This is a genomic window from Maritimibacter sp. 55A14 (genome assembly GCF_003122205.1).
Lineage (GTDB): Bacteria > Pseudomonadota > Alphaproteobacteria > Rhodobacterales > Rhodobacteraceae > QEYE01.
On the sequence record NZ_QEYE01000002.1, the window covers coordinates 224,119 to 281,789 of the forward strand.

The window sequence follows — 57,671 nt, forward strand, 5'->3', positions numbered from 1 at the left end:
AACGTCCGTATGGGTCGCTGCATCTGCCGGTGTTTTCGTTGCCGAAAGCGTGAACATGCTTATCGCTTCATTCGCCAAGAAAACCAGACTGGTGAGCGATAAAATTGATACTCTCACGTTAACTCAGAACAAGTTTGGGCGCGTGGCGCAACGTTTTCTTCACAATCAAGATGACAGTTTTTTGGCCAGTGTCCTAAAGACAGTTGTTTTACGCTTCATACCTTTAACTCGACCAATCAATACACTTATTCTGGGCACAGTGAGCGGAACCCATCCAAAGAACTTCCTAGCAGTCGCGATTAGTACGGTGCTATGGGTTACGTTTTGGGTCATACTCTTTGAAAAAATTCTGACGGCCTCGTCAACATTAATCGAACGCCTCAATTAGTTTCAGAGAGCAGTGCCGGTTTCGCACAGACGGTAAGCTCTCTTTCCGACATTGCCGCATCGCTTATGTACCCGTGGTGAGGTTGGCGAGATTATCAAGCTGAGCAAGGTAACACTAACCTGATGCTGTGGACGGCCCCTGCACCAACGTAGTGTGCAATGATTTGGCTGTTAAGCCAGGTCTAAGGAGCTACCACATGCATCAGGATATTGCCGAACCACGATCTCGCGATACAGTTCAGCCAAGAAAACTCCGTCCGCCGAACTCCCTGCGATCAACCTGCTAACCAATTCGTTTTTGAAAACTGAAGCGGTGCCCAGCGCATCAAGGAACCCGAGGTGTCGTCGCACGAAAGCCCCGAACAATGCGCTGCTTCAAGTCAACCACAGAAAACGCCTACGATCCTGCCGGAACGTGGGTCGACCGCGAGAGTAAGTCGTGACGTGTCGGACCTAGACCGGGCGTCTCGTTCTTGGAAGACGAAACGATGATTCCCTGGTAAGCGACTTAGTCTCACGGAGCTTGCGAGGTTGCCTACCAGGCTCCTGGAAGCTTCGACGGGACACGCCGTACCTCCCGCCAAGTCCTGATTCATAGCCTCTGTCGGACGACCGCTCTCGCTCTCGCAAGCCGCCAAAACCAAGAGTGGAAAAACCATGGATAGCATAAGCGCCAGATTCCTCGTCCGACAGGCCTTGTGCACTACTCTTTCACCCACGCGCCCGTAGAGAACCCTATTCTTCAATTCAATCATCTAGGACGGTGGCCTCTACTAGCGCCGATCGAAATGGTGACAAGAGCCCGGACTCGATACTGCCCAACTCGATTGGAATGGTCTTGTCGTCATCCAATTTTCGGAAAACGATCTCGGTCGTGGAGTCGAAGGTACACTTGCGCTGTTCATCGCGAATCCGTCTGTCTTGGAAAACGATGAAGTTCCCGTCCCTTCGCCAACTCTTCAAGTAAAACGGATCGATCCGTCCACCACTAGCTGCCAGGTGTTCCTTCTGTCTCCCACTGCAGAGCTTGATGAGCCTTGCGCTGCTGCCGTTCTCACTGACGATGCGACCGCGAACCACCTCACCGGATCCCAAGGTGAGACGGTCAACGAAGACATCGATGGACGCGCCGACGTCCAACCGCCTTCCCTGTTCTACCTTTCCAACCAGTGCACGGTCGAATGTCGCCGAGTAGAGGATCCTGTCCTTGATCACCCCGGGGGTAGAGAACCCGAAACTGTAAAGTATCGCCGCGGTGAAACTGACGGTTGGTGTCGCGGCCGAAGTTCCCGTGAAGCATACCTTGCTGCCGTTTTCGTCCACGGACTCGATCCCAACTCCCGGCGCGGCAATGCTGACCGACTGTCCAAACGCGGAGTCTTCCCACCATGGATCGGCTTCCTCGTTCTTCAGGGCTCCGACGACGATCAGGTTCGGACGTCGCAGGCTGGCCGGAAGCGTGCGCTCGCCATTGTTGTCCAGATCCTGCCTAAGGTTCCCGGCCGAAGTCACTACCAGCGTATCCTCGACGCCCGGGTCTTCGAAGACCCGCCTTATGTTCGTGTCGCTGGTCTTCATGCTGAGGTTCACGATGTTCACGCGTTGTGCCGCGGCGTATTTCAAGGCGTTGGTCAAGGCACTTCTCTCGACGCGCACGGTGGCCTTGGAACCTGACTCTGCCTTTCTTGTAACTTTGAAAAACCTCAGGCCGAGGTGGTCCACGAGGTCCGGGACCCTTGCCCCCAGCGCCTCGCCTCCGGCCGCCAAGACGGAAACGAAGCTACCATGGCCGGGTACGTAGGTCGCCGTGTCCGCGGCGCCGGTCTTTGAAGGGATCGGGAAAAGCCGGTGATCGCGCAAAGGAGCAACCGACTCGAAAGGACATGTCCCGATGTCCAGTACAGTTGGTGCACCGGTCGCACCAATTGCATCCCAGTAGTAGGAATCGCCGTCGATATCACTGCATTCCAGTGCACCAGAAACCTCGGGAAGGTCGTTGTAGACGACGAGGGGATTCAGGATCTCGCTCGGCTTGGGAGCAAGGAGGTTTGATAACTGCCCGCCCTCTTCGATCAATTGTTCCCCGATACCCGTATCGACGACCAAGATCAAAGCACGCGAAACTGGCAGGTGCATCTTCGTGAGCCACTTTCGATTCTCGGCAATTATTTCCTCGGTCTCGACAGCATCGAAGGGCCACCGCTCCTCGCTCGTTCCTTCGCCACACGGTGAGCCAGTACCCTCAAACGGTGACAGGACAGGTTGAACAAGGGAGGTGTTGCTTTCTTCAACTAGGCTTGCGTTTACATCACCCGCGCGCAGTGCCGCGATGATCTCCATTACTCTTTCCTCGGAGATTTCATTTCGAATCGCGAATACTCTGCTCGACTCGCCAGAATAAGACAGGTCTTTCGAAATGACGGTGAACGGAACGGATTTCGGCTCCCAAAACGGCAAGAAACTGTCTTCCTTCACCGAATTGAGTCCCCATTCCGAGAGATCTTGGACCGCTACCTGGTTCTCCATATCCAAGGGGAATGCCCTGAATTCGGATAAGTCACTCGTATTATACCTGCCGGGAATTGCTCCCAAGACTGTTCCATCCGCCTCGACTTCCGGCTCGACCACGAAATAGTCGCGGCCATCTCGGGATATCTCGCCGGGAATCACGAGCCCCCTGGTGAACTCGTTGAGCGTTCCGGGCGTCGCGGGCTTCGAGTTTGCTACGTTTGTCCAGATTTCGTTGAACGCATTCGTCGCGCGCAACTGGCAGGTCAATGGGTCACAGACCTCCGTGAACGGCTCCGAATTGAGGGGATTCTCCATCACCGACGCGGTATCGTTTTGAATTATCAACTCGGAGAGGAGGCCGCGCTCCGTTTCGGTAAGTTCGCGGTACAAATTCAACTCAAGCAATTTTTCTTGAGATAATGCGGGACCACAAGAAAAATAGGTGAAACATAAGAATATGCCAATTGCGCATTCAACCGGTACCAAGTCGATCATCTTTCTCATCATCGCCTCCACATGCAGCGCGTACTAGTGGATGCATTTATCCCGCAAACGACTTGCTCGTTCCTCTCTACCCATTCGGATATGAAAGTTTTTCCAGCAGTCGAGGCAGTCGCCGATAAAAGACCAACGCCATTCGAGATGCTCGTTCGTGAGTTCACACCAAGTATATATCGCCGGGTAGAAAACGTATCGCCGAGGAAAACGAAGGAGGGTCCACCACTATCGCCATGGCAAAGGACTGCTTCGCCCTGTCCCGTATTGCTTTTGGTGTAGATGTAGGCGCCCCGGTCTATGCCGACCGCGACATTGAAAGGACGTCGAACCAACGAGGACACGCCTGCCTTGAGGGGCCGCACCGCTGGTTCCTCTCCCTCGAAAGTACATCCAACGCCGGTAAGTACAACCCTCGTGCCAACCGAAGGCACGTCCTCGATGTTGACGGCTTCGTACGTGATTCCAGTTATGGGCCTTTCCAACAGGCAAAGGCTCCAGTCGTGGGAGCTAGAATTCTTGTAAGTAGAGTCGGATTCACAAATTGCCCGGATCGACGTGCCAGCAATTGAGAAGCGGGCAAAACCAATCTCCGTCTCGAAGCAATGTGCCGCGAGCAAGGACGTTGTTGGACCAATCATGCTGGCCGTACACGTCCCGTCGGTCGTCGCTCGAAAGACCGCGGGCATGACGTCTCTCCCGAGTACTTTTCCGTTCATCAGTTCCGTGCCCAGCTCGAGGCCCTCACCCTCGATTTGCGAGAACTCGAGAAATCTTGGCTCTTCTTCCAAGTTCAACCGAGAAAGGAGCTCGTCGAAATTGGCGTCAGAGAACGACCCTGATACCCCGGCTTCAGCCGACTGCGAATGCACTGGCCACGTCGCAGCCACGAAAATCACTATGAATAAGAGACCTGCGAAGAAAACACTAAATTTGCGCATCCGGGAAAACCTATCAACAATGATCAATTCGACTGGAAAATCGCTGCAGCTTGCCTGCTCGTCGCCGAGATATTTGTGACCGTCCAGTTTCGATTCTCGGAGACCTGTTGGGGCTGCTGGCCATCAGGTCGAACCGGATCGATCCGCACGGCGCGAATGCAAACATTGAGGGGTTCGTCGAACGTGCTACTGATAATCAGCTCTTCGTCGCGCACCAGCTTGATGCTTGGCTCGGCCGTGAACAGCTTAGAAACCCCTCCCTCGCCGCCCAGAGACAACTCGTTCTCGGCACTGAGGCTGATTTCGATACCCTTGGCCTGGATGGAGTCGCGAACCACGAAGTAAGTGCTACCGCGTTCGGGCTGTAAGCCTTTTATGGCGAGCTGTGCAATCCGTCGAAAACCGGCATCGTTCATCAGAACGAACCGGCCATCGCTGAACGAGACCGACGATGTTTTCGACGCGCTAGCTGTAGTCTCCGCGTTTGCTCCGGGGATGGGAGCATCATCCAGAAGCGAAATCGTCAATCCTGCTCGCCTCAAAACCTCGGCCTTATACTTGCCCAATGCTGCGCGGAACGAGAAGGTGTTCGCTTGGTCACTAAGCACGTCGACCAAGAACTCGGCATCACGTTGATCTACTCGGTACACGTAACCGGGGCTATAAGCCTCGGAGGGAGTTGTCGAGCAGTAATAGCCATTTGGCACAAGCTTTCTCGCAGCTTAGTCTACGGTTCCCATTTCCGTACAGGCACCAAGAAAAACTCCGAAAGACAACGAGATATAAATGGATCTTGACATGTAAACTCTCCCCCCCGAAGAATTTCTTTATCAACCCCGATTTTGCGAATTTTGCACCGCACGTGTCAACAACTTTTTGGAGAGTATTCCTAGCAACTGAACACCTAGCACTCAAACCGGACCACTCAGGTGGGGCTGATCAACAACACCTGCCGGATTATGCGACCCTGTGCCGGAGGCAGAAAACACTCGCCGTCCAGATCTCGTATCCACGGCAGGGCAGTGACACCGGACGCTTACCTTACAAGCCGAATTTCCGAAGAAGCTTCTGGTATTCGCGCCCGTGCATGTTTCCCTTGACCTGTTTCCTCTTATCATAGGGATACCAATCCGTGTTTTCTGGGAGGTACTTCTCATAGATGGTACCGTCCGGTGCTGTCACAAACTGCCAGCACCATTTGCCAACTTCGGACTTCCTGACTGCGTTTTCGGTCCAATAGTAGGTGGCTTCTTGGCACAGCTTGCTTGAGGTCGTCACATACCATTTACCGACCCCCACGGACCCACTTTTCCCAGTTGCCTGAAGCTCGCCCTTTGGCCCCCAGAAAGCATATCCGCCGCGATTCCAGTTGGAAGTCTTCCCTGCAAAAAGTTTGTAGATCTTTTTGGGGTTAGTCGGTTTGGCGCCTTCGGGCTTGCCTCCAGCCAATGCCACCGACGTGCAAAGCGCAATTATTCCGAATCCGGATAATGCAATATTTGATGTACGCATGAGAAACCTCCGCTGCTTGAAGACAACCCGCCCTTCCAGGCGGTGCTTGTGCCTGCCGTTCCGTAACCAAGCTGGCTTTCGCAAAACCTTACCGATTTTCTCTAAAATCCATCTTATGCGCATCACCCAAATGAGCGATAGGTTTTATATGAGCAGTCTCCACGATAAGCACGCACGCGCAGCGATGCTGAACTGGCCCCATTCCACCGGATACATTGGGCTGGCCAAGTCCGCTAAAGGATAGCCTTATGCATGTGCTTACCCCGGAAGGGATCATGTCACCTCGCACAGTGCCGCGGCGAGCTCGGCCACCCGCTTGGCGTCCGTCCTCGCGGCAACCCGCATAGTGATCGAGCCGGCGACAATCTCGATGCGTCCGTCTTCAGGCGTGATCTCCGCCGGTCTCTCCGGTTCCGATCCGTCGTCCAATGCGACCAACGCAAAGCCGGCAGCCTCATCAAACGGCAGCACCGGCTCGCCGCGCAGGGCCTTGCAGCGCTACTCGGACAGGTGGTTCGGTCTTATCCCATGACGCGTCGCCACTTCCCTGACTGTCACACCCTCGGCGAAGGTCTCCGCGACGATCCGCGCTTTGATCTCCTCGGGCCACCGTCGGCGGCCCGTTGTTACTGTCACAATCTCCATTACTCGACCGGACTCCATCCCGTGCTCCGTTTGGACTCCCATCGATGACCTCCCGTCTGAACTCTACAGGCCAGCCAATCGCAGAACGTCAAATCGGCAGAAAGATGGGGTCTACGCCCCGCTTGCGTTTCTGCGCGATCCGCCCTCCCAACACAAACGAGTGATACGTTGCATCAAAGATGTCGGCGTTCCTGTTCGACAATGCGGACAATGCCTGTCTGGCGAGATACGTCGAACTTGTTGAAGATCGCCTTGACCTGACTCCTGACGGTCCAGACGCTGACATCTCGCTCCCGGGCTATATCTGAAAGGCTGTTTTCGGTATCGATGGCCACGGCGACCTCCGCCTCGGCGGGGGTCAGGCCGTAGCGATTGACCAGTCGCTCTAGGATTCGGTGATCGGACGGCTGCGGCTGGATGGTGATCATCAGGCATGGCTCGTCGACCTTGCACACCGCACCCAGGGCCGATGCCGTTGCAGCATCACCCTTGTAAGGCAAAATCTGGATGGCAAAGCTCTCGGCAGCCAGCAGATTGAGATTATCTATTCTCACCGGAAAGAGGGCTGCGCCCTTGATGAGGGATCTCGCCGCCAGTTTGAGCGCACCGGCAAGCCGGTCATCGACGAAGTAAAGACGACTCCGATCATCCACATATACGATGTTGCCCAGGCATAAGCGCCGTTGCGCGGAGTGGGAGGTATAAAGAACTCGCCTTGCGGCGTCGATGACGATGACCTCTGTCTGGAACTCGTCCTGGGTATTGAGCGCCTGTGACTGAGCATATTCCTTGAGGGCTTTCCCCCCGAGGGCCCTGTTGATCTCGAAAGCTTGCGTGAGGTGCGGGGATAGAAGGGACAGAAGCGTGACGAAATCCGCTTCCCAGCGTTCTGCAAACCGCGAAGGAATATGCCCGCCGAAACCGATAAAGCGTCCTTCGTCCCTGAAGAGAGGCAGGCCTGCCCCACTGGCCGCGTCTTCGTCCACGCGTAGGAAATCAAGGTAGAACTCCGATCGCAAAAGTTTTTCACGGGAACAGAATGCATCACCCGCCTGCGCCACGCCTACGGGCTCATTCAGCCACCCATCCATGTAGGGGTTCAAATGGGCATAGTGGTCTTCGTACTGCTTTAACAAGAATGGGTCATACCCGGATGATATTTGTCCCAGATCCGTTCCCGTCGCGGCATCGTATCCAATCAGAAATACCTTTGCTCCTGATGTTTCGCGATGCAACCTTTGGACTACGTGATGCCATTTGTCGCGATCGAGTGCCGCGGAGTAGATGTCTCCAACGAGATCCGAAAACAGTTCTGTATTCCTCAATAAATCCATGCGAACTGCCATTCGATTCCAAGCATATGTGGGTTGAGTATACCTGGACAGGCACTTTGCGTCGAACGCGGCGCGTAGAGGGGCTTTGTTGCACAAACACCGCAAGGGATTCATCTCGTGAATCCAGCGTGGTAGCGGGAGTGCATGAGCAGCTGGGCCCCTACAAAGTATAAGACCACGAACTGGTCGACTTACAATGACGCGCTGAAGCGACGCGGATCGCTGGCGATCTGGTTCGATCCCGAGATAACCCACAACATGCAATAGAGCTCTAAGGGAACAGGCAATATCTCATCGCCTAGGCTGTTTTTTTTCATCACGTAGACTTCGGTCCAGTAGCGGAAAGAGCTTCTCCGGTGGACTGCTATCACCCTCAGCTATGGAAGTTCGGCCTGTATCCCGCTCATGTGCACAATATCATTCTGGCCGATACACTGACAGCTAGACAAAAGATCCAATGGTAAATTAGGCCTTACGGATGCCGGTTCGTCGAACAAAAACGGGCTTTGAAATCAAATAGAGCAAAATACTGACAAAATTTATCAGTATGAGCCTGATCACCACCCAGGCGCCAGTCAGCGGTATAACATGGTCTTGCGATATGTATACGTTACACGACTGCGTGGCACCCGATAAATAATCCAACAAACCACAGAAAGGTTGTCCGAGAAGTACGATCACAGCTAGTAAAACGGAAAAATACCAGATTGTCGCCTTTGAAACTCTGATTGGCTTGGATTGAAGAAATATTCCAGCAATCAAGACAACCAAAAGAAGTGCTGGATAGAAAATAAGGAACGCACCGACAACTATCGGTGACGCAGAGTATGCCAAGCTACTTATTATTGCGGCAGCGCCTGAGGCTACAATGTATAGATAAAATGCGAAACGAAATTCTTGTGGGCTAAACAACCGCATGTTCGAATTTTACCATGAGCGGCCACCAAGCAACTCTTCTGCATTCAGATAGAGTCTGCCCCCAACCGGCATGACCTTCGCCTTCCCCGATATGTAATAAAGCTCTAAGGGAACAGGCGATATCTCATCGCCTAGGCCGCCTCGGTATCATCACGTAAACTTCGATCCAGTAGCGGGAAGAGCTTCTCCGGTGGACTGCTATCACCCTCAGCTGTGGAAGTTCGGTCTCTATCCCGCTCATGTGCACCACCTAGGAGGGTCACGTCGTTTTTGACCCGCGTGATCCAAGAATATGGCTCAAACGCTGGCTTTTTCCCCGACACCGTTCGGTTCGGCCAGACGTTTTCGACGATCATGCGTTTTTCGGCTCGATTGGCGGATTCGTATAGAAAAACAAGGCTATTTCGCAGTTCGGCCAGTTTCTCTTGTTGCACTACCAAGGCCGATGGATCGGGAATCTGGGCGTGCTTCTCCCGCAGTTCAGCCAAGCGCACTTGGATCATGGCTTTCTTCCGGGTGAATGTGTCTGAGCTGAGTGTGTCATCGATGAGCAAGTCTTCTAACCGTTCCAGCCGACGTTCTTCATCTTTGATCTGCAGCGCAATGGCTGACCGCTGGTCTTCCAGAGAGACCAGCGTAGCAGGTCCTTCGGCGTTGGACACCTGTACCGACGCTTGGCTACTCAACTCCAGCTGTCGCAGTTCTGTCCGGATTGCTTCGTCCAGAACCTCCTCACGGATGGTCTTCGTCGGACAGTTTTGGCGCTTGCAGCGGTAGTAAACGTGGTCCTTTTGCCGTTCCGGCACCATCGGGTTGTCGCAGAGACCGCAGCGAAAGATGCCCTGGAACAGATGGTTGTGACGTGTGGACTTTGGGCCGGAACGCTCGTTGCGGATGGTTTGAACGCGATTCCAAGTGGCGACGGGCACAATCGGTTCATGGATGCCTTCGTAGGTCTTGCCTGAGCTTTTGATGTACATGAGGCCGATGTAGAACGGGTTTTGAAGTATGTTGCCAAGGCCACAGAGGGTAAGCCTGCCGCCGCGCGTGTTGCGCAGGCAGCGGCGGTGCATCTCATCAAGGAGCGACTCGTACGAATACTGGCCGGTCGCGTAGAGTTCGAATGTGAGGCGGATGAGCGGCGCCGTCTTTGGACAGGGGATCTTGGGTTTGCCGCCGCCTTGGTTCAGATAGCCCGGCGGTGCCCCCCAAGGGAAAATCCCTTGCTTGAGGCGCCCGGTCATCCCCTTGATGCATTCCTCACGAAGATTGCGGATGTAGTCGGCCGCAATGACAGCTTGAATGTCCGCGGTCAGGCGACCGCCACGTGAACGGAAGTCGAGGTTTTCAGTCGCGAAGTGGATATCGATTCCAGCATCGGATAGATCGCTGATGTCCGCCCAATCCCGCGGATTTCTCGCCGAACGGTCGATCTTGTGCATTATTAGCCCGACCGCTTTCCCGCGCTTCAACTGCCGGAGCATTTGGATGAAGACCGGCCTACCTTGCTTAGCAGCGGTCTCTTTCTCTTCGAACCATTGCGTGACGGTAAGGTTATTCTGACTCGCAAAGACCGTGATGGCGTCTTTCTGTGCTTCGAGCGAAACCCCCTCGCCTTGCTTCTGGGTGGACACTCGAATGTATCCAAAGCACGGTTTCATAAGTCGATCTTAGTGTCATCGGACTCTACCACATCCTCAGATTCCTGCGAGTCGGGGCACGGCCACTCGCCTTCGGCGACGAGCCGTTCGTAGATGCGTTGGCAGATTTCGAGATGCCTTTGGATATGTTTGTCGATGTGTTGGTCCCTGGCCATCCCTGAATTCTATTGAACGGCGTCCGCCCCAACTAGACGGTGCCACATCTCTCACACGGATAAGAAAAAGCGGCCCACCATGTGGGCCGCCAATGGGACGCCGCCTATGCGGCAACGATCTCCTCGTTCGCCGATCCGGCCACACTACTGCCGGCGCAAGTCGCATTCAAGACCTGGTGCAAGCGGCTCGTGAGCGCCGGTTGCTCCGCGATCCTGCCCTCCAAGGCGTGGGTGACGCAGTTGAAAAGCCGCCACGCCGTTTTCACGCCCCAGTCGTGCGGCGGATCTTCCCAGCGCTCCATAACTGAACCGATCCGCGTGACAGTAATGACCTCGGCCCTGTAGAGCTCAAGGACCGCATGGTCGACTGCTGCCTGCGACAGGTTCGTCGTGCGATACCGCGCGATGGTCCGGTGTTGAGCATCGCGCTGATCCGCAAGTGGCTCGATGAGATCACCGACAAGCCCCGGCAGATCGCGCTTGGCCTGGGCCGTGTGTTTGCGCCGCACCACGTGGTCGGCGATGAAGGCGAGGTTGTCGCAGACGAAGACCCGTGAACCGAACGAGAGGCCGATCGGGAAGGTCTTGTCGTGGCTGTTTCTGAGCCCCACCGTGTCGGTGTAGTCACCGTAGGTGCTCTTGAGCGACAGGACCCCGAAGTACCGCATTCCATCCGGCGTCACCCCGTGGTGCTCTTCTTCCACGGTATGGCCGTAGAAGCCGAGCGTGAGCCGGACCACATCCACCAGGCGGTGGTGCGGGATCGGTACATGGGTTGGGGTCGGATCGGGTGTCTGAAGCCCTCGCAATTCTGCATAGTCGAGCGGGGTTGCACCCGCGTGAAGCATGAGCGTCATGGCTGTCTCCATTGAGGTTGAGAAAGGAACAAGTTCCGGTAGCCATGGTACGCGCGACAATCGATCCCGCTAGGTAGTCGGAAATCCCCATACAAGATCGCCATTAAGTCCGGACTGCATGCGATTGCTCCGCGACCAAGAAATCAGTGCGCTTCGAAAGCAGGGTTGGGGTTATGATGCAGATTGGTATCGCGAGGCGCTTGAAAACAAGGGGATAAAGCCATGCATCCCGTCAAGAAAAGGCCGCAAGCTCCCGATCCCGCACGACGAGGCTCGCTATCGCAAGCGCCACAAAATCGAGAACAGTTTTGCCCGTCTCAAGGACTGGCGCAGGATGGCCACCAGCTACGACAGGTGCCCGAAGATTTTCCTCTCCGCCTGTGCTCTGGTGGCCGTGGTCATGTTCTGGTTATGAATGCTGACCCTTCTGTATCTCAGGCGGGCTGAGAAATACAGTTGCTAGATCACAAAGTAGACATTTGGGGCCGAATGCAATGGAGAACAGGATCAAGTGTAAGGGGCAATTAATTCTGAGATAGCGAAAAAGAAATCACGGATAGGTTGCATTGGAAAATGTTGCCTCAGCCATCGGTCACGACAACATCGGACAAATCAGTGCTGTTCCCTTGCGAATTAGGTAACTTGGGTGTTTGATCAGAATCAGGTGTCTGATCTGAACCACCGGCTTCCCGAATACAGGTATCCAACTCCGCTTGCATTTGCTCTGTTTTGCTTATTTTGCCGCGACTTGTCAGCGCTGATACTTCGCCTTTCCGGTTTTTAATTCCAAGACGTTGCAGCAGAGACGAGAAGTTTGGGACTTCACGCTGCAAATCTGCTCGCAGCAGAAGTTCAATTCTGCGAATATACCACAGAGCAACTGAGCTTGCGTAAAAGTCCTTCTCGTCAGGAGCGCCGCCGTAAAACTTGGCCACCTTGGCACTCGCGCAAGCCATAGATTCTGACGCGGAATAAAAAGCCTCTGCTGCGCCGCCTGGATTGACGTACTTCACCCCTTCATTGACCACCGCTCCTGTCGCAAGAACCGCAGCCAGATCGGATGCTTCGATTGATGAGGCGTTGCCCAAGGCTGCGGCACCAGCAATTGTGATCAGGGCAACTACTGACAGGTCGCGATTGCGCGCGGCTTCATCGCCGAGCCCTTTGTATGCGTCGGAAAGCCTAAGTGCATAGATCGCGGTCCGGACGGTGGACTCGGTGAGAAGTTTCTCGTTTGAGCGAACAGATGTACTGACCTGACGTTCTTGTCTTTTGAGTTCAATCGTACCATCCTCGGACGTCAGCGCGCTCTGCTCGACTTGCAAAGCCCTGTTCTCATACGCACATCCACCCAAAAATGAACCTGCTGCCAGCGTCATAACAAATAAGCAGAACTTGTTGATCATATATCTCTCTTAAGAAAAGTCGGTTTGAAAACTCTCGCGAATTTTGTCGGATCGGCGACGGCTGCAAGCGGTTCGTCACTGACTACCTAACACTTCATCCAGAGTCTTGCCCTGAGCCCCTTTGCCCAATTCCTCTAACTGATCAAAAAACGCATCATCAACGCCGAGATCATATTGGCCAACCAGTGCTGCCGATCGGTGGTTGTTCAATACCGTTTGAAGTTCGGTATTGTTTGATGCTGCGAGAGCGAGGCCGGTCGTCGCCAGAATTGCGAGATGCTGCGACAATCTTTGCGTGTCTCTTCCGTCATCTAAAAACGGAATGGAGAGAAAATTATTTTTTGGGGATATTAGTGGCACAAGCAAGTTACTCGCCTCTTCGCGCCCCTCAAAGGCAAGATACCCCAAAGCGACACCAGCGTTCACCTTAGCGTCGTTAACAAGAAAGGCCGCTTCTTCGGGATTCTCGGTTGCGAAGTTGGTATCGATGTTTGTCGTTTCTAACACCTTCGAAATCAGGGATACTGCACCATCAAAATTGGTGTATCCCGCAACAAGAACGGAGTTTGGCCAAAGTTCAACGTCGTCGTTTAACAGCGCCTCACGGGCCATCCGAGATACAATTTCGCGGTTTGAATCAAGGATTTCAGAATCCAAACCATGTGGCCATTCAGCTAACAAATATGAACGCGCGAACTGCTCATCATCGAAGTCTGTTGGCGCATCAGTTTTTTTAGATATTTCGCCCGTAACCGCCAAAGGCTCATCAATAATAATGGCTTCGCCCTGATCGGCTGGAGGAAATGTCTGGGTCGTATAATACTGATTGCACTCAGCTGAGGTCATTGCCCAATTATTCTCGCTTGCAGAAGCATACATCAAAAAGCCGAAGTTTTGGTTGTGGCCGCCGACATAGCCAGAGAAGCTTGAATTCAGACCTTGAGCATGGCCTATCTCATGGCCCCAAACTTGCGCATCACGTGCCCGGCTTGGCCTCTTTCTGACAAAAATTGGACCACCCGGCCGGGCGCAGCCACTAATGAATCCTGTAATGACAGGGTCGGGGCAGGCCATAATAATGGGGACAACCTGTACTGACGTCCCTGTCGCACTGTACAAATTCATATGTTTCGGTCGCCTAGAGTCCATGACGACATTACTGGGGAGGTCGCCAGATAACTCAATGCGCCTAGGATTTGGAAAGCTGACCGGCCCGCACTGTTCAACCATTTTATTACGCAGAATGGTCAGTGTCTTACCAGCATCGCTGGCGCTATAGCTTACATCTGGATAAACTCCAACGATCAATCTGAAGCTCTGCTCGGCGCTCGCTTTCGATGCGAAACAGAACAAGAGATAAACTGCGACTGATGTGCGAAAAAATAGGTGCTTCATAAGCTCACCCCCCCTAAGTGGAGCAGATTATACACTGTTCTACGCCAAATAGAAGAATTTGTTTTGACGATGGGGTCATATCGTGATGATCTCTATGCTCTTGTCCCAACTTCCGTGCCCTGTTTTGGCGGCTCTGACTTACGGTGCGTAGAAAAGGATATTCGTGATTGAGCAAACATTTGTTCCCTTCGCCGCATTGGGCAGACTGAGCTCGAAACCGTCATCCTCTGCTTACTCCCTGAAGGTCCGCTACACTTCCTGCAAGCCTCGCCCAAGAACTTCAGCGAGACGGCTCAGTCGTCATCGTGAACGGCCGCAACCGCTCTCCCCGCACCATCAGTTGCACGAACGCACGGTGGTTGGGGAGGTATACCAGGTCAGACACGTCGACCGAGCCGAGCTGGCGGTGAAACCTCGGTGCATCCTGTGCGCCGACGCGGAAGATGATCAATGTGCCGGCATTTCCGAGTACGGCCTCGAACACCTCCCGGTCGGTCTGCACGATGTGCTGATGGGCAAGCGTGAGCCCAATGCCGTACTTGCGCGCTTCGGCCAGCATCCCGGCGAATACCGAAGTCGTAAAGGCGTGGAATTCATCGATGTAGAAGATGAACGGGCGCCGCTCGGTTTCGGGGAGATTGTGCCGCGTCAAGGCAGCGTTGAGGACGCTGCTCACGATGAGCCCGCCCATGACGTTGGCGTTGTCGCTGCCGAGACGGCCCTTGGCGAGGTTGATGACCAGCGATTGACCCTTGTCCATGATCTGCCGGAACCGAAGCGGTTCTTGAGGCTCGCAGAGGGATCGTCGCAAGGTGGGGCTGGCCAAGAAAGCGCCGAGCTTGTTGGCGATCGGTGCGACGCCGTCAGCGGCGTTCTGGTAGTTCATTTTGGGGTATTCCCTGGTCCAGAAGGCATAGACCTGCGGGTCGGTAACACGGGCCACGACCGAGCGGCGAAAATCCTTCTCGATGAAGAGACGCACGATCTGGCGCATATCGGCATTGGGCTGTTCGAGAAGCGCCAAGACGGCGTAGCGCAGCAGGTGCTCCATGCGCGCGCCCCAAGCGTCCTTCCACTGCTTCTTGAGCGTTTCGATGAAGCCTGAGGCGACGAGCGGACGGAAGTCGGCCCCGACACGGGTGAGCGGGTTGTACCCGTAGGGGCTCTCGGGATCGGCCACGTTCCAGTAGAGGTGATCCGTCCCAAGGTCCCCGGACAGCAGATCGGCGAGATCGCCGTGCGGGTCGAGGAGACAGAAGCCGATCCCGGCCCCGGCGTCTTGCTGCGCCATATTGAACAGCAGCGTCGACTTGCCCGTACCAGTCTGGCCGATGATGTACATGTGCATCAGGCGATCGGACAGACGGATGCCGAAGCGATAGGGGCGATAGCGATAATGCGCAATGCCGAGATGGGTGACGTGATCGGGCGATGGGAACATCGCCCCATTCTGCGCCCTGCCCGACCACGTCCCTAGGCTGCCAGAGACGGCACAGCGGAATATCCCCCCTGTCGATAGTCAGTCACCTAGCCGGATCCGGGGCCCTTTGTATCATGAGGACAGATTGTTCCTCACTTGGATCGCCTTCCGACAGATGCGCCTGCACTTCCGCGGGCTCATCTGCATGGGAGGTGATCATGGGAATACTTCAGGACGATGTCATTGGCGACATCGGCGCGGTCCCGGTTTGCAAGGACTGCGGGTCGGAGCGCGTGGCGCGCGACGCTTGGGCGTGCTGGAACGCCGAAACCGGGCTCTGGGAGCTCGAGACGGTGTTCGATGAGTGTCATTGCCACGTCTGCGAGGAGACGACGACGCTCGTCTGGAAACGCGTCGAGAGCGTGCCTCGCAAGCGCATCCGGGAGCTCAACGACCTCTACCGGACTGAGGGGCGTGGCAATGGCCTCGTTGTCATTACGCATGGGGTCCAGGAGAAGGGCGAGGATTTCGTGAATCGCGTCTGCGACGCCGTGCGCGCATTCGACGGCTTCTCAGATAAGAACGACCCATGGGGCGAGCACGACTTCGGCTCCGTCGAGATCGAAGGCGAGAAGATCTTCTGGAAGATCGACTACTACGATCCGACGCTGACGGCGGGATCGGAGAATCCGGCCAACGAGGCGCTCACCAAGCGCGTGCTGACGCTCCTGCTGCCGTCCGAGTATTGAGCATACCGCCCCGCCTGGGGCGGTCTTTTTCGAGAGGCGGGTCCGGTTGAGCCAGCGAGCGGTGATTGGGCACCCCGCCTCCGATTGAGACCGCAGTTGGCTGTCTCTCTAGCATTGCCGCTCGCGGGTTTGATATTCTGGTCCTGGAAGGACAGGGTAAGGATAGTCCCCGGTGAACCACCACCCGATCGGCAGGAGGGTGCCGGAAAGGTTTCACCTTTCCGGATGAGCAAGCGTCTCGTGCCGGTCGGGTGGGTGTGCATCGCCAAAGGTGAGTTCTCATCGAAACTGGGGATTTTGCGCCTCCTAGTGTGGAGGAACCCACGCTCGTAAACTGGGGGGAATTTACAAGCGTAACCAACCAGACATATGGCAACCGAGTTCTCACTCGATCTCCGCGCGGCGCGGCGCAAAGCGGGGTTCGTGCAGAGCGATATCGCTCATTTATTGGCGTCGCACCAATCGGCAGTTTCCGACCTGGAACAAGGACGGCGGCGGCCGACCTTGGCCGAGATCGTCAAACTCTCGCTGATCTACGGCCGGTCCTTCGAGAGCCTCTTCGCGATGATCATGGCCGAGGCCAAGCGGGATCTGCGCAAACGGGCGAAGACGCTGCCAAAGAACGTCCGCTCCTACGTCGGCACATTCAACCGCACCTCCTCGATCGAACGGCTGCGGGATCGGCTGGCCGAGGGCGATGGAACCGAGGAGTATGGCGGTTAGCAGGTTTCTCGGCATTGCCGCGGCCTCGGGACGGGTCGGCTGCGTCTACGTGATCCACGGCCGGCTCCGGGACTGGCAGATCTCGGGCACGGCGTCGCGGTCGCCCGAAGATGCGGCAATGCACGCACAACGCTGGATCACACGGCTGGAACCGGAGGCCGTCGTGACCGAGAAGATTACAAAGACCTCGCACAAGGGCGAGAAGACGCGGGCCATCATCGCGGCCATGGCCGATACGGCCGCGCAGTTCCACGTCTACGACATCTCGGTCGCGCGGGTGCAGTCCTACCGGAACAAATACGAAGAGGCTGCGGCGCTCGCCGAACTATATCCCGAGATCAAGGATTGGCTACCGCCAGAACGTCGGTTCTATGACAATGAGCCGCGCAACACCGTCCTTTTCGAGGCCCTGGCCCTTGTGCACAAGGTACTCGATGATCCCACGACAGCCATTGCCGCCAGCATGGGATAGCGCCCGCGAGTGATTGACAAGCTGCAACGAAAGGTTTCAGCTTCTTCGATATTAGCTAAAGGACATTTTCATGAGATCATATGATGCAGCGCGGTCGCTTTATGGATTCCTCGGGTTCTGTTCTTGGTGTCTGGTCATCGTGGGGGGCGTCGTCGCCTTGTTCGGGGCCGCCGCTCTCAACGAAATGAACTCTTTCGGCCGCAGTCCGTCTGCGATGGCCCTGCTCGTCAGCCTGTTGCCAGGAACTGGAATGTGTTTTGCAGGCTTTCTAAGCCTGGCGGTTGTGCAGAACGGGCGTGCGACGGTCGACATGGCCGAATACACCCAGCAGATGCTGAAGATCGCACGTGACCAGCTCGAAGTCTCGAAACAGGCGCTGCGGCAGGGGGGCGCTTTGGACCAGGGATACGCGGCTCTTAATACCACCGGCGAAGGAGCGGCGGCCGAAAATCTGGTGCCGGATGGCGAGGCCGCCAAATCCGGCGGCGGGTACGCGTCCAAGAGTGAGAAAGCGCCCGTCCGCGCCTCGGATGAGAAACCCGCGTTGGTGGTTCCTGATCACAAACCTGGCGACCTCATCGAATACCGCACCAAGCTGATCCGCGTTGATGAAGCCGGCTACGATTTTGCGGGTCGCATTCACGAGAGTTTCGAGACCGCAGCGGCATATGTGGACCAAGACACCGCTCTGCCGCCCAAGACACCTGACGAGCCGAAACTTGTCACCGATCGCCATGCCACCGATTCACGCGCGCAGCAGGGCGACGCACAGTTGGCGCCGCCCCGAACCAGCGGGCCGGATTCTGCGGTCTGACCCGGCTATGAGTTGTAACCTGACCCCCATACTGACCCCCAACCTCTATGGGGGTCCGGTATGGGGAAACACGGGCGAACATACCGGATCGGTGCAGAACCAAATCGCCACTCCGCATCCCGTGACTTCACCTGCATTTGCAGCTGACTCCCCACCCGCGCCACCCTTCTCTGCCGAGAGGCTATGAGCGATGCGCATCTCGGTCACGCACCATACGATCCGGAAGGGCTTTGTGCTGAAGACGACCTATTATGAGGTTCATCTGCGCGTCGCCTTCACGCACGAGGAAAAGCAGATCATCCGGCAACGCAATCTGCTGAAGACCAAGCTCATGGATCGCCGACCGGCGAATGCGAAGAACGATGCCCGGGACGAGAAGTTCGAACTCCGGGTCGAACACCTCATGGACGAGCGGCACGACCGGTTTCTCTGCGCCACGCCGAGCCAGTCCAAGATCTACGAAGAGCAACTGCTCGATGCGCTCCGGCAGATGAAGCTCTGGCTCGATGACAATGCCGATACGGCCGACCCGACGGTGATCGAATTCTGATGGCGCGATCGGCGGCAGAAGACTTCGGTGGACTGTTCGTGGCCGTCTTGGGCCTGGCCCTCGTCCTCGCCATCGCCATGACGGTCACCGCCTTCGCCTTCCTCGCGATTCCGGCATATATCGGCTACCGAGTCTGGAAGGATAACCCACAGCGCCTCGAGCGCCTCGCGCGTGCAGAGACCATGGTTTTGTACAATCACGCCCTGGCCGGGACGGTGCGCCTTTCGGACGAAGACATCGAAACCGCCCTCGCGCAGCACTGGCCGCCCGACCTGCCGGGTTCCCTACGCATCCAGCTTCTTGATATCGGCAAAGCCCTCTTCGCGCAGGAAGGCTTGTCGTCGGACATCCCGCCGGTCCCGGCGCTCTGCAACACCGTCGAGGGCGCCCGCTACCGCGATATGCTGGCGCGGACCGGCCAGGCCCGAAGCGACCGCGGGATGGTGATGCAGGCGCTCGATACGATCTCTGCGGCTCTGGCCCCGATTGCCAATGCCGTGCCGCCAATCGAGGGCGATGTGCTGGTCGAGGTGACCCAGTTCACCCATCCGCTCGGGCAGGCAGTCCAGAACGTCATCGCGCCGTTCTTCCAGGACAACGACTACATGCTCTTCAAAGGGCTGCGGCAGACGCTCGACGCCAATCTGGGCGCCACGCATCGCTCGAACCCGGTCTATCCCGTCGACTACAAGGGCGATGATGTCGTCGACACCTATTTGCGCGGCACGCTTCTGAAGGAACTGTTCCGCCTCAAGACGCCATTCGCGATTCCCGAGGAACGGCGCTTCGAACACACGCATATCGTGGCTGGGTCGGGTCACGGCAAAACCCAGACGCTCCAGTATTTCATTGCCAAAGATCTCGAAGCCGTGGCTTGTGGCGACCGCTCGGTCGTTATCATCGACAGCCAGGGCGATTTGATCAATACGATCCTGAAAGCCAAGGTTTTGCCGCCTGAGCGGATCGTGCTGATCGATCCCGAGGACATCGGCTATCCGGTCTGCCTGAACCTCTTCTCGGTCGGCCAGGACCGATTGGAAAGCTACATTCCGCTCGAACGCGAGCGTCTCACCAACTCGATCATCGAACTCTACGACTTCGTGCTCGGCTCGCTGCTGTCGGCGGGCATGACCGCCAAGCAGAGCGTTGTCTTCCGTTACGTAACGCGGCTCATGTTCCATATCCCGGGCGCGACCATTCACACGCTGCGCGACCTAATGGAACCCGGTGGCACCGAGAAATACCGTGACCATATCGCGAAACTCGACGGGACGCCCCGGCGCTTTTTCGAGACCGAGTTCGACAGCAAGGAATTCGCCAATACCAAGACCCAGGTCTTGCGTCGGCTCTACGGCGTCCTCGAAAACCAGACCTTCGAGCGGATGTTTTCGCACCCACAGTCAAAGTTCGACATGTTCACCGAGATGAACGCGGGCAAGCTGATACTCATCAACACCACCAAGAGCCTCTTGAAGGAACAAGGCACCGAGGTCTTCGGGCGGTTCTTCATCGCGCTCATCGCCCAGGCCGCCCAGGAACGGGCCACCCTGCCCGACTGGGACCGCTTGCCCGTCATGGTCTATATCGATGAAGCGCAAGACTACTTCGACCAGAACATCGGTCTCATCCTGAGCCAAGCGCGCAAATACAAGGTCGGGATGGTCATGGCGCACCAATACCTTGGCCAGCTTTCGAATGGCCTTCAGGAGGCCTTCGAGGCCAACACGTCGATCAAGCTGGCAGGTGGCGTCTCCGCTCGCGATGCCCGCGTTCTAGCAGGCCAGATGTCGGCCGATCCGCAGCTGATTCAGCAGCAGCCAAAGGGCACCTTCGCGACCTACGTTCGAGGACTGACCGAGCGTGCGGTGCCAATGAGCTTCCCGTTCTTCGTTTTGGAGAACCTGCCACGAGCTTCAAAAGAAGACATTGAGGCCATCCGGCAACAGTGCCGCCAAGCCTATGCGGAGCCTTGGTCACCCAAGGTCGCCCATGAGGATTCAGACGATGCAGAGCCGCCGGAGCCACCGCCAGAAAACGACCCGGACGATCCCCTGAAGCCTTCGCCGGAGCTCTAAGCGGGCATATCTTGCGTTTATGGGTATACAGCAGACAGACCGCCTGGGACGGGCCACCTTTCACCATATTGAGCCGCGCATTGGCGTTCGTCCAACCGAACGCGAGATCCGGTGGCTGAAACACATCGAGCGGCATGGGCCGCAATCGTCCGAGTTCCTGTTCGAGCTGACGCGGGACACACACCGCTGCAAGGATACGGCGCTCAGAGACATGCAGAAGCTCCGGGCTGGTGGCTATCTCAGGCTGCCGCGGCAGCAACGCGCGACCGAGCGGGCCGAATTCCAATCATACATATACGACCTCACCAAGCAGTCTCAGGACTACCTAAAGAGTCTGGGAATTGCGGAGAAAACGATCCGGCCGACCGGGCACTGGTGGCACGCCTATGCCATCTCGGCCGTCACCAGCACCTTGGACACCCGCGCGCGAAGGCGGGGGCGGGAGTTTATCCCCGCGCACAAGATTCTGGAGCGAAATGGCGCCGAACTGGGCATCCCGATTGGCGGCAAGTGGATCATTCCGGACCAATTGTTCGCTGTGCGGTATGCGGATGGCTTTCGCGCCTTTCTCTTGGAGGTAGATCGAGCGACTGAGCCACTGCGTTCCAGTCATGCTCGAAAGAGCCTCATCCAATCGGTCGATCTGTATGCCGAGATGTTCGCCAGGGACCTGCATCGTCGGCACTATGGTCTCAAGTCCAGCACAGCGGTCCTGTATGTGTTCACCAATCCAAGCCGGTTGGCGGTGTTCCAAAGGATGGTTCAGGAACGAGCGGGGCCGCTGACTGGCCGTTTCTTATGCAAGGCGCTTCCTGAACGGCTCACATGGGAAAGTCTGGACGAACTGCATCAGAGGCCGTGGCTGACGGGTGGCGGTCAAGAGGTGGCAGGGTTGTAGCGGGCACGCGCCATGGCAAGAGGCACAGATGGTTTCTGAGACTGGAGAGGTAGCATCGCCGGTTACCAGTCGCCCGAATATGATCACCGATGAGACGATAAACTTCATCGAAGCTGTAGACGGCCGAAAGACTATGAAGGGAGCCAAGGCTTTCTCAGACGAGAATCATGATCTTTCTGTGGTTGATATCGCCAAACTTATTGACCTGCACCGCGATGACATTCGGCTCCCTCCGGTGAAAATCGGGACGACGAAATTTTTTCGGCATCAGCGCGACCTTCAACCATTCAAGAAATTCAATGAGCATAAGGACGCATGCATCCGCGCAGAGCACGGGCTGTTCTGTTCGATCGTAGGTGCATGATCTCATTGTGTCTGGGTAAAACATCGAATAGCGTCACGGAAACTATCTTCCAATCGCATAGAAATGGAGCTTCGATATGGCGAATGTGGATCTCAGCAATCTCGATCTCAAAGATCTAAAGGCGCTGCAAAAAGATGTTTCAAAAGCCATCAAGCAATACGAAGAGCGCCGGCGAAAAGAAGCCTTGGCCGCGGCCGAAGCAACGGCACAAAAGATGGGGTTCACGCTCGCCGAACTGACTCGGGAGAAGACCAAGCCGCGCGCCGCCTCCGCTCCGAAATATCGGCACCCCGAGAACGCATCCATCACTTGGACTGGGCGCGGGCGCAAACCGAAATGGTTTATGGAGGCGATAGCGTCGGGCAAGTCGCCGGACGATTTGCTTATTGTCTAGATGAGATCGATCGGCGGATCGTGGTGGGCGCGATGGGTTGATCCTGCACTGGGCAGAGACCGGACATCGTCTGCGCCAGCCGAGTGAGTATTGGGGCAAACCCGGCCTCGCTGCTCGCACTCGCGTAACGGCCCTCAGCGCATTGCGGTCTCGGTGCATGGCTGCGATGCAAAAGACGGTCTTCTCTGGTGCGCCGAGCACAGGGTCGAGTGGCACTACATCGCGCCCGGAAAACAGATGCAGAACGGCTTCGTCGAGAGCTTCAACGGCAGGATGCGGGACGAGTTTCTGAACGAGACGCTGTTCCGCAATCTCGCCCATGCCCGCGATCTGATCTCCTGTTCGGGCCGTCGAGTTCACCAGCAGCGGCATCGGCGACGCACCCATGCTGCCGGAATTGCTCGACCATATCCCGCCCGAACAGGAGATCAGTAGCGTCACCGCGGACGGCGCCTATGCCACCCGCAAGTGCCATGATGCGATCGCCGAGCGCGATGCTCATGCTGTCATCCCGCCCCGCAAGAACGCGAAGCCGTGGAAGACCGTCACCGCGGGGGCGGTGGCAAGAAACGAGGCTCTGCCGGCTTCGAAATACCTCGGCCGAGCAATCTGGAGAAACTGGAATCAAATGAGGAAAGGACGGTCTCACACAAAATCAAACTTTGGAAAATTGCCTTCTCGGAAAATCTCCATAACTCGATCGGCATCCTTAAGTGAGAAGCTGTGTTTGGTCAATGATCGAATAGATTCGATCGGCTGGCTATAAAACTCAACCAAATCGTTGTAGTATTTCGAGTTCCCCAGCATCAGTTGAATTACGAGCACTTCATTCGGCCTGAAGAAACCTATCGGTTTCTCTACAATTGATTGAATCAACGCCTCCTCTGAAGAAATATCGAAAATCCGATCAATTTCTGCTTCAGCCAGGGTGAAAATTTTCTCAAGCCGCTCAGGAAACTCTTCAATCCGCACGTAGACTATCTTCCCTTGATCGCGAAGGTCATCAAAAAAGGGATCGTTATCGTGAACCGTGCAGCGGCCATGCGCAAGGTTTACCGGTATCCAGTTCTGACGGTGCCAGAATAAGATCAAATCCGAATACGGCTTCGGCAAACTTAAGGCTTTGCCAACAGCTTTACCAAGCCTATGGGCAACCTCAATTCCGAATTCGAAATTTATAAAATCCACCTTGGACGAAAGTCCCGTATGAATTTCAACAGAGGCGTTACTCGAAACGGGTCGGACAAAACTCCTTCTGGATTTCACATATTTCCAGTTCGGCCTCTCAAGTGCAAATTCGTTCAGAATCTTCTCACTGTTCTTTTTTATATCCGAAATTTTCTTTGTCATAATCAATTCCAGTTACTGTGGTCGGATTATTACCACAGGTGTGTCTGGAGAAAGAACACCTAACACACCTGCTCTAAGCGCATTATTGCCAACCCCTGAAACCGCTCCCTGATCGACTTCATTATATCCAATTGTTTGATTTCTAGAAAGTTCCGCCTTGCCAGTCTTTGTTTCGATAATAGCGATGCCCTTGTCGTTTGAGCCAAGCGGAATTTCGTCAAGTAGGTTGCCATCTAAGTCATAGGCTTTGAAACCTTCTGGAACCGGAGTACTCCTTTGCCCCGGCTGACCAGTGATCACATGATCCGCGCGGCACCTGGTTCCGTCACAGCTTCGCAAAGTTACCTCGGTCTGAACACTTAAGCCGTTTGCTTCGAACTCAACGTTTGCATCATCTACAGCCTGCAGATGCCGCTTACGGTTTTGTGTAATTGTAGCTCCACCCTTTGAAGCCTTTGCTCCTCCGATGTCAATGAACTTATCACCTTTCCTAACAACAACCTTTGCGCCTGCCCCAATAACTTTACCCGCACCCGGGGTGAGGGATAGAATGATATCGGCGCATGTGGACAGACTAGCGTCAGCTGCACAGGAGTACGCAGCGATCAACGTGCCCGACACCGGAAGAAACTCCAATGCAACTCCCGCCATTTGCATAAGCTGGTCTTTTTCAGTCGCAACCTGGTGCAACTCAAACGCACGTATACATGCTATTGATTCAACACCCGAACACTGGCTCTCTGCAAACTGAACTAAATTATCCCTGTTCATGCTGTCGCGGATCAAGGTCCTGCCATCAACCTGCAATGCAAATACAGCGCTGAGAAACGGATGGTCCCGCGGGTTCAATCCCTCAGCGAAAGCTTGTGCTTCGAACAGCTTTAACTTTGTTTCAGCGTCAACAATGCGGTTTCGGTACTGAGAACAGTCCGTACTGGGCTGAAGCAAACAAGTCGCGTAAGCAGTTTGTTGCGTTAGCGAGATTGCTTTATAAGCATCCAATAGTGAATCGATGCAACCGCTCTCATCATTGCAGAGACCGAGTTGATCGGTTAGAGCCTGAAATTGATCCGAGTCAAGAAAGCTTAATTCCGACAAAGAACCGGAAGGCAAGCCCCTAAACTCTCGAGGGATTCCCACTGCCTGGAACGCAGCGTCTTCTGCCTCTCCTGTGGTCAACCCTAAAGCCAGAGCATCTCTATAGGCCCGATTGTAATCATCGAAAAATCGCAAGAGGCTCCTGAACTTGCTGGGTTTTATTTGCCCAGAAAGAACGCCATTGCGATAGGCTACTACGGCAAAATCTCCATCGGCTTTGACGATATCAGGAACTCTGGCCGTCGCGAAATTAATTAGATCGACAGTATCTTCAGCCTGCTGAATCCAGCGACTGAGGTTAACCCCCGGAAGGTCGATCTCGAAGTAGTCGTGTGAGATTACACGCTGCACATTGTCGGTGTCACGGTTGAGCGCACCAAAGTCGAAATCTGCATGATCACGTACAACAATTCTCCCCGCGCCTACGGTCGCATAGGTAACGCCCTGTGTATTACTATAGGCATATGACGGAGCGAAGTCTGCATTTCGCAAATCGATCTCACTTAGACGACCGCCAGTTGAGGCATCAAATCCACCGGATTCCGACACATCGCTGTCATAATAATTATCGAAAATGAAGCTACCGGTATTCAACTCCAAATTTCCAATATCGGAGCTAAGCATAGCTCCCAGTAGGTATGTATCGCGGGCTGTGTGGATACTCAGACGATCCTGAGCGACGATGGTGGTCGGCGTGTCGGTGTAGGTGCGATCTGCATCGACAAAACTTACAGAAAAGGCTCCATCAGTGGAAAAACTGAAACCAAAACTATCCGACTGGTTCGTATTTTGCCGAGATTGAACAATCAGATCCTGGCCCACATCCATGAAGATTTTGCGCGCAAGTGCGTTGGCCCCCATAAACACCGTGTCGAGTCCTGAAACTACATCCAGGTCATCGCCGGCAGTGATGGTGGCGTTGGTGTAAAGCCGGGATTGGCCGGTAGAGCGGTTAAAATCAGCACCGAACGTTAGGCCCCCTTGGGTAAAGCCCAGCGACAAACCCCAACCCGAAGAGCTAGACCTGTCTGTGTCGGCGAGAGCAGCTACAAGTATATTCTCTCCTGCAGACAGAACGGTATCTTCGTCTGCAGAAGCTATTGTGCCACCCACAAGGGACATATCTTTGCCGGCTTCGAGCCATAAATCTCGACCTGCTATCAATTGGCTGACATAGCTTTCGGTCCAGTCTCGCCGTGATCTAAAAAATCCCAACCGGACCTTGATGCCATTCAGGTATCCACCTTTGTTAACAACTCGGCTCTCGTCGCGAACATCTTCGCCCTGAGAGTTAAAGATCCCATTGCCGTTTAACCAGTCAAACGGGTTCAGCTCTGTGAGAAGTGCTTGGCTAAATGTATAGTCAGGATCACGGTTTCGGATTCGCTCACGCTCAATACGTTCTTTGATTGAAGATGACAGCCCGACGCCGTGGTATACTAGTCCAGCAACTCCAAAGACTGTTTGCCATTTGTTTTCTGCCGTCGCCAGCTTGTGTACCGCTGCGAGCGTCGGGTTCGTGGCGACATAGGCCTCCAACACATCATCGCCCTGGATGAGCGCCTCGATGATGGCGCTGCCGCCGAAGCTGATGCCCAAGGACCAGCCCTTGGTGATCAGATAACGGTTGTTCTGATGGGCGTCGAAGGTGATGTCCTCGCCAGCGACGACATCGATGTCGCCACCGGAGAACAGGAGCGCGCCGATCCCCGTCGCATCGCGCCCGGCATCGAGGGAGATGTTGTTGCCCTCGATCTGGCTGAAGGCGGTCTCAAATTCATTCCAGTAGGTTCGGGTGACCCCATAGCTCAGGCCAGCAAATCCGCTCTTCTTGCGGTAATTGGCAAGCTCCTCGGCCTTGGCTTCCAGAATGATGTCGTTGACGGCAGCAAACGTGACGTCCCCGCCCGACGAAATCTTGGCACCTTCGCTGCGTATGTCGTTTCCCGCCTCAAGGGTGATGTCGCCGTATTGCGTATTGATCGTACCTTCGCTGATCACCGCGCGATGCAGGATCTCCTTGCGACGCTTGAGGCCGAAGAGGCTAGAGTCGCTCACATAGTGATAGAGATACTGGCTTGTCAGCGAGCTGTTGACGATATTGCCCTGCGCATCGGCCAGAATGCTGCCGGCGGCGCCGATCACGCTGCCGTTGTTGTCGATGTCGCCGCCGGCCGACATGAGAATCCCCGAGCCGGAGAGCATCTCGGCCGCCTTGTACTCGTGGCCTTGGCGACCGCAGCCATAGCCCACGCATCCGTGTTCCGGTGTCAGCGTGAAATTGTGCCGCAGCGCCTCGTTGCGGATGTCGGTTGCCGCGGTGAGGATCATGTTCTCGCCGGAAAGCAGCGAGCCGCCGAAATTCAGGATGTCGCCGCCGGAATTCAGGACCAGATCGCGCCCGGCAGAAACGGATGTGGAGGTCAGATCGTATAGCCCTGTCTGCCGCGCATAATTGAGCCAGTCGATCTCATCGGTCCCGGCGTCAAGGGTCGGAACCTCGGCAAGATAGACATCCCGCATCAGGGTCCCGAACTGCAAGGTCTCGCCGATCTCGACGAAGGAATCGTAGGCCAGGTCGTCATAGGCCTCGGTCCCTGTGGACACCCAGACATTCTCGGTGACCGGTACATCGACATAGATGTACCCGCCGCAATCCTTGCCGCAGCCGTCCCAGACGAGCTGACGGACCGTGACCTGCTGCTCTTCGAAATAACCGGTCTCACGGGTGCCGTTGCCCATGTTGAGACGGAAATTGGAGTTGATCGCCCCGAGCAGGCCAATCCGGCGGCCTGCATCAAGCGTCAGATCATCGACGGCGGCCAGGGCCGTCTCTCCGACAAGATAGATATCTTCGGCCGCGGTGGTCGTCAGGTCGCCATCAGCCATCAGCACCGTTCTTGGTGTTGCTGACAATTGCTCCAAGGCGCGGTGGGTGGCAAAACGCCATGCAGTAGCATCGAGGAATGCATTCTGCTCGACCGTATCGCCAGAGATCAGGGCGTTCCCGGAGCTTTGACCATCGGGTACGTTTTCTACCACACCAAGGGCATTGGCCTGCAACGTCCCGATCTGGCCCAGATCGGGGAATTCTTGATCCGAGAGCGCCGCCGCCAGGCTTGGCGCGCCGGGATCAACCGTACCAACCGCCATCACGTTGGCGCGGAGTTCGTCCTGCGACGCCTGCTCTGCGAGTGCCAACTGAATCTTGCTGACAGCGGCAGTGATTTGCGTATTGAGCGTGTCAAAAATCGCAGTTTTCTGAGACGCGTAGGACGCCATCTGCGTGTCGTAATCAGACTGGAGCGTGTCGATCTGGGCCTGAAGACCGGGATCAGTATACGCGGCCTCGACACTGGCCACCTCAAGCAGTCTTTGCGTTTCCGCGTCAGTGAGTGCGGTGTCATACGTATCGAGTGCCTGCGCGTCCGCCGCATCCTTCAGGTCGACGTAGTACTGGTTCGGAACCGTGGTCCAATAGCCGCCGCAGCCGCATTTGCCGGCACCCGTGAACACCCATTCCTGCGTGGTCAGAAGCGGTCCATACTCGGCCTCGTTGGCGGCCAGTTGATCCTGATAGGCCTGATCGGCGGATGCGACCGCGGCATCATAGTCGGCCTGAACCTGATCGAGTGCGGGCTGCATTGCCGCCTGCACGGTCGCATCCGGAGCTGTGAGCAGATCGGTCAACGTGCCGAGCTGATCCCGCACGTCGGAATGATAGGTCGAAATTTCACCATTGAGCGCATCGACCTGCGTGCCGAATGTTCCATGCAGATCATCGACCGCGGTGCTGGCATCCGCCTTGAGAGTGGTGAGCGTGTCGCTGTCGATGAGCGAGACGAAGGATTGCACTCCGACCGACCGCGCTGCATCCTTGATATCCGCGCCGGATTGCGCGCGCCGCAGGGCCTCAACAGCGGTCAAAAGCTTGTTGTCGGCCAGAAGCGAGGCGAAGTCTGTGGAGTTTTGCTCGAACGCGGCCTGGTAATTGGCGGCGGCTTGCGTGTCGAACGAGCCCGCCACGGCCGCGACAAGCGCGTCCGTCAGCGCGGTATCGACGCTCAACCCGGTCGCATCCAGGGCCAGGACGGCTTCGGCTTGTGCCACGCGATCACGTTCATCAATGGTGCTTGCCACGGCATTGACCGCAAGCGCGGCAAACTCCGACAACTTCTCGGAAATCTTGAGTATATTGTGCTCGGTCGAGGTGCCGCCGGTCACGAGCGTGGAGAGCTCCGTGGCGGTGGGAATCGTATCCGGATTGCCGGGCGACAGGATGAGCGAAAGCTCCAGAACCAGACGCTGCAGGGCCGCGTCGCTTTCGATATCGATCAACTGATCGGCATCGGCGTAAACCCCGTTCTCGTCCGGCGCGCCGAAGAGTGGGGCGCGGCCCATATCCTGGGCCATCGTATCGGCAATCCTTGCAGCCAACGCCTGCATGAAGCCTTGATCAACGGAAATTTGCTCAAAAGCGGTCGTGCTCTCAGGCGCACCATCGGTGGGAACGACTGAGGACAACTCGGCGATGATTTCATCGAGAAGGATGCTTTCCTGGGCCGCTATGTATTGCGATGTGAGGCTCGGGAGATCGGCCGCCGAGGGCAGTGATGCCTCGAGACTTTGCGTTTGGCTCAAGATCTGTGGAAGGAGTGCATCGAGGAGCGCCAGGGCGGCGGTATCGAGTGCCGCAGCAGACGCGTCGTCCGTGATCAGTTGCTGCAGCATCGCGTATTCATCGAGGCCCGTCGCCAGACTGCCGGTCGCGGCTTCTCCTTGCGTCTCCAGGGCAGTCGCAACCGCGAAGAGAAGGGATTGGGCCACCGCCTCACGACGCGCCGCATCGGTCTGCAAAAGCGAAAGATACTCCGAGACCGTAGAGGTGCTGGGATCGTCATGCCCCAGGCGCCAAGCCTGAACCGCCTCTCCGAGGATGGCACCCACCGCATCCGTGGCGACATCGTCTCTGGCGGCATCGGCCACACCCGCGTTCCCGATCAGGGTGGCGTAGGTCACGCCGTAGGCCGCGTGCTGTTGATCGAAATCGGCGGGGCGGAATATCTGACCGACGAGATCATCGGTGAGTTCCACAAACTCGACCCCCTGCGTGCGGTCGAGCGCGATCGTATCAGGCAGATCGGTGGAATCGATCAGAACCGATTTTGTCGTGGATTGCAGGTCGAGATCGACCGCCGCCAGGAAACGAGCCCCGAGAATAGTCAGGTTTTCCCCGGATGTAACACTGACCGAGCGCCCCACGAGATTGGAGGTCGCGGTGGCCAAGGCGAAACTTTCGTCAACAGTCGTGATGTTGATGATGCTCTTGGTGCAGGTCCCGGTATCGCCACCGGTACAGGTCTCGTTTGCCTCTCGCCGCACACGCTCGATGAATTTGCGCTCGTCATCGACATAACTGGTGAAAATCGCCTGGCCCGCGGCGTTGATCGTCAGATCTGCCCCGGACGAGATCTCGGAGGCCTGGGAGATGAAATCGCTGCCCGCCGCGATATCGACATTGCCGTAGAGCGTGGCAATTCGAGCCGGCGAAAGGATGTTCTTTTCCTCGAAATAAAGATCATTCGCCGTGTATTCCTGATCATAGGCGAATGACTCTATGGAGTATTCCTTGCCGCTATAGACGATGCGCGGCCCGACCAGCTCCACCGCAACATATTCGCTGGCCTCGAAATTCGAGGTTTTCAGCGAGTTGATCACGTCCTGCCCGGCGGTCAGGGACATATTCTGGGCGGCGGCCATGTCGCTGGCGCGGTTTTCGATATTGCGCCCGGCAACAAGGCTCAGATCATTGCCGGCCAAGAGCTCGCCGGCGTGAAAATCAGTGCGGTAGCCGCAGTCCTGAGCCGCGCAACCATCCTCGGCACCAAGCCGGCTTTTGAGCGCAAGGAACTCGTTGATAATGTCGATGCCCGCCGTCAGCACCACATTGTTGGTGGCTGCAATCGCCCCACCGGTATTGACGAAATCGCCGGTGCTGGCCGTCACCGAGACATTCGTGCCGCTCGCCGTCGCACCGTCATCGATATACTCGGCGATGATCTCATGCGCGCCGGCGCGGGCGATCAGTTCCGCGGCCAGATCGGCAGCCTCGCCGCCGTCGAGGAGTTGCGCGTAATAGGCATCGAGATAGTTCTGCAGGACCGGGTCGTAATAGATGTCGTACTCGGTGGCGATCTTGCGCTGCTGCAGAACACTGTCGCCCGCCACAACCGTCAACTCGCCATCGGAAAGCAAGAAGCCGTTATTGGTGAGCGACCCGTTGGCGATATCGACGGTTATCTCTGCGCCCGACACCTCGCCGGCAATGACCGCGAAATCATCGACAGTGATGGCGATCTTACCTTCCAGCTCACCGGAGCCGTTGACATGGTGACCAGTGATCAGTTTCCGACCGTCATAGAGCGTGAAACTGTCACCGCTGATGGTGACATCCCGGGTAGCGGTCAGATCGCCATACTGACGGATGGCCTGCCCTTGCAGGGTGGCACCCAAGGCGACCGTCACGTCCTTGTAGAACAGGTCACCAGCCGAAACCGCTTGCAGCGTATTGCCGTCAACGTCGCCGTAGATATTGACGCCCTGGTCGGTCTCGAGTCCGAGAACCCGCACTTCTCCCCCGGTCAGGGTGCCCGCCTCGCTCGCATCGACCGCAAAGGGCGAGGTCTTCGCGACCAGGCTAGGCGCGGCAACGATCGATGAATTCGAGAGCTGGCTGAAATCCAGCGCCGTCGCCTGCTGCGCGCCGCCTGCGATCACCAGGCTGTTGGCCGGGTCCTGGGCATCCGTCGAGACCGGGCCGGTTACAATCACATGCCGACCCAGAACACCGGCCTGTTGCCCCGCACTGAAACCGTTTGGCCCGATCGTCACTGTGCCCTCAGTGACCAGGAGATCCACGTCGGAGCCATTCACGGACGGCGCGCCGGTGGTCAGGACCGAACTCGTGGAATTCAGGAAGGAACAGCCGTTGCAGGCAATCCCGTTGGGATTGGCTATGATGACCGCGGCGGATTGGCCGAACACTTCGGTGGTGCCGGCAAGCGCTGACGGGGCAGCCGAGGTTACCTCATTGACGATCGTGGTAGCGGGCCCGGACACCAGATTGGGATTGGCGGTGACATTCTGCCCGATGACGCTCACACCCGCCGACGTGGAATTGTTCAGAATGAGCCCTTCCGCGCCAACGTTGAACTCGCTGAACTTGTTGACCGAGACACCGCTTTGCGGGGTTGCGATATCAACTTGCGGCGTGCCGTTGCTCGTTTGCAGAAACCCGGTACCCGGCGCCGACGGATCACCGATCAGCAATGTCTGGGCAAAGGTCTGTGTGACGCTGGACAGGAGAATTGACGCAGACGAGAGAACCGCGACAGCGGACTTGCATGTCCTGACAAATCTACGCTTCGCGCGCATATCAGTAGTAATCACGACCCTCGCCCTCACTGTCTACCGGACGCCCCCACAAGCCGTCCGCACCCCTTGGTATCCTTATGCCCTGCCGCGGATCGGCAGCGACTATTCTTTTTCTTGCTCTGGCGCGTTCGGGCGCCAGGCCTTGGCCAATTGCTGGGCTGCGCGGATGTCTTCGTCGGACATGTCCGGCTCAAGGCGCGCCCGCGCCTCCGCCGCCAGCGGATGATTGAGCGCCGCGGCAAGGTTGAAATAGGAATGCGCCTTCACGAGGCTCTGGTCGACGCCAATCCCGACCGCAAAGGCCTGGCCCAGCGAATATAGTCCGACCGGATTGCCTTCCGCGGCGGTCTGCTGGAAGAGTTGCACCGCACCTGGAATGTCTTGCTCGACATATTTGCCTTCGATGAGTGCGTTGGCATATTCGTTCCTGGCCCCGAGATGGCCCAGATCGGACGCTGTCTTAAACCAGTCATAGGCTGCCGCCTCGTCCTGGCCGACGCCCTTGCCCTCCAGCAGAAGGCTCGCGCAATTATATGCGCCATTGGGGTCTCCCAATTCGGCCGCCTCGCAAATCAGCTGCGCGCCTTGCTCGAAGTCCTGCAAGACCCCGGTGCCTTGGATGTGCAGAACGCCCAGACGGTTCTTCGCCGGCGCAGAGGCTTTGGCGCTGCCGGCGAGGTAGAGCGCAATCGCTGCCTTGAGATCGGGCGCGCTCCCTAGACCCAGCTCAAGCATACGACCCAGGTAGAACGCGCCATCCGCCTGACCGGCCTTGAACGCATCCGCAAAATACTCGGATGCAGCACCGTAGTCCTGGCCATTGAGCGCAGAGAGCCCGGACGCAAGCTGATCCTGGCCTTCTTGCGCGTGCGCGGATTGGTAGATAAAGGCCGCGAAGCTCAGTGCGAGAGCGCACTTGCCAAAAACATTTCCCGAAACCACCTGCCCCGATTTCCCCTGATTACCTCAACCCCTGAGTGTCGCGCGCTGACGCGCCGAGTCACCTTAAACCGGATTTTCGATCCGATGCGAGGTTTTTTTCACGGCTTCGTCATCGGTTCTTGATCGTTTCGTGATCGCCGATAATCTCCCCGGACTCCACCCCCAGTAGATTGATAAATAAGAGTGATTCTGCGACTTTTACCTACCGGACGTGAAAAGAGCCGACAATATGCCGCACGCAGCACCTAAAATAGCTTCGCCGACAAGGAGAGAAGCGCCTGAACCTCACCAGCCGTCTGCCCATTCTCATTCCGCAAAGGCATGGCCAGCGAGCCACTCAGGGTTGTCTTCCCCAATCGCGCGGTCAAGCCGGCGCCAATGCTCACCATATATGCGGCTGTGCGCGTCGCCCGGGAATAGACATGGCCCATATCGGCGAAGAGATATGGGCTGACGCCACCTTGCGCATTCCTCAATGGAGTCCAGTTTCCTGCCGTCTTGAACGCCTTGCCCCAATCGCGGAGATCGAGCGGGCTGGCCTTGAACCGATATTCGGACCGCAGGAAGAATCCGCTGTCGCCCGAGACATCAAACCCGTTATAGCCCCGCACAGAATTCCAGCCGCCGATGGCGAGCTGTTCGTTGGAGAAAAGTGGCGCGTCCGCGATCTGCCCGATGACCGCGAGCGAGAATTGGCGTCCATTCTCCAGGGGGCGAATGTAATTGATGCGAATCTCGAGGGCGGTGTATTCGGCTTGCGGCGCGCCCGGCACCGGCACGGCGGGATCGCGGTCGGCGCCGAGAAACCCCGCCCCGAATGAAAGCGCCGTGTCGGCAGCGATGACCGCTTTCTCCAACCGGTGTTCATGTCGGAACCCGATGCGCCAGGCCGAACGATGCTGCGGTGTGAGCGCCGCGATATTGACGAACCGCTCGTTCCAGTAACTGCTGAGCGCGCCATAGACATAATATTTCGAGCGGGCGTCGCGCATGATGAGGCGCTCAGCGCGTAGACCGAGATTGGCCGTCTGCGTAAACAGATCGGACGTGGGGGACAGATTGGTCAGGGCTTCCGAATAGGACGCGTTCGCGGAGAATAGCCATTTCCGGAACGGCACCGACATGCTGAGTGCAAGCGCATTGCTGTTCTCCGCCCCGGAATAGGAAAGGGTGTAGGTGTCATTGAGCCTCAACAGATCGTCGGCTTCCAGCCCGAGGCGGATCTGCGTCTCGCCGCTCTCATCCGCACCTTGGTTGTCGATACCGACTGTGCCGCGAACCGTATCCACCTTCTGCTCGGTGACCACCACCCGGCTGGTCCCCGGCGCCGTTCCGGCCGTCAGATTGGCATTGGCCTGGGAGGATGCCAATCGGTTGATCTGCTCCAGCCCATGCTCGACATCGCGCAGTTGAAACACATCCCCCGCACGCGCCGGAAAGGCCGACAAGATCTTGCGCTGCGGGCTTTTCCTCGGTTGTCCGTCCTTGTCGAGCTGGGTGTAGACGAAGGCCTCGATCCGCCCCTCCAGCACGTCGATTCTGAGCTCGCGGGAACTGATGTCCTGGGCCGGCACATAAGCGCGTGTGGTGATGTATCCCTTGTCGGCATAGGCGCCCGAAATCCGCTGCAAGAGATGACCGATACTGGCCTGACCGAGGCACCGGCCCGAGAATTCGGCCACGATGGGCTCCAGAACCCGCGGCTTCAGGACGGTGACGCCCGTCAACACGATCTCATCTATCGGAAAACAGACCTCTTCACGCACAACTCCCTTTGCCTCAGGCGCGACCACTTCCTGACCGGCTTGCGCGCGTTCGAGTTCTTCGAGACGTTCCCGGCGGCGTTGCTCCTCGAGAATCCGGCGGCCCGGGTCCTGCTCCTGCGCATGCAGACCGGATCCGACCGCGAGCAGCAGAAGCGCCGCCGATATGAGTCTGCGCAAGAGCACCTGTGCTAGAACACATTCCAGAATAGCCCGATGGGCTGGCGGCCGATGATCTGCTGCTCGGTCGAAATGTCCGATTCAATGCGGGTTCCGTTGACGATCAACTCGCCACCGGAAAAAACGTTCGTGCCGCCCAGCACGACGTCGCCGTTGATGGTAATGGTCCCGGCCGGAGAACGCAGCGCACCGAATTCATAATTGCTTACGAGAAATGCGGCCCGGCTGCCGACCAGGCGACCGACACCGCCCTTCTGATCGATAAAGGCCGCGGTCAAGATCGGAATGAACCGGGTGACGGGCGCGGTAATCGAGACACCGTTGGCACCATCGATCCGGCCGGCGACGCTTGTGATCTCTTGACCGGCGGCGATCGATACGCGGTCAGACCCCGTCACGTTGCCGCCAACCGTTCGCAGGTTGGAAAAGCCCGAGGTCTTGCAGAACAGCTTGCAGCTTTGTGAAAATTTCAGCCGTCCCACCTGGCGCGATTCATTGGTGAACTCGTCCACTGCCACAATATCGACCCTGGCGCCGGTAATATCCGCGCCAATACTGCGGATCGATCTGGCCTGAAGACTGACATCGCCCACCCCCAGGATGAAGGATTGCTCGCCGTCGATCTCCCGCTCGCCATAATCGGCGAAGACATCGAGTTTGCGCGAGCGCTTCAGAAACAGGCTGCCAAGAAGGCGCCCGCCCTTCGTCCGAGAGATGGTGTAGGGCGTGGTGTCCTCTGTGAACGCGGTTTCATTGACGATGTCGGCCTGAGTTGAGATCGTGATCGCGGCATTGGAAAAGAGGCGCCCGGTTCTGTTCACTATATCGCCACCGGCCGTGACGTGCAGATCATCCGCTGCCCCAAAGGCCACGGCCAGACGTCGCACCGACAGGCTTTCGTTCAGGATCCCGCCTGCAGAGATAAGTGTCATTCCGCCCAAGGACTCCGCATCGCCCGCCGACGCCACGTTGCCCTGTAGCAGGCTGCCATAGTTTCGGACGTCCCCGGAACGGGTCTTGGCCAGGAACCCGCCGCTTGTGGCCACGAGTTCGGTGCGCGGCTGGCTTTCGCTCTCGGCCCCGAACCGTAGCGCTGCGGCGTCGAGCCGAATGTCGCTCTGAGCGGCAATCACGGAGGCGTCGAAGCTGAGCGACGCGTCGCTCAGTACCCGAAAATCCTCACCGACACTCCCCTGCACATCCTCAAGCGAGATGACGTCATTGGCCGCAAGCCGGAAATCACCAGCGGTGTCTATCGAAAGCCCGTCAAACGCCACCTCACCACCGGCTGTCAGGACCACATGGCTGCCGGGAGAGTTCAATGCCGCACCCTGCCCCGAAGGCAATGTCTTGGTCCGGATCTCGCCATCCACCAGCAAAGTGACGCCCCCGGAAGACGCCAGATTGTCCGACGCGATGGCGGCCCCTGACAGCCTGGATGCACCCAGATCCAGGTTCCCCGCCTTGAGATCGAGAACCACCCCGCTCTGATCGGAGATGATCTCGGCCCGCCGCGTATCCGAGGAGGTCAACTCTGCCGAGCCTGCGTTGATGTTCACCGAACCGTTGGCCTGGATGCGCGCCTCTGAAAGCTCGATCCGTCCGTCGCTCCGCAAACGAAATCCGCCGGCCGAAGCCATCTGATCGCCGGCAAAGCGCACCCCGGCACCGGCATCGGTCACCGCCACGCTGATCCGCCCGGCGGACAGCGAGCCCTGTCGGGTGATGTCGACCAGGATCGCATTCGATGCGTCCATCCCCTGGTCGGTCACCAGCGCCCAGGGCAGCGCGCCGCCGCGGCTCGCATCGAAACTGACACGGCCATCGCCCGCGATGATGTTGACATGCGACGCACCGTCGATCGCATCGAAACCGACCGGCCCATCGACACGCAAGGATTGCGAGATCAGCGCGAGCTCTTCCATGGTGCCGCTCAGCCCGCCGGCCTCAATTGTGATGTCGCCTGCCCCAACAGAGGCGAGCACTTCCCCTGCCGCATTCCGGCTTAATGTCCCGGTAGTCAGGGCCACATTTCGCGTGTTCTGAAACCGCCCGCCATTCACGGTAATGCCGTTTGGGTTGGCCACAATCACATCTGCCGTGGGGCCGACGACGCTCAGTTCCCCGGCTATGGTGGTCACCTTGGCTGACGTCACCTCATTGAGAATGGTCCCAGCCGCAACCACGGAGTTATCAAGCGTCACGCCTGAGGCGGGCACGGAGAAATCGGTGTAAGTGTTGTGGCTGATGGATGACGCATCCGCGGGCGCAATCCCGACATTGATCTGACCTGAAGGAGACAAGTTGACGGTCGTGGCCGTACCGCCATCGGGCACCACAGACTGGGCGGCCACCGAACCGACGGTGACAACCACGACCAAAAACGTACTAGCCGCGAGATGAAATGCCGCATTCGAGAAACGGTTTGGATGGCGCAAGGAACCGGAAATCACACCTTGCATCTGGCAAAAAACTCCTGAAAACAGATAGACAACTTAAGGCCGGATAAACCAACTTGGGCTAACGAGAAAGATGAAATATTTGAGCGCGCGGTTGTTTTTGGCATTTTTCCTTCTCCTGGCCCCCGTCCAATCCGTGCACGCGCAGGAACAGATTGCGGGTGACGCAGCGGTCTTCGACGACTGGCGCGTCGCCTGCGACCAGGCGCAGCCCTGCCGAATGGCGCAGTCGGTGGTTCAGGTCGCGAGCAAGCGTCTCATCCTGCAGGTCAAGGTCTTCAAGGGGGACGAGCCGACGATGCTTCTGAGCTTTCCGTTGGGCATTCTGCTCAACACCGGTTGGCAGTATCAGATCGACGGACGGTCCCCCACATTGCGGCCCTTCGAGATCTGCAATGCCGACGGGTGTCACGCCGGGATCAAACTCTCGCAATCCTTGCTCGCCGCGCTCAAACGGGGTCGAACCCTGTCCGTCACGTTTTTCGACGCCGGCCGGACCAAGGTAAATCCGCAGATATCCCTCATCGGATTCACGAAAGCTTATGAGTCCCTGCCATGAAGACCTTGATGCATTGCCTCTGCCTTTTGATCGGCATCGCATTGCCGCTTCAGGCCGACGAGGCAAATCCGCTTGCAGGTCAGATCTGGGATGTCTCGAATGAGCAATTCGTTGCGTTTGGCACGATGCTCGAAGGCATTCAGTCGAAAGCCTATATTCTCATTGGCGAGCGCCATGGTCGCGCGGCGCATCAGGGGCGCGAGGCCTTCGTCATCGGCGCTCTTGCAGAGGCCGGACGTTATCCCACGATCGCATTCGAGATGCTGAGCGAGGCGCAGGACAGCATCGTCAGCGGCTACCGGCGTGACAATCCCGAATACGCGCTTGGGCTCGCAGTGCCCTTGAAATGGTACGACAGCAATTGGCCGGCCTGGAGCTTCTATCAGCCGGTCTTCGATGTAGCCTTTGCCACAAAGGCCGAGATCGTAGGCGCCGACCTCAATGAGGTCGAGCAGAACGCGGTGGCGACGCGCGAGATTTCCGAGGCTGAACTGACATCGCCCAGTCTCGCCTATTACGAGGCGCAGATGTCCAAGGCGCATTGCAATCTGATCGAGCCCGAGCGCGCTAGGGAACTGGCACGCATCCAAATGGCCCGCGATGCGCATATGGCCGAAATCCTAAAAGCAAAAAAGCATCACCGCGACGGGATCGTACTGGTGGTCGGGTCCGCGCATGTCAGAAAAAATGTCGGCATCCCGAAACATTTGCCAACCCAAGATACCGTCGTCATCGCACTCAAAGAGTCGGCTCAATCGCTCCAGACCTTCGAAGCCGCGCCCCAACAGGTCATAACGGGGCCGCTCACCGATTTTGACTATATCTGGTTCACCCCGGAAATTGACGAAACCTCCCTTTGTGATCGGATCGGAACAATAGAATGAAATCTATATGCGCAGTTACAATTGCCTTGCCTTGTCTCTTCCTCGCGGCCTGTGGTGAGACGAAAGAGAACCGGGAAGCGCGCTTGACACAATTTGACGGCAAGCCCTTGGATCAGGTGGTGTCCGTCATTGGCCCGCCGGACAGCCGCGACGGTTCGAAGGCGATCTGGACATATGAGCGCATCTCAACCAACCGTGTGCCCGTCCAACACTACATAAACGGACGATATGTCACGATCGGTTTCCGCACCGAGCGTATCCGGTATCACTGCACCTACACGGCCGCGCTGAACGCGGGGCGCATTGCGTCGAGCCAATACGATGGCAACAATTGCTACCCCTTTGCCCCGAAACTGCCAACATGACGGGAAATCGGGACTTCCCCGAAGGCCGCGAAGACCTTCGCCCATGGGACCCAATGTGATCGCGCTTTTGCACATCCATTGATGCGCCCACCTTTGCGGCACGGCGTCGGGCCGGGGTGCCCCGCAGGTTGCGCGCCGGGCGTGGCGAAGTCAGCATCCCTTGAACGCCAGCTGGCTCATGCGCGAGATCGTTCGGCAGTTCGCCCGCCATTGGCGGTTGCCGAAGGACGATTTCCGTTGAAACTCGATATTCGCCAGGATGGTCTGGGCCAAGATCTCGCCGGTCCTGTGCTTGTCGGGTTGGCGCGCCACAACGAACTCGATGGCAGGCAGGTCGAGCGTGTTCAGAATCGCCGAGTTTCTCGCGAAGAACCCGTCCGAAAAACTCACTTCCAGCGCCGACATCGTCCGGCCGAAACCGTCGGGGAAGCCATACTTGCGAAACATCTCGTCAAAGCCTTGTCCCGCCAGCCGATCGCCGAGTGCCGTCGTTGAGCGATAGATGAGCGGGGCATCGCTGCAGACCGCATTGAAATAGCTCGAACTCAGAACGAAATATCGGCAATGTTCGAAGCTGGCCTCCAGCGTGTTCAGCATGATCGAGATGCCATCCTGATCGATCGTCAGGTCGAACCAGCCGGAGTAGACGCCATGATCCGCAAGCCGGGTTTTGACAATGTCGTAAAAGTCCCGCGTGTAGAGTTTCGAGGCTGAATAATATCGCGGACTGGTGACCGTGTTTACGATGGCGTCGTATACGTGGTCGTCCTGCATGAGCATGCTGATCCCGTCATCCAGGATGATCTCGGCCGAACCGCGTGTCATGATCCCGCGGTTCTCCGAGGAAAAGTGTTTCGGGATCTCGAAAATGGCTGGATTGATCTCTACGACGCGTGTGTGATCGAAGATCCGCGCGGTCGCCCCGGCGGTGATGCCGGTCCCCAGGCCCAGCACGAGCGCGGTGCCCGTTCGACCGCTAAACATAGCCGGCGTGGCCCCAACGGTCACCTCATGCAATTCGGACTTGCTATTTGGCCCGAAGGTCAGGCTCCGATAGCCATTGAAGAGCAGGGCTTGCGTGCCGTCGTTGAACGACACCACTGAAGCGCTTTGATCGAATGCTCGGTATGTGTCGGAGGATCGGTAAGTCTTCAAACCATGGTCGAGTTGTTCCCGCGAGGCCAGAACGCGATAGCCCAGAAGCAGTTCGACCCCGGGCCAGTTCCTGACCCCGGCGAAGATCAGAGTGGCGCCGATACAGGCCGCCCCGAGCATAGTTGCAAGCCTTGGACGCTTACCGACGGCAAGGAGCCAGGCGGATGCCGAAAGCCCCACGAGAACGACCGCGATCATGGGCAGCGGCAGATAGGGATGGAGCAGGCAGTACATTACCAAAACGCCGGCACCATTGCCGAAACTTGAAACCGCCAGAAGCGGACCGGACAAGGCGACCGGATCTCCGGGATGGGCTCTTGCCGCGAGCGGCACGAGACTGCCGAACAGAATGAAGACGGGCAACGGGAAACCCCCGAGCAAAACGACCTTCGCGACAAGTTCGAAAGTGTCGCTGCTGCTTGCGTCCCTGACGCGCCCCCAAACGTCAATGAAAGCGGGCACAAAGACGAGGAAAATCAACAGCGCCGCCGAGATCATGAGCAACACGTCCTGGAAGACGATCCTCCCCCGAAGGGCGATCCATGCGCCCAGGGCGATCCCGGCGATGGCAGAAGCCAGTGTGATCGCGAAGTTCTCATTCAACGGACCGAATACCGAGAAAGACAAACGCAGCACGAACAGCTGGAACACGCCGCTCGCCAGGCTCGCCAGAAAAAGCGCCATGAGCAGGCGCCAGACATATGGTGCGGCTTTCTCGACGGGCCGGGATAGCGGTGGTGCCGCCCGCGACCACAACAAGCCCGCGCCAATCATCAGGTTCAGCCCGGCGATGACATACCCGGTCACCTGCAGCCCGGCGTGGCGGATCAATGCAAACTCGATGACCAGAAGACTCAGAAAGGCGCCCAGATTGTAGAGCCCGTAAATTCGCGTGAAGACCGCGCCATCCGGTTGCGCAGAATTGCGCGCATAGGCGGAGAATAACGGCACGCAGGTGCCGATCAGAAAGGAGGGCAGCCCGAGCAGCAGGATGAGTTTTGTGGCGTTGACAAGCGGCGCGGCGCCGAGGCTCACGATCGCAAATCCCCAGTACGAGAATGCCGTCACCATGCCAAACGCGTAGAGCCCGATCGTGATCTCAATTCCCGCCAGGGACCAGGAAAACCGGCCGCTCTGCCAAGCGCCAAACGCCACGCCGAAGAAGACACCACTCAGAATGATGCCGCTCATCAGGAAATTGTCGCCGAAATAGTTCGAAAACAGCCGCGCCAGAATGATCTCATACGCAAGGCCGCAAGAGCCTGACAGAGCGGCTAGGAACGGCACAAGAAAGACCGGCTTCGATCCGGCCCGTTCATTTCTTCCCATACTCTGCCGTGGCCTGCTTTTACGTGAACTCTCTCGAAACGCTGTTTACGCGTATGCGCAACGAGCGTGAAACGCAATATGATGCCGCACGGATACGCCAGATGCGGCCGGCCGATATTCGCCACTGTCCAATACATCCACGGACGATAGCGACCTGCTTGGTCCTCTGGCGCAGATCGGGTTCGTCCGGTCACACGTTGCGGTGCCGCGCACACGAGCGGACGACCCCAAGAACGGAGCGCGCCCGCCGCAGGCTCGCGCCGAAGGTGACCAAATCTTTCCGCATTGAAGACAGTATGACGCCAGCGTCTCGCCACGCCGGGTGGCTAGAATTATCTGCGTCACGAGTGAAGGGAGTGGGTTTAGTGAGTGGTGGGAGTGTGTCATTTCATGACGAGCGCGGCGATCCTCCCCACCCACAGGGGATCGCCGCCACTGGGTCCACGCTGCTACGCATTCGTGTCACCAGAACTGCAACCCCAGATCGCTGCCCAGCAGACAAGCGCATGTCGCTGCGCCTGCTCGGAGAATCTTCGCATGGAGAAAGGACTTCTCCTGCAGTACGGCAGGCCCTCCGCACTCGCGGCGGGTCAGCCAGACGCAACCGGCCGATTCTGTTGAAAAAGTCGGTGTCTGGCCGAGAACGGGCAGATCGGCAGAACATCATCCCGCAGTTGCGCCATTTCGCAAATTCTGTTTCCTCCAGGTCGATCTGTAGGAACATTGCTCCAAGTTTTCGAGGCGATTTTCGGTTTGCGGAGTTTTTCAACGGAATAGGCCCAGAGCGGAAGTTTAGGAAGGCGTCAAACGCTGCGGTGCAGCTTCCCCAAATCTGCCATTCATGCTTCGCCGCAGCAGAGGCACACATTTCAAGTGTTCAATTTCATGAAGACGGCATGAACTTGCAAATGTCAGCCTTTGGTCAGGTGGGCCAGGGATATTCTCGAAAGGCACTTAGCAGGCGCGGCGTCGATGCCTTGGGTTCGGCGAACAGGCTGATATCCTGACCCGGCCGGCACAAACGGAAGAACCGAGGCCAACTCCGCACAGCTTGTCTTTATAGATGCAGAGACAGTCCTCGATCTCTGCCGCAGTCAGCGGCGCAAACGCGGCGGGAAGTTGATCTTTTTCAATCATTTTTCCGGAGAACCCGAGCCCTGCGGCTCCGGTCCGCGCGCCCGCATGTAGGTAGACCTTCTCAGGTGCAAGACCCAGAAAGGCACCAATTCGGTGCGCGGTGTCATACACAGTAAGTTCACCAATACCGCGGATGGACCTGATTGTGTGATTGACGACTACGAGTAGCGCATCGAAATCTTGCGCAGCCGAAATCGATTCCGAGTTTGCGAGTAGTTGGCGTTCGGCTTCACCGAGGACCCTGTTAGGGATTCGACGCTGGTGAGGGTGTCGCTTCCCATCAGCGCGCCGGCAGTTTGCAGCCATCATGATCGCGTCTGATAGGTTCGGCTGGCTCGAAAAAAACAAGATTTCTTCTCGTGCTTTCGTCCGGCAGCGATCAATATAATCAGCAACGCAGGCATGAATAGACATTCAGACTTCCTCGCAAAGCATGATGTTACGAGAGCATAGGACAACGCGTGGCGCTTGTCGAAGAGTCGTGAGAAAGTGAGGGAAAGGGAGGAGTTTTTATGTCCGAGATACTGGACAAGCTCGCAGAGAGCGATGACGAGATTGATCGCGACCTAGCTGCAGTACTACGACACTGGCAGGATGCCCGAGCCGAAAGGGGGCTGAAAAGAAACCTCGGCTATGAACCACGGGATATCTCATCAGATGGCGCCATCAGCGTCATTTCACGGCGGGTCCTGAAAGGTTCCGCGGGCTTCGAGGACGTCGATCCGCAGCAGAGCTATGAGGCTATTGTCCTGAGACATTCCAACAAATTTGAACAGGATGTGGTCGCGGCCGCTGAACTGCGCATTAGGAATGGTTCTGCCGCCGCGCACGCTTTTGACGCACAGGAAGTTCGGTTCCTGATCAAGTCGACATCACCCGAGCTGTTCGGTGAACCGGGTGTTCCGCAGACGATCGAGGCTTGGTGTGGCAGAGAGGCAGTGATTCCGACCTTCGTCAGCGACTTTCGATTCGGAGAGCCGATGATCGCGAAAGGCTTCCGAAGCCTAATCTGGTTCCACGAAGTGACGAAAGATGGAGAACGCGGGAACGGTCTGAGCGCGATCGTGGAATTCGGACCACCCGACGCAGAGCGGCACGCGACAGTCGCCGACGTGCATTTCTTTCCCCATCCTGTCGGCAATGAGGTTCTCGAAGAGCACCGGAACGCCGACGAAATGATTGGCAAGATACGCGGCTTCAATCATTCGCGGATTTGGCCGGTGACCCAAGACACGATTTCACTGCTCCTCACAGCGGCGGAAAGAAAGACGCGTCAGATTTCTGAACTAAACGGCATTTCGGACGCCCCCTTTGATCCAGAAAACATAGTGCCGATCGAAGAAACCACGGCGCTGCGCGGTGTCGTGGTTCGACAGTTTCAGGCGGCGTTCAGGAACAATCTGCTCTCATTGAGACCGCATAAATGCGCAATAACCGGCACCACTGAGGTTTTCGTCTTGGAGGCTGCCCACATTGTTCCTTACGCAACCGGACACCCCGCCAGGGATCGGCCCGAAAACGGCCTCCTCCTCCGACGTGATATACACAAGCTGTTTGACGACGGGCTGATTTCGATCGACCCGGACACACGTAAGGTGTGTGTTTCGCAGCGACTGACGGACCCGGATTACATGGCCCTTAGGGACATTCTAGTGGAGGACAAGGTCTCCAAAACCTGCCTGCAGTTTCACTACGATCACTTTTGGGGGTGATTTTCAGAGATGACAAACTTGTTCCGCCGAACGGCCCTGACCGGCCGCTCGACTTCGATGGCATGCCGCTGTGCGGCTTCCTCGAAACGGCCATTCGTGCATCGCGCAGTATTTCTGGTTGGGCAATGCCGACGATCGCGCGGACAATCCTGCCGCTTGATGCGAGCGTTCTTGTGGCCGCACATCGCCCAATCCATCAAGGACCAGATTGAGAAACGCCGCGGCGCGGCCATGTGAAATGGACCTTCGCACCCGCTGCAGCGCCCCCCTGACATCCGGCGGTTGCGACGAATGCCTGCCCCGACGCCAACATCCTCACACTTCTGACTGTCTTGCCAGGTCGAAGTATTCCGTCTGCCGTTCCAGGAAGATACTTTCCAACTGGTCGAAACCTGCACGCAGGAAAAACTGTCTCTCGCTTTCGCTGATAGGGAATGCCATCAGCCAATGGACCGTCCCGCCGTCTGGCAACTCGATACGTGACAGCCCCTTCCAGGGATAGGGTGGACAAAGCAGCAGGTGCGGAAACCGCGTGTCCGGGATGCGATCGCCAAATACATCGGCAAAAAGGATCTCGGGCGCGGCGAACCAATTGCCCTTCCGAACCGCCTCGCAGGCGTCAGCGATAGCCTCGGCGAAACCACTGATCTCATTGCCACAGACACCAGCAATCTCAACGCTGATGTCCTGTCCGTCAACAAGGTTCCGGGATCGATGCAGTGTCAGTGACGAATAGCTCGTCCATCCTTCAACCGGGCTGTCTTCGCAACGGAGGATGTCTGTGAAACTCTCTTCGCCATGATGGATCCGAAGCACCTTCCGGCGACCTTGAAACGCTTTATAGGCTGCCGCCGCAACGGCCCGACCTGAAGTTGACGCCTTCTCGAAAGGTGTGTCTGACACGATTGCCTCCGGCGGTCCTCAGCGTTTCTATATTCGATCTCATCGGGCATGCGCAATCAGGTCGCCACCGTCACCAATGCCGCGCGTTGAACGAGCGCCCGATCCGGGCTCCACGCCGACCCGCAGTGGTGCAGCAACGGGGACGGGGCCAGTGACACTCGCCACCAGCAAGGTCGGCCCAGAGCAGCCGTTCGGCGCAGAGGCGGTGCCGCAGCGTAGCGTCGCCATAGCCGCCGTCCGAGCGAAGTCTGGCTAGCTGTGTCATCGCACGTCGAACGAGGCATTTGATAGGTTCGGGACCTTGGGCGTGGCAGGAATTCACACTGTGGACGTCAACCTGCCGTTTGCCTTGCCCGAGCGAAAGGCAACAGATCAATCGTTCAAAGAGTATTTCGTCATCAAAGGCAATTCTGTTGCCATCAGGGGCTGAACGTCAAAGTGACCGGAAGCAGCCAATCTGGATGCAGGGCTTTGGAATTGCTCCGGCGCCACACCGCATGGAGTTGCTCCGTGTCAGGCGCGTACGTGCGTCTTCACGATCTCTGCCTCTGCCGCAATTACCAGATCGTCCAGCCCCTTTCCCCCTGCGCCGACGTGGTCGTGAAGCTGATCCAGCATGCGCGGCTCCCAATAGTCGGTCAGGTGTGCGGCGATGCGGGCGGCCTGATCGTTGCCGGGCTGGGTCTTGAAGAATGTTGCGATCTGGTTGGCCATATGGACCATTTTCTCAGGCGACATGGTGAACCTCGATGTCGATGCGATGGGGGTGGGAATAGAGATCGAAGCCGCCGCCACGGGCAAAGGCCGCGAGGGTGATCCCTGCCTCATCGGCCAGCCGCAGCGCATGAGCGGTCGGTGCCGACACGGCGATCAGGATGCCGCAGCCCGCCATGGCGCATTTCTGCACCAGTTCGACAGAGAGGCGGCTGGTCATCACGATGGCCCCTTCCGACGGGTCGATGCCAGCACGCCAGAGCGCGCCAATCAGCTTGTCGAGCGCATTATGCCGTCCCACATCCTCGCGGGCGAGTATGAGGCCCGCATCCGGCAGAATGAAGCCGGCGGCATGGGTGGCGCGGGTGAGATCATGCAGCGGCTGGCAGGTGCCAAGCGCATCGGTGGCGCGGGCAATCTCGCGCAGCGAAAAGGGCGGGCCGGTTCGCGTGACGCGGGGCACCAGCCTGATCGCCTGTTCCAGAGAGTCGATGCCGCAGAGACCACAGCCCACCGGCCCGGCCATATAACGCCGCCGCGCCGTGAGCGCCTCTTGGCGATCCTCGCGCAGCCAGAACCGCGCCTCGATCCCCTGGGCGTGCTCGGCAATCTCGAAGTCCTCGATCTGCGCGGGGTCGGTCACGATCCCTTCGGTCACGGCGAAGCCATGGGCGAAATCGGCGATATCGTCAGGAGTCGCCATCATCACTGCCTGCGTCGTGCCGTCAAAGACAAAGGCCACCGGCACCTCATCGGGCAGGGCGCGGGTGACGCGGCGCACCCCCTCGCCCTGCACCGAGAGGCCCGGTCGGCTTTGGGTGGGAGAAAAGCCCATTACCGTCACTCCGCCGCCGGCAGGATACGCCGCGCTTGTGCGGCCTGCGCGGCATACTCCTCCTGCCAGTCGGTCGGCCCGTTCGACAGGCTGACCTGCACCGCCGTCACCTTGTATTCCGGGCAATTGGTGGCCCAGTCGGAATAGTCGGTGGTGATGACATTGGCCTGCGTGTCGGGGTGGTGGAAGGTGGTGTAGACCACGCCGGGGCTGACCCGGTCCGTGAGCTTGGCGCGCAGGGTCGTCTCCCCCGCGCGACTGGCCAGCCGCACCCAATCGCCGTCTTTCAGCCCGCGCACCTCGGCATCATGCGGATGGATTTCCAGCAGATCCTCTTCATGCCAGACCACATTGTCGGTGCGCCGGGTCTGGGCGCCGACGTTATACTGGCTGAGAATGCGCCCGGTGGTGAGCAGGAGCGGGAAACGCGGGCCGGTTTTCTCGTCGGTCGCCACATATTCGGTAACGATGAACCGCCCCTTGCCGCGCATGAAACCGTCCACATGCATCAGCGGCGTCCCCTCGGGGTGCGCCTCGTTGCAGGGCCATTGCACGCTGCCTTTTTCCTCCAGGAGCGCGTAATCCACCCCGGCGAAAGAGGGCGTCGTCGCCGCGATCTCATCCATGATCCGGGCGGGGTGGGTGTAGTGCCAGCCGGCGCCCATCGCATTGGCGAGCATCTGGGTGATTTCCCAGTCGGCATAGCCATTGAGGGGCGGTATCACCTTGCGTACGCGGTTGATCCGGCGCTCTGCATTGGTAAAGGTGCCGTCTTTCTCGAGGAAGGTCGAACCGGGCAGGAAGACATGCGCGTAATTCGCGGTCTCGTTGAGAAAGAGGTCATGCACGATGACACATTCCATCGCTGCCAGACCCGCCGCGACATGTTTGGTGTCGGGGTCCGATTGCAGGATGTCTTCACCCTGGCAATAGAGCCCCTTGAAGGTGCCATCCACGGCGGCATCGAGCATGTTGGGGATGCGCAGGCCCGGTTCCGCGTCGATCTGAACGCCCCAGGCCTCTTCAAAGACCTTTCGCACCTCGGGGCCTTTGACGTGGCGATAGCCGGGCAGTTCGTGCGGGAAAGACCCCATGTCGCAGGCGCCCTGCACATTGTTCTGACCGCGCAGCGGGTTCACACCCACGCCGGGCCGTCCCATGTTGCCGGTGAGCATGGCAAGGTTGGCGATGCCCATGACGGTGGTGGACCCTTGGCTATGCTCGGTCACGCCAAGGCCGTAGTAGATCGACCCGTTGCCACCAGTGGCAAAGAGGCGGGCGGCGGCGCGCAGTTCTGCCGGATCGACGCCGGTCAGCATCGCCGTTGTCTCGGGCGAGTGGCGGGGGTTGCTGATGAATTCGGCGTAATGCTGGAATTCATCCCAGTCACACCGCTCGCGGATGAAGTCCTGATCCATCAACCCCTCGGTGACGATCACATGGGCAAGGGCACTGACCACGGCGACATTGGTGCCGGGGCGCAGTGGCAGGTGATGCGACGCCGCGACATGCGCCGATTTCACCAGATCAATCCGGCGCGGATCGACGATGATCAGCTTGGCGCCTTCGCGCAGCCGCTTCTTGAGGCGCGAAGCAAAGACCGGGTGCCCGTCGGTCGGATTCGCGCCGATCACCACCACCACATCGGTCTGCTCGACAGAATCGAAATCCTGCGTGCCCGCAGAGGTGCCAAATGTCTGACCCAGACCATAGCCCGTGGGCGAATGGCAGACCCGTGCGCAGGTGTCGGTGTTGTTGTTGCCAAAGACCGCGCGCGCCAGTTTCTGCACCAGATAGGTTTCCTCGTTGGTGCAGCGGCTCGACGTGATCACCCCGATGGATTTCTTGCCATATTTCTCCTGAAGCCCGAGCATCCGGGTGGCGGCGAAGGTCATTGCCTCATCCCACTCCACTTCGCGCCAGGGATCGCTGATCTGATCGCGGATCATCGGCTTGAGAATGCGGTCCTTGTGATGGGCATAGCCATAGGCAAAGCGGCCCTTGACGCAGGAATGCCCGCGATTGGCCTTGCCGTGCTTGTAGGGGGTCATGCGCACCAGCGTGTCGCCATTCATTTCGGCCTTGAACGAGCAGCCCACGCCGCAATAGGCGCAGGTGGTGATCACCGAACGGTCGGGCGTGCCCAGTTCGATGATGGATTTTTCCTGAAGCGTCGCGGTCGGGCAGGCCTGCACGCAGGCGCCGCAGCTGACACAGTCGGAGGCGAGAAAATCATCGGCTGGCCCGCCTGCGGCGACCCGGCTGTCAAAGCCACGGCCCTCGATGGTCAGCGCAAAGGTGCCCTGCACCTCTTCGCAGGCGCGAACGCAGCGGTTGCAGACAATGCATTTGCTGGGGTCATAGCTGAAATAGGGGTTGCTGTCGTCCTTGGGCAACCATTCGGGATTGGCCTCGCCGCTCGTGTTGCGGGCCTCGAAATGATTGGCCAGACCGCCGTTTTCCGGCGCCTCATAGCGCACGTTGCGCAGACCGACGGCCCCGGCCATATCCTGCAATTCGCAATCGCCATTGGCCGAGCAGGTCAGGCAATCGAGCGGGTGGTCGGAGATGTAGAGTTCCATCACCCCTTTGCGGATCTTGCGCACCTTGCTTGAGCCGGTGTGGACCACCATGCCGGGGGTGACAGGCGTTGTGCAGGACGCCGGCGTGCCGCGCCGTCCCTCGATCTCGACCACGCAGAGGCGGCAGGAGCCGAAGGCCTCCAGATTGTCCGAGGCGCAGAGCTTGGGGATCTGAATGCCCGCCTCGGCCGCCGCGCGCAGCACCGAAGTGCCCTCGGGCACGGTCACGGGCAGGCCGTCGATCTCCAGCGTCACCGGCGCGCCGGACTTGGCGGGCGTGCCCATGTCACGGTCGTTCGGAATGATGAAATCCTTCATTCGGCGGCCTCCTTTCGGGTGGCGAAATCGTCGGGAAAATGCGTGAGCGCGGACATCACCGGTAGGGGTGTGAAGCCGCCCAGCGCGCAAAGCGAGCCGTCTTGCATAGTCTCGCAGAGATCCGTCAGGAGCGGGATCGCCGCTCCGTCGCCCTCGGCGATCCGGTCCAGCGTCTCGACGCCGCGCACGGCGCCGATCCGGCAGGGGGTGCATTTGCCACAACTCTCGACCGCGCAGAATTCCATCGCGAAGCGGGCCATGCCCAGCATGTTGACGGCGTCATCGAACACCACCAGACCGGCATGGCCCAGGAGCCCGCCCTTGGCGTCCAACTCCTCGTAACCGAGCGGCGCGTCGAAATTGGCGACCGGGATATAGGCCCCAAGCGGCCCGCCCACCTGCACGGCCTTGACCGGGCGGCCCGAGGCGGTGCCGCCGCCAAGGTCATTGACCACCTCGTCCAGAGTGATGCCGAAGGCGGTCTCGAAAAGCCCGCCGCGCGCCACATTACCCGCGATCTGCAAGGTCACGGTGCCGCGCGACCGCCCAAGGCCGAAATCGGCATAGTGTTGCGCGCCCTTCTCGAAAATGACCGGCACGGTGGCCAGAGAAATCACGTTGTTCACCACGGTGGGCCGCCCAAGAAAGCCCTCAAGCGCAGGCAGGGGCGGCTTGGCACGCACCACGCCGCGCTTGCCTTCGAGCGAATTCAGCAGCGAGGTTTCCTCGCCGCAGACATAGGCCCCTGCACCGACGCGGATTTCCATGTCGAAGGCGCGGCCGGACCCCAGCACATCCGCGCCCAGCACGCCTGCCCCGCGCGCGATCTCGACCGCGCGGCGCATCACCGCGATGGCATCGGGATATTCCGAACGAAGATAGACGTAGCCCTTGGTAGCGCCCACGCCGAGACCAGCGATCGCCATGCCCTCGATCAGGGTAAAAGGGTCGCCCTCCATTATCATCCGGTCGGCGAAAGTGCCGCTGTCGCCCTCATCGGCGTTGCAGACGATGTATTTTTGCAGTCCGCTCGCGTCCTTCACGGATTTCCACTTGATGCCCGTCGGAAAACCCGCGCCGCCACGCCCGCGCAGCCCGGACTTGGCGACCTCCTCGACGATCCCGGCCCCATCCATAACGATCGCCCGGCGCAGACCGGCAAGCCCGCCATGTGCCTCGTAATCCGCCAGATCGAGCGGGTCGATCACGCCGACGCGGGCAAAGGTCAGCCGCGTCTGCCTCGCCATCCAGTCCAGTTCCTCGACCGGTCCGAGCGCCTTGGCGCTGGCGCCCGCCAGAATGCCCGCCACATCGGCAACCGTGGCCGGGCCATAGCCGTGGCGCACGCCGTCGATCTCGACCTCGACCAGCGGCTCCAGCCAGATCATCCCGCGCGTGCCATTGCGGACAAGCTCGAGTTCGATGCCCCGTGTCTTGGCCTCTGCGCGGATCGCCTCGGCGACTTCGTCGGCACCCAGTGCCTTGGCCGCGCTGTCCATGGGAACGTAAATCTTCATGCGCCCGCCTCCGCCAGGAGGGCATCCATCCGGGCGGTGTCCACCCGGCCGACCACCCGATCATCCAGCATCGCGGCGGGCGCACAGGCGCAGAGCCCGAGGCAATAGACCGGCTCGACCGTCACCGCCCCGTTGATTGTCGTGCCGTGCCAATCCAGCCCCAGCTTGGCCAATGTCGCCTCTGCCAGCGCCGTGCCGCCCACCGCCTGACAAGCCTCGGCACGGCAGATTTTCAGCACATGCCGCCCGGCGGGGTTCTCGCGGAAATCGTGGTAGAAACTGATCACGCCATGCAGTTCCGCCCGGCTGATGTTCAGGGCCTCGGCGATGGGGCGATGTGCCGCCTCGGGAATATGACCAAAACTGTCTTGCATCGCGTGAAGGATCGGCAATAGCGGTCCCTCGAGATGCGAATGTTCTGCGAGAAGGGTGTCGATTTCCTCAGACGTGGGGACGGGGTCATTCATGGCTGGCCTCATGCGGTTGCTGAGGTCAGTCAATCAGGTTTCATCATGGGCAATCAATATCGCTATCCGGTCGATTGATAGTCGCTCTCTATCAGGACTCGGCTGCCAATCGGCGCGCCTCGCGCAAGAGGCTCTCCAGAACCGGGGTATGCGGCTCGCGCCAGGGTGCAACCAGTCCGACCGAATGGGCCGGTTCGGGACCGGTCAACGGGATCAACCGCACCGGTTTGCCAATCGCATGAAACCGCGCCGAATCCTCGGGCAAAACCGTCACCCAGCCCCCGGTTTCGACCGTGGCCATAAGAACCACGGTGGAGTTCGATTCGATCCACGCCTCGGGCGTTACATCAACGGCGGCGAAATTGCGATTGATGATCCGGCGGTTCTGCATGTCCGGCGTCAGCAGGCAAAGCCGCTCTTGCACCAGTTCTGCCCATGCTACCGAGTCGCGTTCGGCAAATCGCGAGCCCTCGGCGCAGACCAGCATGTAACGCTCCGCGTAGAGCGGTTCCGTGCTGACCCTGCCCATCGGCTCGTTGTCGAGATATGAAATACCCGCATCCACATCGAGATTGTCCAGCATCGACAAAATCTCGACCGAGGTGCGCGACAGGATGGTAAAGCGCACATTGGGGTGCTTCGCGTTGAACCGGTGGCACAGCCGCGCCGCCCATGTCAGCGCCGTCGGGATCGCCGCGATCCTGAGTTGGCCGGACAGACCATGCCGCTTGGCGCGCATTTCCTCGCGCAATTGGCGGGCATCGCCAACGATCCGCCGCGCCCAGACCAGCGTCGCCTGCCCTTCCGGGGTGAGACCGCCATACCGGGAGCCACGAAAGATGAGCTGCACGCCCAACTGTTGCTCAAGCTGCTTGATCCCTGCCGAAAGCGAAGGTTGGGTGATCCCGATGCTGATCGCCGCGCGGCCGAAGTGACCCTCCTTGGCCACGGCGATGAACATCTCCAGCTTGTCCAGCATGATTGGTCACTACAATTACAATTCGGCAATCCGATAGAAATCAGCAATGGCGTCGGTATGGCAACCCTGTTTTCTGATTTCGTTCGCGCCCCTCTCCACTCCTCGCAAGCGAACCTGTACGCTACTCTCGTGCGGTGAATGGCCGTTTTCATGAGGTACCACTCCCAATTTCGCAGGCGCAGCGAACTGCAGCTTCCCGCCGCGACCTGCTAGATTCTGCGCTGACGAAGTCGACAATGATGCGGATAAAGCGAACGGCATGGGAGTCCCACACTGCCGTCATTGCCCTGTCGCTAATGCTTCCGGCTGTACGAATGGTGATAAGGCTGCGTTGCCCTGCGGCATGTAGTATCCCCATGGGCGACGGGAGTGGTCCACTCGATCGATTGGGTGACCGAGCTGTGCACGCCCGGCCACCCAGCTCCTGTATCAGGAGTGTCGGTTGGGAATTTCGCGATCATCCAGCCGCAATTGCAGCCAGTCCAGCACTTCATCCTCAACCCATCCCACCCGGTTCGGGCCAAGCTGCACCCGCTTGGGGAATTTGCCTGCCTTTTCCAAGCGTGCAACGTGTTGGTGTGAATACAAGACCAACTCCTTCAGCTGGCGTTTTGAAAGTATCCTCATCACGATGTCTCCATGATTGAAGAGCATCGCGATGCCCTAGGGTTGACAAGAACCTAGGCGAGCCAATCGTAGCTCCATGAAGCAAATGCTCCAAGACAGAACGTAAGCGATGCGCTGAGCCCACGTTGATCAGTTGATTGCCCATTTCTTCGGCTTCCAGCGTTTGGCAAGTTTGTGGACTTCGAGGCGGAGTTCGTCGCTGTCTGAAGTGTCGGGATCGAAGTCACCGCCGTACCATCGCTTGAGTCGGCGTGTTCGGGGTGTTTGGGATCGGCCATGGCCTCGAGGAACTCTTCGTATCCCGGGAACCCACCCACATCATCTGGTGGGCAGCGGCCCGAGATATCCGTCAGGCGGGGGTAGAGTTTGCCGGGAACAGGGTCACTGATCTTGCCGACCCTGATCTTGTGGTCCCAGCTGTCGCCGAAGTCGTAGAGGTAGGAGATTGTGCGAGCGCCGGTATCCTCGATAAGCTCGGCTAGGGTGGTTTTTTTGGCGGGCAGGTCACTGCCGCCGACGTTCGGGTCAGGCAGCCCCCATGTCGCGCCGCGTGCCTCGAACATGTAGAGATGCGAGTTGGTCTAGCCCAGGCGCGGCCTGGATCGTGAGATACAGGCGGTCTAGGCCGATATCGGCGGGCACTTGCAGGGTACGGGTTACTGCGGGGTCGATGTACTCAAGCGTGACCTTCAGTTCGATGATGTTCGTGACCGTGTTCCCCTTCGCAGGTACCCTTGTAATTCCAGGGCGCAGAACGTCGATATCGAATTGTTTGTGACCCTGCGCGATGGCGGTTACCCGCGCTGGTACTTCGGAACAGCAAACACATGCTTCTGCTCAAACAGGAACTTGACGCCGAGCTGGGTAGGTTTGACAGGCATGGTGATCAGGCCGCCAAGCCCGGGTCAGCGCTTTCGACCTTGCGCCGGAATGTCCGTAAGAAAGTTTCCAAGGAGTAGGGGGAACCGTTGAACCACTCCATATGGAGAACGTCATAGCCTCCATGTGCGTACTTGTTGAACTCCCGAACACCATCATCGCTAAGGAAATTCTGAGCGTCGGGATCGACCAGCTTTGTAATCGCAGCATTCACTGCTTTTTTCTCGCTCATGACCACACCGAGATATTCCAGCTCGCGGCTCAAAAATAAGCTAACCAAAAGCCGACCTCGATTCTTGTACGGACCAGGAAAGTTATCGACCAACGCTCTGGTGTCGCTTCCCCCAACCTCGTTCTTCCTCATAGTTTTTATTCCGGCTACAAAGCAAAAATAGAAAGCGTCAAAGTCACGCGCGGGGACCATGCCTGGTGGCGCTGAAAAGTTCGATCGAATGTATTTGAACCAATCGCTCGCATCCTTTCTAATCGCAAAATCCATTATACCTCCTCCGCATCAAGCTGGAACTCTTCAAAGAATTTCTCATCGATTACTCGAAAGCCGTCCTCGCTGGTAACGCAGCCATCGCTGGCAATAGCTTTGGTTTCAAGGTGGCTGGCACCTTTTCGGAAGACAGTGATAAACTGTATGTCCTTGCCTCCAGACTTCTTTAGGCTGGGGAGGAACCCCTCCCGCTCCGACGAAATAACAAATGCGATGAACTGCCCCGTTAGATTTGGAACTAGCGCTCCAATATTGGGTCTGATATCCAAGTCTATCGGGTTAGCGGGGCTGTCTACAACGAACGGAAGTTGATGCTGCTCCGCGCGATCGAATAGCGTTGAGAGGAAAGCATAGCCAACTGACAGAGTTTCTCCGACGCTTCCGCCGGACTGTCCACTGAGCACAAGGCACCGGTCAATCCTCTCAATACGGATACTGTTATTTGGCATTAAGGCCGAAATTTTCTCGTTGGCCTCGTCTCTGATTTCGCTTGCAATCGTCTCCTTTGCCTTGCGATGAGCCCTGTCGATTATGCGCTTCAGAAGGTCACGCTTTCGCCTCAGCGCCTGCGTATCTCTGGCCTCGTCGACCAAATCCTCAAGAATCTTGATTCCATCCTCGATGGTTTCAATTTGGTCTATACGCTTGGGGTCGACCTTGTTGATCTTGTCAAGACGAACCGAGTCATCCTTCCCTTCAAAGCCGCTCAGACTTTCTTCAATCCTTTCGCACTGTCGGGAGAGTCGATCAATTTCCTCCTTTGCCTTCATAACGTCCGGGTCGGATTCTTCAGCTTCGCGCCTGATCTCATCCAGCTCATTTTGCGCAGATTGGAGATCGGTGACCAACGAGGTCATGTCGCTGACCTTCTGAGTCAGCTCGTCGGCGGCTTCGCTGCGGGACCCACCAACGGCATCTGATATTGCGGACTTCATGGCATTAAGGAAAATGACATCGTCAGAGCCGAGATACTGTTTCGACTTGGTCTTAATGACCTGCCGGACTCCTTCGTCTATTCCCCTTCCACACACACACTCATCTTCATCCGCCAATTCTTCAAAAAACTCACGTGCGGCGCTCTCTGGCAACTTTACGCGGTCAAGGCCCGCCTTTAGTTCAAACATGGATGAAGCAAACCCAGTAAAGAGCGCGTGCGGGTTACGCATAGTGTCAAGCAGGTCTTTGGCGTTTTCGTCCACGCTTGCCTGAAAATCGTTTAGTGCAGCCTCGGCATCACTAAGAGTCTCGGCGCGCTCCTTTTCTTTTTTGATCTCTTTGTTATATTTTTCACGCTGCCTTTTCAGATTCTCCAGTGAGGATTTCAGGTCCGCTCTAAGGGAATTCTGCTCTGTGACCAGGGCGTCGTGGCGCGCGCGCCAGTCGGCCAGTAGGTTCTTTCGTCTTGTATATCCCGCTTCATCCTTTGCCGTGACGTTTCGGGTTTGGTCATCCCAATAGCTCGAAACTCTGTCGGACATGCGCTTAAGCAAATGAACCTGGAAAAGGCTCTCTACAGCCGTCTCTGCATTTGTGTGCTGGCTGTTCAGGAGCTTGTCCGCGAGTTCGCCGTCAAAGACATAAAAATTCACAAAATCATCATTCATGAATCGACGGAGTTCAAACGGCGGATTGAATCCATCTTCCTGCCCGGAGCTCCACGTGGTCTTGTAGCGAACACGCGCGACGTCGAAATCAAACTCCATGATAATCGTCATGGGCTTATCGTTGACGGAGAGCCGCAACTCGAACCGTCCGTCGGCTTCTCTGCCATCCTTCTTCTGCATCTCCTTGATGCGCGAGCGGTTCCAAGTGGTGCCACCGGCCGCACCGGACAGTGCCGCTCGCAACAACGACAGGGTTGTGGTCTTACCCGTGCCGTTGGGCATTTGAATCAAGGTAACCTTTGCTGTTTCGCCCGAATTGATCCGGCAATCGATCTCGTGATCGGGACACCTGAACCCCTCAGCCTTCCAGCCCATAATTCGGAGTGAGACAGTCATTAGTCTTCCTCCACATCTTCTGGATGGTCTCCGGCTACTTCCGTCGCGGCCGACGCAGTACCAGCGGGTATCGCTTCGGCGTAAAGTAGTTCGAGATGTCTATATGCATCCTGCTTGCTCGCAACGTCTTCGTTGCCTGACGCGATCGCGTCAAACCAGCGGGTCATTTTGCGGGCCAGTCCAACTGGCTGTCCAGCTTCACTTACTGCTTCTTCTATCGCTTCAACGATCTTGGGGTCCATCTACATTCCTCACTCTGTCGGGCGGACTTCGGAGAGTTCCAGTAACCAGTCCCTCCGAAGTTC

The 57,671-nt window shown here is 57.8% G+C and carries 47 protein-coding genes and 4 pseudogenes (2 of these 51 only partly in view); 18 read left to right on the forward strand and 33 right to left on the reverse strand.

Going from position 1 to position 57,671, the window contains the following annotated elements:
- Positions 1-388, forward strand: partial view of a hypothetical protein gene (locus DDZ14_RS19270; protein WP_146193059.1) — the 3' portion only. 137 nt of this gene lie to the left of the window's left edge; the window shows 388 of its 525 coding nt (coding positions 138-525); the start codon falls outside the window, past its left edge; its stop codon occupies positions 386-388.
- Positions 389-1,134: 746 nt separating this feature from the next.
- Here the strand turns inward: DDZ14_RS19270 and DDZ14_RS02675 are convergent.
- The 7 genes from DDZ14_RS02675 to DDZ14_RS02705 form a co-directional block, all read right to left on the reverse strand.
- A complete protein-coding gene (locus DDZ14_RS02675; protein ID WP_158275445.1) occupies positions 1,135-3,402 on the reverse strand; it encodes a S8 family serine peptidase in 2,268 nt (755 codons plus the stop codon).
- Positions 3,402-4,334 (reverse strand): trypsin-like serine protease, encoded by a 933-nt coding sequence (locus tag DDZ14_RS20210; protein WP_109423397.1) that lies wholly within the window; start codon positions 4,332-4,334, stop codon positions 3,402-3,404. The genes DDZ14_RS02675 and DDZ14_RS20210 overlap by 1 nt, the downstream gene beginning before the upstream one ends.
- Positions 4,335-4,357: 23 nt before the next feature.
- Complete coding sequence (locus tag DDZ14_RS02685) at positions 4,358-4,951, reverse strand: hypothetical protein (protein WP_109423398.1); 594 nt, start codon at positions 4,949-4,951, stop codon at positions 4,358-4,360.
- A 424-nt stretch (positions 4,952-5,375) separates the two neighbouring features.
- Positions 5,376-5,846, reverse strand: coding sequence for a DUF995 domain-containing protein (locus DDZ14_RS02690; RefSeq protein WP_109423454.1), 471 nt, complete (start codon positions 5,844-5,846; stop codon positions 5,376-5,378).
- A 273-nt stretch (positions 5,847-6,119) separates the two neighbouring features.
- Entirely contained in the window at positions 6,120-6,317 is a 198-nt protein-coding gene (locus tag DDZ14_RS02695; protein WP_109423399.1) for a hypothetical protein, read from the reverse strand.
- Positions 6,318-6,344: 27 nt separating this feature from the next.
- The gene (locus tag DDZ14_RS20215) at positions 6,345-6,533 is read right to left on the reverse strand and encodes a transposase (protein WP_109423400.1); all 189 of its coding nucleotides are present in this window, start codon (positions 6,531-6,533) and stop codon (positions 6,345-6,347) included.
- 131 nt (positions 6,534-6,664) lie between these two features.
- On the reverse strand, positions 6,665-7,837 hold the full coding sequence (locus DDZ14_RS02705; RefSeq protein WP_146193060.1) for a helix-turn-helix transcriptional regulator: 1,173 nt from the start codon (positions 7,835-7,837) through the stop codon (positions 6,665-6,667).
- Positions 7,838-7,969: 132 nt separating this feature from the next.
- Here DDZ14_RS02705 and DDZ14_RS02710 point away from each other — a divergent pair.
- Positions 7,970-8,074 (forward strand): annotated as a pseudogene (locus DDZ14_RS02710) (IS5/IS1182 family transposase); the annotation flags it as partial.
- A gap of 800 nt (positions 8,075-8,874) precedes the next feature.
- On the opposite strand, the gene DDZ14_RS02715 reads toward DDZ14_RS02710, so the two are convergent.
- Entirely contained in the window at positions 8,875-10,404 is a 1,530-nt protein-coding gene (locus tag DDZ14_RS02715) for a recombinase family protein (RefSeq protein ID WP_109423402.1), read from the reverse strand.
- A 259-nt stretch (positions 10,405-10,663) separates the two neighbouring features.
- Entirely contained in the window at positions 10,664-11,416 is a 753-nt protein-coding gene (locus DDZ14_RS02720; protein WP_199221262.1) for a DUF932 domain-containing protein, read from the reverse strand.
- A 169-nt stretch (positions 11,417-11,585) separates the two neighbouring features.
- On the opposite strand from DDZ14_RS02720, the pseudogene DDZ14_RS02725 reads away from it, so the two are divergent.
- Positions 11,586-11,831 (forward strand): annotated as a pseudogene (locus tag DDZ14_RS02725) (transposase); the annotation flags it as partial.
- A gap of 166 nt (positions 11,832-11,997) precedes the next feature.
- Here the strand turns inward: DDZ14_RS02725 and DDZ14_RS19275 are convergent.
- The 3 genes from DDZ14_RS19275 to DDZ14_RS02730 all read right to left on the reverse strand — a co-directional run bounded on the left by DDZ14_RS19275 (position 11,998) and on the right by DDZ14_RS02730 (position 15,658).
- Entirely contained in the window at positions 11,998-12,822 is an 825-nt protein-coding gene (locus tag DDZ14_RS19275; protein ID WP_146193061.1) for a hypothetical protein, read from the reverse strand.
- A 75-nt stretch (positions 12,823-12,897) separates the two neighbouring features.
- Positions 12,898-14,217, reverse strand: a complete 1,320-nt coding sequence (locus DDZ14_RS19280) for a hypothetical protein (protein ID WP_146193062.1) — start codon at positions 14,215-14,217, stop codon at positions 12,898-12,900.
- 280 nt (positions 14,218-14,497) lie between these two features.
- The gene (locus tag DDZ14_RS02730) at positions 14,498-15,658 is read right to left on the reverse strand and encodes a type IV secretory system conjugative DNA transfer family protein (RefSeq protein ID WP_109423404.1); all 1,161 of its coding nucleotides are present in this window, start codon (positions 15,656-15,658) and stop codon (positions 14,498-14,500) included.
- A gap of 197 nt (positions 15,659-15,855) precedes the next feature.
- Between DDZ14_RS02730 and DDZ14_RS02735 the strand changes: the two genes are divergently transcribed.
- The 11 genes and pseudogenes from DDZ14_RS02735 to DDZ14_RS02780 all read left to right on the forward strand — a co-directional run.
- Positions 15,856-16,386: a DUF3768 domain-containing protein gene (locus DDZ14_RS02735; RefSeq protein WP_109423405.1), complete on the forward strand. Its 531-nt coding sequence runs from the start codon at positions 15,856-15,858 to the stop codon at positions 16,384-16,386.
- Positions 16,387-16,755: 369 nt separating this feature from the next.
- Positions 16,756-17,109 carry a helix-turn-helix transcriptional regulator gene (locus tag DDZ14_RS20110; RefSeq protein WP_109423406.1) on the forward strand — a complete coding sequence of 118 codons (354 nt, stop codon included), beginning with the start codon at positions 16,756-16,758 and terminating at the stop codon, positions 17,107-17,109.
- Positions 17,099-17,581: a hypothetical protein gene (locus tag DDZ14_RS02745; RefSeq protein ID WP_109423407.1), complete on the forward strand. Its 483-nt coding sequence runs from the start codon at positions 17,099-17,101 to the stop codon at positions 17,579-17,581. The genes DDZ14_RS20110 and DDZ14_RS02745 overlap by 11 nt, the downstream gene beginning before the upstream one ends.
- 70 nt (positions 17,582-17,651) lie before the next feature.
- On the forward strand, positions 17,652-18,395 hold the full coding sequence (locus DDZ14_RS02750; protein WP_146193063.1) for a hypothetical protein: 744 nt from the start codon (positions 17,652-17,654) through the stop codon (positions 18,393-18,395).
- 190 nt (positions 18,396-18,585) lie between these two features.
- Positions 18,586-18,945 (forward strand): hypothetical protein, encoded by a 360-nt coding sequence (locus DDZ14_RS02755; RefSeq protein ID WP_109423409.1) that lies wholly within the window; start codon positions 18,586-18,588, stop codon positions 18,943-18,945.
- Positions 18,945-21,020: a type IV secretory system conjugative DNA transfer family protein gene (locus DDZ14_RS02760; protein ID WP_199221264.1), complete on the forward strand. Its 2,076-nt coding sequence runs from the start codon at positions 18,945-18,947 to the stop codon at positions 21,018-21,020. Before DDZ14_RS02755 ends, DDZ14_RS02760 begins: the two co-directional genes overlap by 1 nt.
- 19 nt (positions 21,021-21,039) lie before the next feature.
- Positions 21,040-21,918, forward strand: coding sequence for a replication-relaxation family protein (locus DDZ14_RS02765; RefSeq protein ID WP_109423410.1), 879 nt, complete (start codon positions 21,040-21,042; stop codon positions 21,916-21,918).
- Between the two features lie 28 nt (positions 21,919-21,946).
- Positions 21,947-22,282: a hypothetical protein gene (locus DDZ14_RS19285; RefSeq protein ID WP_146193064.1), complete on the forward strand. Its 336-nt coding sequence runs from the start codon at positions 21,947-21,949 to the stop codon at positions 22,280-22,282.
- 76 nt (positions 22,283-22,358) lie between these two features.
- Positions 22,359-22,676 carry an H-NS family nucleoid-associated regulatory protein gene (locus DDZ14_RS02770; RefSeq protein WP_109423411.1) on the forward strand — a complete coding sequence of 106 codons (318 nt, stop codon included), beginning with the start codon at positions 22,359-22,361 and terminating at the stop codon, positions 22,674-22,676.
- A gap of 198 nt (positions 22,677-22,874) precedes the next feature.
- Positions 22,875-23,015: pseudogene (locus tag DDZ14_RS20220) on the forward strand (transposase); the annotation flags it as partial.
- A 1-nt stretch (position 23,016) separates the two neighbouring features.
- Positions 23,017-23,299, forward strand: a pseudogene (locus tag DDZ14_RS02780) (transposase); the annotation flags it as partial.
- A 22-nt stretch (positions 23,300-23,321) separates the two neighbouring features.
- On the opposite strand, the gene DDZ14_RS19290 reads toward DDZ14_RS02780, so the two are convergent.
- The 5 genes from DDZ14_RS19290 to DDZ14_RS02800 all read right to left on the reverse strand — a co-directional run bounded on the left by DDZ14_RS19290 (position 23,322) and on the right by DDZ14_RS02800 (position 37,905).
- Positions 23,322-24,026: a hypothetical protein gene (locus DDZ14_RS19290; RefSeq protein WP_146193065.1), complete on the reverse strand. Its 705-nt coding sequence runs from the start codon at positions 24,024-24,026 to the stop codon at positions 23,322-23,324.
- Positions 24,027-24,038: 12 nt separating this feature from the next.
- Positions 24,039-32,573 (reverse strand): hemagglutinin repeat-containing protein, encoded by an 8,535-nt coding sequence (locus tag DDZ14_RS02785; RefSeq protein WP_146193066.1) that lies wholly within the window; start codon positions 32,571-32,573, stop codon positions 24,039-24,041.
- Positions 32,574-32,660: 87 nt separating this feature from the next.
- A complete protein-coding gene (locus tag DDZ14_RS02790; RefSeq protein WP_109423413.1) occupies positions 32,661-33,500 on the reverse strand; it encodes a tetratricopeptide repeat protein in 840 nt (279 codons plus the stop codon).
- 245 nt (positions 33,501-33,745) lie between these two features.
- On the reverse strand, positions 33,746-35,443 hold the full coding sequence (locus DDZ14_RS02795; RefSeq protein ID WP_146193067.1) for a ShlB/FhaC/HecB family hemolysin secretion/activation protein: 1,698 nt from the start codon (positions 35,441-35,443) through the stop codon (positions 33,746-33,748).
- A gap of 11 nt (positions 35,444-35,454) precedes the next feature.
- A complete protein-coding gene (locus DDZ14_RS02800; protein ID WP_109423415.1) occupies positions 35,455-37,905 on the reverse strand; it encodes a filamentous hemagglutinin N-terminal domain-containing protein in 2,451 nt (816 codons plus the stop codon).
- Between the two features lie 70 nt (positions 37,906-37,975).
- On the opposite strand from DDZ14_RS02800, the gene DDZ14_RS02805 reads away from it, so the two are divergent.
- The 3 genes from DDZ14_RS02805 (at position 37,976) to DDZ14_RS02815 (ending at position 39,710) form a co-directional block, all read left to right on the forward strand.
- Positions 37,976-38,461 (forward strand): invasion associated locus B family protein, encoded by a 486-nt coding sequence (locus DDZ14_RS02805; protein ID WP_109423416.1) that lies wholly within the window; start codon positions 37,976-37,978, stop codon positions 38,459-38,461.
- Complete coding sequence (locus DDZ14_RS02810; protein ID WP_109423417.1) at positions 38,458-39,345, forward strand: ChaN family lipoprotein; 888 nt, start codon at positions 38,458-38,460, stop codon at positions 39,343-39,345. Before DDZ14_RS02805 ends, DDZ14_RS02810 begins: the two co-directional genes overlap by 4 nt.
- An 83-nt stretch (positions 39,346-39,428) precedes the next feature.
- A complete protein-coding gene (locus tag DDZ14_RS02815) occupies positions 39,429-39,710 on the forward strand; it encodes a hypothetical protein (protein ID WP_146193068.1) in 282 nt (93 codons plus the stop codon).
- A 150-nt stretch (positions 39,711-39,860) separates the two neighbouring features.
- Here the strand turns inward: DDZ14_RS02815 and DDZ14_RS02820 are convergent, their stop codons facing one another.
- The gene (locus DDZ14_RS02820; RefSeq protein ID WP_109423419.1) at positions 39,861-42,194 is read right to left on the reverse strand and encodes a hypothetical protein; all 2,334 of its coding nucleotides are present in this window, start codon (positions 42,192-42,194) and stop codon (positions 39,861-39,863) included.
- A 954-nt stretch (positions 42,195-43,148) separates the two neighbouring features.
- Positions 43,149-43,745, reverse strand: a complete 597-nt coding sequence (locus tag DDZ14_RS19295; RefSeq protein ID WP_146193069.1) for a hypothetical protein — start codon at positions 43,743-43,745, stop codon at positions 43,149-43,151.
- A gap of 98 nt (positions 43,746-43,843) precedes the next feature.
- Between DDZ14_RS19295 and DDZ14_RS02825 the strand changes: the two genes are divergently transcribed.
- Positions 43,844-45,043 carry an HNH endonuclease gene (locus DDZ14_RS02825; RefSeq protein ID WP_109423420.1) on the forward strand — a complete coding sequence of 400 codons (1,200 nt, stop codon included), beginning with the start codon at positions 43,844-43,846 and terminating at the stop codon, positions 45,041-45,043.
- A 315-nt stretch (positions 45,044-45,358) separates the two neighbouring features.
- Here the strand turns inward: DDZ14_RS02825 and DDZ14_RS02830 are convergent, their stop codons facing one another.
- The 14 genes from DDZ14_RS02830 to DDZ14_RS02885 all read right to left on the reverse strand — a co-directional run.
- Positions 45,359-45,946 carry a suppressor of fused domain protein gene (locus tag DDZ14_RS02830; RefSeq protein ID WP_158275448.1) on the reverse strand — a complete coding sequence of 196 codons (588 nt, stop codon included), beginning with the start codon at positions 45,944-45,946 and terminating at the stop codon, positions 45,359-45,361.
- Positions 45,947-46,459: 513 nt separating this feature from the next.
- Positions 46,460-46,684, reverse strand: coding sequence for a formate dehydrogenase subunit delta (locus tag DDZ14_RS02835; RefSeq protein ID WP_109423422.1), 225 nt, complete (start codon positions 46,682-46,684; stop codon positions 46,460-46,462).
- A complete protein-coding gene (gene fdhD / locus DDZ14_RS02840) occupies positions 46,674-47,495 on the reverse strand; it encodes a formate dehydrogenase accessory sulfurtransferase FdhD (protein WP_109423423.1) in 822 nt (273 codons plus the stop codon). The genes DDZ14_RS02835 and fdhD overlap by 11 nt, the downstream gene beginning before the upstream one ends.
- Positions 47,496-47,500: 5 nt before the next feature.
- Entirely contained in the window at positions 47,501-50,395 is a 2,895-nt protein-coding gene (gene fdhF, locus DDZ14_RS02845) for a formate dehydrogenase subunit alpha (protein ID WP_109423424.1), read from the reverse strand.
- Positions 50,392-51,912, reverse strand: coding sequence for an NADH-quinone oxidoreductase subunit NuoF (locus DDZ14_RS02850; protein ID WP_109423425.1), 1,521 nt, complete (start codon positions 51,910-51,912; stop codon positions 50,392-50,394). Before DDZ14_RS02850 ends, fdhF begins: the two co-directional genes overlap by 4 nt.
- Positions 51,909-52,379, reverse strand: coding sequence for a formate dehydrogenase subunit gamma (locus tag DDZ14_RS02855; RefSeq protein WP_109423426.1), 471 nt, complete (start codon positions 52,377-52,379; stop codon positions 51,909-51,911). Before DDZ14_RS02855 ends, DDZ14_RS02850 begins: the two co-directional genes overlap by 4 nt.
- Before the next feature lie 91 nt (positions 52,380-52,470).
- On the reverse strand, positions 52,471-53,358 hold the full coding sequence (locus tag DDZ14_RS02860) for a LysR family transcriptional regulator (protein WP_109423427.1): 888 nt from the start codon (positions 53,356-53,358) through the stop codon (positions 52,471-52,473).
- A gap of 429 nt (positions 53,359-53,787) precedes the next feature.
- Complete coding sequence (locus DDZ14_RS02865; protein WP_109423455.1) at positions 53,788-53,985, reverse strand: AlpA family transcriptional regulator; 198 nt, start codon at positions 53,983-53,985, stop codon at positions 53,788-53,790.
- A 53-nt stretch (positions 53,986-54,038) separates the two neighbouring features.
- Complete coding sequence (locus tag DDZ14_RS02870) at positions 54,039-54,548, reverse strand: plasmid pRiA4b ORF-3 family protein (protein ID WP_199221265.1); 510 nt, start codon at positions 54,546-54,548, stop codon at positions 54,039-54,041.
- Positions 54,511-54,774 carry a hypothetical protein gene (locus DDZ14_RS20225; protein ID WP_199221273.1) on the reverse strand — a complete coding sequence of 88 codons (264 nt, stop codon included), beginning with the start codon at positions 54,772-54,774 and terminating at the stop codon, positions 54,511-54,513. The genes DDZ14_RS02870 and DDZ14_RS20225 overlap by 38 nt, the downstream gene beginning before the upstream one ends.
- Before the next feature lie 97 nt (positions 54,775-54,871).
- Complete coding sequence (locus DDZ14_RS02875) at positions 54,872-55,363, reverse strand: hypothetical protein (protein WP_199221266.1); 492 nt, start codon at positions 55,361-55,363, stop codon at positions 54,872-54,874.
- Entirely contained in the window at positions 55,363-57,366 is a 2,004-nt protein-coding gene (locus tag DDZ14_RS02880; RefSeq protein ID WP_109423429.1) for an AAA family ATPase, read from the reverse strand. The genes DDZ14_RS02875 and DDZ14_RS02880 overlap by 1 nt, the downstream gene beginning before the upstream one ends.
- The gene (locus tag DDZ14_RS19845) at positions 57,366-57,608 is read right to left on the reverse strand and encodes a CxC ATPase DNA modification system associated small protein (RefSeq protein ID WP_199221267.1); all 243 of its coding nucleotides are present in this window, start codon (positions 57,606-57,608) and stop codon (positions 57,366-57,368) included. Before DDZ14_RS19845 ends, DDZ14_RS02880 begins: the two co-directional genes overlap by 1 nt.
- Positions 57,609-57,617: 9 nt before the next feature.
- Positions 57,618-57,671, reverse strand: the 3' portion of a protein-coding gene (locus DDZ14_RS02885) for a DEAD/DEAH box helicase family protein (protein WP_109423430.1). 1,845 nt of this gene lie beyond the right edge of the window; the window shows 54 of its 1,899 coding nt (coding positions 1,846-1,899); the start codon falls outside the window, past its right edge — the gene reads right to left on this strand; its stop codon occupies positions 57,618-57,620.

Excerpts from the sequence above, each read along its gene's own strand:
- DDZ14_RS02675 (WP_158275445.1), bottom strand. The coding sequence starts at position 3,402 with ATGAGAAAGATGATCGACTTGGTACCGGTTGAATGCGCAATTGGCATA.
- DDZ14_RS20210 (WP_109423397.1), bottom strand. The coding sequence starts at position 4,334 with ATGCGCAAATTTAGTGTTTTCTTCGCAGGTCTCTTATTCATAGTGATT.
- DDZ14_RS02690 (WP_109423454.1), bottom strand. The coding sequence starts at position 5,846 with ATGCGTACATCAAATATTGCATTATCCGGATTCGGAATAATTGCGCTT.
- DDZ14_RS20215 (WP_109423400.1), bottom strand. The coding sequence starts at position 6,533 with ATGGGAGTCCAAACGGAGCACGGGATGGAGTCCGGTCGAGTAATGGAG.
- DDZ14_RS02705 (WP_146193060.1), bottom strand. The coding sequence starts at position 7,837 with ATGGCAGTTCGCATGGATTTATTGAGGAATACAGAACTGTTTTCGGAT.
- DDZ14_RS02715 (WP_109423402.1), bottom strand. The coding sequence starts at position 10,404 with ATGAAACCGTGCTTTGGATACATTCGAGTGTCCACCCAGAAGCAAGGC.
- DDZ14_RS02720 (WP_199221262.1), bottom strand. The coding sequence starts at position 11,416 with ATGACGCTCATGCTTCACGCGGGTGCAACCCCGCTCGACTATGCAGAA.
- DDZ14_RS19275 (WP_146193061.1), bottom strand. The coding sequence starts at position 12,822 with ATGATCAACAAGTTCTGCTTATTTGTTATGACGCTGGCAGCAGGTTCA.
- DDZ14_RS19280 (WP_146193062.1), bottom strand. The coding sequence starts at position 14,217 with ATGAAGCACCTATTTTTTCGCACATCAGTCGCAGTTTATCTCTTGTTC.
- DDZ14_RS02730 (WP_109423404.1), bottom strand. The coding sequence starts at position 15,658 with ATGTTCCCATCGCCCGATCACGTCACCCATCTCGGCATTGCGCATTAT.
- DDZ14_RS02735 (WP_109423405.1), top strand. The coding sequence starts at position 15,856 with ATGGGAATACTTCAGGACGATGTCATTGGCGACATCGGCGCGGTCCCG.
- DDZ14_RS20110 (WP_109423406.1), top strand. The coding sequence starts at position 16,756 with ATGGCAACCGAGTTCTCACTCGATCTCCGCGCGGCGCGGCGCAAAGCG.
- DDZ14_RS02745 (WP_109423407.1), top strand. The coding sequence starts at position 17,099 with ATGGCGGTTAGCAGGTTTCTCGGCATTGCCGCGGCCTCGGGACGGGTC.
- DDZ14_RS02750 (WP_146193063.1), top strand. The coding sequence starts at position 17,652 with ATGAGATCATATGATGCAGCGCGGTCGCTTTATGGATTCCTCGGGTTC.
- DDZ14_RS02755 (WP_109423409.1), top strand. The coding sequence starts at position 18,586 with ATGCGCATCTCGGTCACGCACCATACGATCCGGAAGGGCTTTGTGCTG.
- DDZ14_RS02760 (WP_199221264.1), top strand. The coding sequence starts at position 18,945 with ATGGCGCGATCGGCGGCAGAAGACTTCGGTGGACTGTTCGTGGCCGTC.
- DDZ14_RS02765 (WP_109423410.1), top strand. The coding sequence starts at position 21,040 with ATGGGTATACAGCAGACAGACCGCCTGGGACGGGCCACCTTTCACCAT.
- DDZ14_RS19285 (WP_146193064.1), top strand. The coding sequence starts at position 21,947 with ATGGTTTCTGAGACTGGAGAGGTAGCATCGCCGGTTACCAGTCGCCCG.
- DDZ14_RS02770 (WP_109423411.1), top strand. The coding sequence starts at position 22,359 with ATGGCGAATGTGGATCTCAGCAATCTCGATCTCAAAGATCTAAAGGCG.
- DDZ14_RS19290 (WP_146193065.1), bottom strand. The coding sequence starts at position 24,026 with ATGACAAAGAAAATTTCGGATATAAAAAAGAACAGTGAGAAGATTCTG.
- DDZ14_RS02800 (WP_109423415.1), bottom strand. The coding sequence starts at position 37,905 with ATGCAAGGTGTGATTTCCGGTTCCTTGCGCCATCCAAACCGTTTCTCG.
- DDZ14_RS02805 (WP_109423416.1), top strand. The coding sequence starts at position 37,976 with ATGAAATATTTGAGCGCGCGGTTGTTTTTGGCATTTTTCCTTCTCCTG.
- DDZ14_RS02810 (WP_109423417.1), top strand. The coding sequence starts at position 38,458 with ATGAAGACCTTGATGCATTGCCTCTGCCTTTTGATCGGCATCGCATTG.
- DDZ14_RS02820 (WP_109423419.1), bottom strand. The coding sequence starts at position 42,194 with ATGGGAAGAAATGAACGGGCCGGATCGAAGCCGGTCTTTCTTGTGCCG.
- DDZ14_RS19295 (WP_146193069.1), bottom strand. The coding sequence starts at position 43,745 with ATGTCTATTCATGCCTGCGTTGCTGATTATATTGATCGCTGCCGGACG.
- DDZ14_RS02825 (WP_109423420.1), top strand. The coding sequence starts at position 43,844 with ATGTCCGAGATACTGGACAAGCTCGCAGAGAGCGATGACGAGATTGAT.
- DDZ14_RS02835 (WP_109423422.1), bottom strand. The coding sequence starts at position 46,684 with ATGTCGCCTGAGAAAATGGTCCATATGGCCAACCAGATCGCAACATTC.
- fdhD (WP_109423423.1), bottom strand. The coding sequence starts at position 47,495 with ATGGGCTTTTCTCCCACCCAAAGCCGACCGGGCCTCTCGGTGCAGGGC.
- fdhF (WP_109423424.1), bottom strand. The coding sequence starts at position 50,395 with ATGAAGGATTTCATCATTCCGAACGACCGTGACATGGGCACGCCCGCC.
- DDZ14_RS02850 (WP_109423425.1), bottom strand. The coding sequence starts at position 51,912 with ATGAAGATTTACGTTCCCATGGACAGCGCGGCCAAGGCACTGGGTGCC.
- DDZ14_RS02855 (WP_109423426.1), bottom strand. The coding sequence starts at position 52,379 with ATGAATGACCCCGTCCCCACGTCTGAGGAAATCGACACCCTTCTCGCA.
- DDZ14_RS02860 (WP_109423427.1), bottom strand. The coding sequence starts at position 53,358 with ATGCTGGACAAGCTGGAGATGTTCATCGCCGTGGCCAAGGAGGGTCAC.
- DDZ14_RS02865 (WP_109423455.1), bottom strand. The coding sequence starts at position 53,985 with ATGAGGATACTTTCAAAACGCCAGCTGAAGGAGTTGGTCTTGTATTCA.
- DDZ14_RS02870 (WP_199221265.1), bottom strand. The coding sequence starts at position 54,548 with ATGTTCGAGGCACGCGGCGCGACATGGGGGCTGCCTGACCCGAACGTC.
- DDZ14_RS02875 (WP_199221266.1), bottom strand. The coding sequence starts at position 55,363 with ATGGATTTTGCGATTAGAAAGGATGCGAGCGATTGGTTCAAATACATT.
- DDZ14_RS02880 (WP_109423429.1), bottom strand. The coding sequence starts at position 57,366 with ATGACTGTCTCACTCCGAATTATGGGCTGGAAGGCTGAGGGGTTCAGG.
- DDZ14_RS19845 (WP_199221267.1), bottom strand. The coding sequence starts at position 57,608 with ATGGACCCCAAGATCGTTGAAGCGATAGAAGAAGCAGTAAGTGAAGCT.